Origin of the sequence: Actinoplanes solisilvae (assembly GCF_003999975.1) — a bacterium.
In the GTDB taxonomy this organism is placed as follows: Bacteria; Actinomycetota; Actinomycetes; order Mycobacteriales; family Micromonosporaceae; genus Actinoplanes; species Actinoplanes solisilvae.
The window spans coordinates 1,081,165-1,138,835 of sequence record NZ_RJAC01000001.1 but is presented as its reverse complement, the minus strand read 5'-3'; the positions used below and the strand labels follow the sequence as shown (position 1 = coordinate 1,138,835).

46 protein-coding genes, 1 tRNA gene and 3 pseudogenes (2 of these 50 only partly in view) are annotated in these 57,671 nt (G+C 69.4%); 29 read left to right on the top strand and 21 right to left on the bottom strand.

Annotated elements, in window-relative coordinates; all coding sequences use genetic code 11:
• Positions 1–1,516 carry the 3' portion of a putative bifunctional diguanylate cyclase/phosphodiesterase gene (locus EER30_RS05435; RefSeq protein WP_127498784.1) on the top strand. Its footprint begins 692 nt before the window's first position, so 1,516 of the gene's 2,208 nt are visible here — the last part of the coding sequence; the start codon falls outside the window, past its left edge; its stop codon occupies positions 1,514–1,516.
• Between the two features lie 60 nt (positions 1,517–1,576).
• Positions 1,577–1,876: a hypothetical protein gene (locus EER30_RS05430; protein ID WP_127498782.1), complete on the top strand. Its 300-nt coding sequence runs from the start codon at positions 1,577–1,579 to the stop codon at positions 1,874–1,876.
• A 123-nt stretch (positions 1,877–1,999) separates the two neighbouring features.
• Here EER30_RS05430 and EER30_RS05425 read toward each other — a convergent pair whose 3' ends face one another.
• The gene (locus EER30_RS05425; protein ID WP_127498780.1) at positions 2,000–2,452 is read right to left on the bottom strand and encodes a GatB/YqeY domain-containing protein; all 453 of its coding nucleotides are present in this window, start codon (positions 2,450–2,452) and stop codon (positions 2,000–2,002) included.
• A 26-nt stretch (positions 2,453–2,478) separates the two neighbouring features.
• On the opposite strand from EER30_RS05425, the gene EER30_RS05420 reads away from it, so the two are divergent.
• Positions 2,479–3,375: a metallophosphoesterase gene (locus tag EER30_RS05420; protein WP_127498778.1), complete on the top strand. Its 897-nt coding sequence runs from the start codon at positions 2,479–2,481 to the stop codon at positions 3,373–3,375.
• Between the two features lie 72 nt (positions 3,376–3,447).
• A tRNA-Pro gene (locus tag EER30_RS05415) sits at positions 3,448–3,524 on the top strand.
• Positions 3,525–3,799: 275 nt separating this feature from the next.
• On the opposite strand, the gene EER30_RS48440 is transcribed toward EER30_RS05415, so the two are convergent.
• Together EER30_RS48440 and EER30_RS05405 are read right to left on the bottom strand one after the other, a co-directional pair.
• Positions 3,800–4,474 (bottom strand): DUF5753 domain-containing protein, encoded by a 675-nt coding sequence (locus EER30_RS48440; RefSeq protein WP_240669856.1) that lies wholly within the window; start codon positions 4,472–4,474, stop codon positions 3,800–3,802.
• Positions 4,471–4,752, bottom strand: coding sequence for a hypothetical protein (locus tag EER30_RS05405; protein WP_240669763.1), 282 nt, complete (start codon positions 4,750–4,752; stop codon positions 4,471–4,473). Before EER30_RS05405 ends, EER30_RS48440 begins: the two co-directional genes overlap by 4 nt.
• Before the next feature lie 531 nt (positions 4,753–5,283).
• Between EER30_RS05405 and EER30_RS05400 the strand changes: the two genes are divergently transcribed.
• On the top strand, positions 5,284–5,850 hold the full coding sequence (locus EER30_RS05400; protein ID WP_164842226.1) for a hypothetical protein: 567 nt from the start codon (positions 5,284–5,286) through the stop codon (positions 5,848–5,850).
• 10 nt (positions 5,851–5,860) lie between these two features.
• Here EER30_RS05400 and EER30_RS05395 read toward each other — a convergent pair whose 3' ends face one another.
• Positions 5,861–8,263 (bottom strand): penicillin-binding protein, encoded by a 2,403-nt coding sequence (locus EER30_RS05395; RefSeq protein WP_164842244.1) that lies wholly within the window; start codon positions 8,261–8,263, stop codon positions 5,861–5,863.
• A gap of 320 nt (positions 8,264–8,583) precedes the next feature.
• Here EER30_RS05395 and EER30_RS05390 point away from each other — a divergent pair, with 320 nt between their 5' ends.
• Complete coding sequence (locus EER30_RS05390; protein ID WP_127498770.1) at positions 8,584–8,886, top strand: WhiB family transcriptional regulator; 303 nt, start codon at positions 8,584–8,586, stop codon at positions 8,884–8,886.
• Between the two features lie 12 nt (positions 8,887–8,898).
• Here the strand turns inward: EER30_RS05390 and bagB are convergent, their stop codons facing one another.
• On the bottom strand, positions 8,899–10,026 hold the full coding sequence (gene bagB / locus EER30_RS05385; protein WP_127498768.1) for an ArsA family ATPase: 1,128 nt from the start codon (positions 10,024–10,026) through the stop codon (positions 8,899–8,901).
• A 110-nt stretch (positions 10,027–10,136) separates the two neighbouring features.
• Here bagB and EER30_RS47850 point away from each other — a divergent pair, with 110 nt between their 5' ends.
• On the top strand, positions 10,137–10,511 hold the full coding sequence (locus EER30_RS47850; protein ID WP_205650106.1) for an RNA-guided endonuclease InsQ/TnpB family protein: 375 nt from the start codon (positions 10,137–10,139) through the stop codon (positions 10,509–10,511).
• Between the two features lie 15 nt (positions 10,512–10,526).
• Positions 10,527–11,387: pseudogene (locus tag EER30_RS05380) on the top strand (RNA-guided endonuclease InsQ/TnpB family protein); the annotation flags it as partial.
• Between the two features lie 36 nt (positions 11,388–11,423).
• Here the strand turns inward: EER30_RS05380 and bagA are convergent.
• Positions 11,424–12,377: an ATPase BagA gene (bagA, locus tag EER30_RS05375; protein ID WP_127498766.1), complete on the bottom strand. Its 954-nt coding sequence runs from the start codon at positions 12,375–12,377 to the stop codon at positions 11,424–11,426.
• A 23-nt stretch (positions 12,378–12,400) separates the two neighbouring features.
• Positions 12,401–13,294 carry an Rv0361 family membrane protein gene (locus EER30_RS05370; protein ID WP_127498764.1) on the bottom strand — a complete coding sequence of 298 codons (894 nt, stop codon included), beginning with the start codon at positions 13,292–13,294 and terminating at the stop codon, positions 12,401–12,403.
• Positions 13,295–13,412: 118 nt separating this feature from the next.
• Here EER30_RS05370 and sp36 point away from each other — a divergent pair, with 118 nt between their 5' ends.
• The 5 genes from sp36 to EER30_RS05345 all read left to right on the top strand — a co-directional run bounded on the left by sp36 (position 13,413) and on the right by EER30_RS05345 (position 19,621).
• A complete protein-coding gene (sp36, locus tag EER30_RS05365; RefSeq protein WP_127498762.1) occupies positions 13,413–13,568 on the top strand; it encodes a Sp36 family protein in 156 nt (51 codons plus the stop codon).
• Positions 13,565–14,050 (top strand): RidA family protein, encoded by a 486-nt coding sequence (locus tag EER30_RS05360; RefSeq protein ID WP_205650104.1) that lies wholly within the window; start codon positions 13,565–13,567, stop codon positions 14,048–14,050. The genes sp36 and EER30_RS05360 overlap by 4 nt, the downstream gene beginning before the upstream one ends.
• A gap of 99 nt (positions 14,051–14,149) precedes the next feature.
• Positions 14,150–14,959, top strand: a complete 810-nt coding sequence (locus EER30_RS05355) for an MBL fold metallo-hydrolase (protein ID WP_240669762.1) — start codon at positions 14,150–14,152, stop codon at positions 14,957–14,959.
• Entirely contained in the window at positions 14,956–18,606 is a 3,651-nt protein-coding gene (locus EER30_RS05350) for an adenylate/guanylate cyclase domain-containing protein (RefSeq protein ID WP_127498761.1), read from the top strand. Before EER30_RS05355 ends, EER30_RS05350 begins: the two co-directional genes overlap by 4 nt.
• Positions 18,607–18,739: 133 nt before the next feature.
• A complete protein-coding gene (locus tag EER30_RS05345; protein WP_240669761.1) occupies positions 18,740–19,621 on the top strand; it encodes a serine/threonine-protein kinase in 882 nt (293 codons plus the stop codon).
• Here the strand turns inward: EER30_RS05345 and EER30_RS05340 are convergent.
• From EER30_RS05340 to EER30_RS05330, 3 genes are all read right to left on the bottom strand, one after another.
• Entirely contained in the window at positions 19,598–21,604 is a 2,007-nt protein-coding gene (locus EER30_RS05340) for an ATP-binding protein (protein WP_127498757.1), read from the bottom strand. The two genes, EER30_RS05345 and EER30_RS05340, sit on opposite strands and share 24 nt — an antisense overlap.
• Positions 21,601–22,899, bottom strand: coding sequence for a carboxyl transferase domain-containing protein (locus EER30_RS05335; protein ID WP_127498755.1), 1,299 nt, complete (start codon positions 22,897–22,899; stop codon positions 21,601–21,603). The genes EER30_RS05340 and EER30_RS05335 overlap by 4 nt, the downstream gene beginning before the upstream one ends.
• A gap of 207 nt (positions 22,900–23,106) precedes the next feature.
• Positions 23,107–23,784 (bottom strand): Crp/Fnr family transcriptional regulator, encoded by a 678-nt coding sequence (locus EER30_RS05330; RefSeq protein ID WP_020515203.1) that lies wholly within the window; start codon positions 23,782–23,784, stop codon positions 23,107–23,109.
• Positions 23,785–23,989: 205 nt separating this feature from the next.
• Here EER30_RS05330 and EER30_RS05325 point away from each other — a divergent pair, with 205 nt between their 5' ends.
• From EER30_RS05325 to EER30_RS05305, 5 genes are all read left to right on the top strand, one after another.
• A complete protein-coding gene (locus EER30_RS05325; protein WP_127498753.1) occupies positions 23,990–25,186 on the top strand; it encodes a CapA family protein in 1,197 nt (398 codons plus the stop codon).
• 42 nt (positions 25,187–25,228) lie between these two features.
• Positions 25,229–26,026, top strand: coding sequence for an endonuclease III (gene nth / locus EER30_RS05320; RefSeq protein ID WP_255436479.1), 798 nt, complete (start codon positions 25,229–25,231; stop codon positions 26,024–26,026).
• Positions 26,023–26,655 (top strand): TlpA family protein disulfide reductase, encoded by a 633-nt coding sequence (locus tag EER30_RS05315; RefSeq protein WP_240669760.1) that lies wholly within the window; start codon positions 26,023–26,025, stop codon positions 26,653–26,655. Before nth ends, EER30_RS05315 begins: the two co-directional genes overlap by 4 nt.
• A 100-nt stretch (positions 26,656–26,755) precedes the next feature.
• Positions 26,756–27,469, top strand: coding sequence for an NUDIX hydrolase (locus tag EER30_RS05310; RefSeq protein WP_432417506.1), 714 nt, complete (start codon positions 26,756–26,758; stop codon positions 27,467–27,469).
• Between the two features lie 34 nt (positions 27,470–27,503).
• Positions 27,504–28,682, top strand: coding sequence for a MarP family serine protease (locus EER30_RS05305; RefSeq protein WP_127498751.1), 1,179 nt, complete (start codon positions 27,504–27,506; stop codon positions 28,680–28,682).
• Between the two features lie 149 nt (positions 28,683–28,831).
• On the opposite strand, the gene mycP is transcribed toward EER30_RS05305, so the two are convergent.
• A complete protein-coding gene (mycP, locus tag EER30_RS05300; protein WP_432417505.1) occupies positions 28,832–30,163 on the bottom strand; it encodes a type VII secretion-associated serine protease mycosin in 1,332 nt (443 codons plus the stop codon).
• Between the two features lie 103 nt (positions 30,164–30,266).
• Positions 30,267–34,238 (bottom strand): type VII secretion protein EccCa, encoded by a 3,972-nt coding sequence (gene eccCa, locus EER30_RS05295; RefSeq protein WP_127498750.1) that lies wholly within the window; start codon positions 34,236–34,238, stop codon positions 30,267–30,269.
• 117 nt (positions 34,239–34,355) lie between these two features.
• On the opposite strand from eccCa, the gene eccD reads away from it, so the two are divergent.
• The gene (gene eccD, locus EER30_RS05290) at positions 34,356–35,792 is read left to right on the top strand and encodes a type VII secretion integral membrane protein EccD (protein WP_127498748.1); all 1,437 of its coding nucleotides are present in this window, start codon (positions 34,356–34,358) and stop codon (positions 35,790–35,792) included.
• 117 nt (positions 35,793–35,909) lie between these two features.
• On the opposite strand, the gene EER30_RS05285 is transcribed toward eccD, so the two are convergent.
• On the bottom strand, positions 35,910–36,419 hold the full coding sequence (locus EER30_RS05285; RefSeq protein WP_127498746.1) for an inorganic diphosphatase: 510 nt from the start codon (positions 36,417–36,419) through the stop codon (positions 35,910–35,912).
• A 1,063-nt stretch (positions 36,420–37,482) separates the two neighbouring features.
• Between EER30_RS05285 and dacB the strand changes: the two genes are divergently transcribed.
• The 7 genes and pseudogenes from dacB (at position 37,483) to folE (ending at position 44,762) form a co-directional block, all read left to right on the top strand.
• Positions 37,483–38,856 carry a D-alanyl-D-alanine carboxypeptidase/D-alanyl-D-alanine endopeptidase gene (dacB, locus tag EER30_RS05280; protein ID WP_240669759.1) on the top strand — a complete coding sequence of 458 codons (1,374 nt, stop codon included), beginning with the start codon at positions 37,483–37,485 and terminating at the stop codon, positions 38,854–38,856.
• A gap of 53 nt (positions 38,857–38,909) precedes the next feature.
• Positions 38,910–39,971 carry a zinc-dependent metalloprotease gene (locus EER30_RS05275; protein ID WP_127498744.1) on the top strand — a complete coding sequence of 354 codons (1,062 nt, stop codon included), beginning with the start codon at positions 38,910–38,912 and terminating at the stop codon, positions 39,969–39,971.
• Positions 39,971–40,699 (top strand): annotated as a pseudogene (gene tilS / locus EER30_RS49660) (tRNA lysidine(34) synthetase TilS); the annotation flags it as partial. The gene EER30_RS05275 and the pseudogene tilS, both read left to right, overlap by 1 nt.
• 156 nt (positions 40,700–40,855) lie before the next feature.
• Positions 40,856–41,074, top strand: a pseudogene (locus EER30_RS49655) (TilS substrate-binding domain-containing protein); the annotation flags it as partial.
• Between the two features lie 138 nt (positions 41,075–41,212).
• The gene (gene hpt, locus EER30_RS05265) at positions 41,213–41,788 is read left to right on the top strand and encodes a hypoxanthine phosphoribosyltransferase (protein ID WP_127498743.1); all 576 of its coding nucleotides are present in this window, start codon (positions 41,213–41,215) and stop codon (positions 41,786–41,788) included.
• Between the two features lie 308 nt (positions 41,789–42,096).
• A complete protein-coding gene (gene ftsH, locus EER30_RS05260) occupies positions 42,097–44,118 on the top strand; it encodes an ATP-dependent zinc metalloprotease FtsH (RefSeq protein WP_127498741.1) in 2,022 nt (673 codons plus the stop codon).
• A complete protein-coding gene (folE, locus tag EER30_RS05255) occupies positions 44,115–44,762 on the top strand; it encodes a GTP cyclohydrolase I FolE (protein ID WP_127499378.1) in 648 nt (215 codons plus the stop codon). The genes ftsH and folE overlap by 4 nt, the downstream gene beginning before the upstream one ends.
• A 1-nt stretch (position 44,763) precedes the next feature.
• Here folE and EER30_RS05250 read toward each other — a convergent pair whose 3' ends face one another.
• On the bottom strand, positions 44,764–45,267 hold the full coding sequence (locus EER30_RS05250; RefSeq protein WP_127498739.1) for a carboxymuconolactone decarboxylase family protein: 504 nt from the start codon (positions 45,265–45,267) through the stop codon (positions 44,764–44,766).
• A gap of 49 nt (positions 45,268–45,316) precedes the next feature.
• Between EER30_RS05250 and EER30_RS05245 the strand changes: the two genes are divergently transcribed.
• Positions 45,317–45,805, top strand: coding sequence for a MarR family winged helix-turn-helix transcriptional regulator (locus EER30_RS05245; protein ID WP_240669757.1), 489 nt, complete (start codon positions 45,317–45,319; stop codon positions 45,803–45,805).
• A 39-nt stretch (positions 45,806–45,844) separates the two neighbouring features.
• Entirely contained in the window at positions 45,845–46,246 is a 402-nt protein-coding gene (locus EER30_RS05240) for a RidA family protein (RefSeq protein ID WP_127498737.1), read from the top strand.
• 27 nt (positions 46,247–46,273) lie between these two features.
• On the opposite strand, the gene EER30_RS05235 is transcribed toward EER30_RS05240, so the two are convergent.
• Both EER30_RS05235 and EER30_RS05230 read right to left on the bottom strand, forming a co-directional pair.
• Positions 46,274–46,966 carry a hypothetical protein gene (locus EER30_RS05235; protein ID WP_127498735.1) on the bottom strand — a complete coding sequence of 231 codons (693 nt, stop codon included), beginning with the start codon at positions 46,964–46,966 and terminating at the stop codon, positions 46,274–46,276.
• Complete coding sequence (locus EER30_RS05230; protein ID WP_240669756.1) at positions 46,963–49,599, bottom strand: FtsK/SpoIIIE domain-containing protein; 2,637 nt, start codon at positions 49,597–49,599, stop codon at positions 46,963–46,965. Before EER30_RS05230 ends, EER30_RS05235 begins: the two co-directional genes overlap by 4 nt.
• A gap of 143 nt (positions 49,600–49,742) precedes the next feature.
• Here EER30_RS05230 and EER30_RS05225 point away from each other — a divergent pair, with 143 nt between their 5' ends.
• Positions 49,743–50,291 (top strand): hypothetical protein, encoded by a 549-nt coding sequence (locus tag EER30_RS05225; RefSeq protein ID WP_240669755.1) that lies wholly within the window; start codon positions 49,743–49,745, stop codon positions 50,289–50,291.
• Here the strand turns inward: EER30_RS05225 and EER30_RS05220 are convergent, their stop codons facing one another.
• The 5 genes in view from EER30_RS05220 to EER30_RS05200 are tightly spaced (at most 4 nt apart) and all read right to left on the bottom strand, a layout consistent with a single transcriptional unit that may run on beyond the window.
• The gene (locus EER30_RS05220) at positions 50,292–50,897 is read right to left on the bottom strand and encodes a hypothetical protein (RefSeq protein ID WP_127498731.1); all 606 of its coding nucleotides are present in this window, start codon (positions 50,895–50,897) and stop codon (positions 50,292–50,294) included.
• A complete protein-coding gene (locus tag EER30_RS05215; RefSeq protein WP_127498729.1) occupies positions 50,894–52,009 on the bottom strand; it encodes a M23 family metallopeptidase in 1,116 nt (371 codons plus the stop codon). The genes EER30_RS05220 and EER30_RS05215 overlap by 4 nt, the downstream gene beginning before the upstream one ends.
• Entirely contained in the window at positions 52,006–52,551 is a 546-nt protein-coding gene (locus tag EER30_RS05210) for a hypothetical protein (protein WP_127498727.1), read from the bottom strand. The genes EER30_RS05215 and EER30_RS05210 overlap by 4 nt, the downstream gene beginning before the upstream one ends.
• A gap of 4 nt (positions 52,552–52,555) precedes the next feature.
• Positions 52,556–54,544 carry an MraY family glycosyltransferase gene (locus EER30_RS05205; protein WP_127498726.1) on the bottom strand — a complete coding sequence of 663 codons (1,989 nt, stop codon included), beginning with the start codon at positions 54,542–54,544 and terminating at the stop codon, positions 52,556–52,558.
• Between the two features lies 1 nt (position 54,545).
• Positions 54,546–57,671 carry the 3' portion of an ATP-binding protein gene (locus tag EER30_RS05200; RefSeq protein WP_127498724.1) on the bottom strand. 309 nt of this gene lie beyond the right edge of the window, so the window shows 3,126 of its 3,435 coding nt (coding positions 310–3,435); its start codon lies off the right edge, out of view; its stop codon occupies positions 54,546–54,548.

Sequence of the window (57,671 nt, the reverse complement as noted above, 5' to 3'; positions counted from 1 at the left end):
GCTGGTGCGCCCGTCCGAGCAGGGCTGGATGATCGCGGCACCGGTGCGGGTCACCGGCGAGATGGCCGGCAGCCTGTGTGCGCTCCTGGCCTCGACGGGCGGGCAGCAGACCGAGCAGCGTGACCAGCTCTCCGCCTTCGCCCAGCAGGTGAGCCTGGCGCTGACCGACGCGCGCACGGTCGAGGCCGTCCGCGAGGCGCACCACGACCCGATCACCGGGCTGCCGAACCGGGCCCTGTTCCTCAAGATCCTCAACCGGGTGCTCGCCTCGCGGGGCACGATGGCCGACCCGACCAGCGTCCTCTTCATCGACCTGGACCGGTTCAAGGCGGTCAACGACAGCCTCGGCCACGACGCCGGCGATCAGTTGCTCGCGCTCGTGGCCCGGCGGCTGCGCGGCTGCGTACGGGCCAGCGACACGACCGCTCGTCTCGGCGGCGACGAATTCGCCGCGCTCCTGCACGATTTGCCGGTCGAGGCCGCCCAGTTCGTCGGCGAGCGGATCGTCGCGGCCATCAAGGAGCCGTTCCGGGTGGCCGGGCGTGAGGTGTTCGTCGGCGCCAGTGTGGGCGTCGCGGTCTCGCGGGAGGCCCGGCAGAACTCCGAGGAGCTGCTGCACAACGCGGACGTGGCGATGTACCGCGCCAAGAAGGACGGGCTGGGCCGGGTGCTGGTCTACGAGCCCTACATGCACGCCGAGGCGCTCGACCGTCTGAGCCTGCGCGGCGACCTGCAGCGGGCGCTGCGCGAGGGCGAGTTCCGGCTGCAGTACCAGCCGCTGATCCGGCTGGCCGACGGGCGGGCGACCGGCGTCGAGGCGCTGATCCGCTGGCACAGCCCGACCCGCGGGTTCGTCTCGCCGGTCGACTTCATCCCGAAAGCCGAGGAGTTCGGGCTGATCGCCGACATCGGGCAATGGGTCCTGGAGACGGGCGCGTTGCAGGTGACGAAGTGGCGGCGCGACTTCCCCGACCTGACGCTCAACGTCAACGTGTCGGGTCATCAGCTCGTGCATCCGCGCTTCGCCGACAACGTGATGCGAGCGCTGGCCATCGCCGGGCTGCCGTCCAGCGCGGTCACCCTCGAGCTCACCGAATCGGTGCTGGTCAGCGAGCCGGACCTGGGCCGGTCGGCGCTGGGCGTGCTGCGCAAGCTCGGCGTGCAGCTCTCGATCGACGACTTCGGCACCGGGTATTCGTCGCTGGCCTACCTGCGCGAACTGCCGGTGGACGAGCTGAAGGTCGACCGGGCCTTCATCGCGCGGGCCGAGCTGACCGGCGAGGACCTCGCCCTGGTTCGCACGATCGTCGAGCTGGCGCAGATTCTCGGGCTGCGGGTGGTGGCCGAGGGGATCGAGAACGCCGCACAATTGGCGGCGTTGCGCAAACTCGGCTGCGGTTTGGGGCAGGGCTATCACCTGTGCCGCCCTATTGATCCCGAGCACGTTGCCGTCCGTCTGGCCGCGACGCAAGGGGAGTCACCCGTAGGCGTACTTGATCACCGCTCTACCGCATGACCCATGCTCTAGGGGTACTTTTCGGCTAATAAGTACATTTGCCTCGGAAGGAATAAGACGGTGACACCCTTCGCGTTGCTCTTCCTCCTTGCCCTCGCCGGCTCTTCGTGCTTTGCCCTCGGACGGGCCCTCGGGCGAGGCGAGCGATACGAGAAGGGGTATCGCGAGGGATTCCGCGACGGCGAGACGGGCTCCCTGGCCCGCGCCGCGCGCCTCATCCAGCTCAACGACCGCCCGGCCATCGCGCCGGCGATCGAGTCGATGCTCGGGCCCTACGCCGTTCCGCAGCAGCAACTTCCGGGCCGCAGCGTCGGGCCCACGGTCACCGCGGTTCCGGTGCGGCCCCAGCTCGCCATCTGACCTTTTCCCTCATCCGGCCCGGCAGCGGGGTATGGCCCCCCGTTGCAGAGAGGCCGCCCCCAGCGCCCGGTTCGCGGTAGTGCGGTTGTTCCACCTCACGACTCGTACGATCGCAGTGGTCTTTCAATTGAGCTGTTTGCGCACCTCAGCCGCGACGCGCCCGCCCTCGGCCCGACCGGCCACCGCGGCCTGAGCGGCCTTCATCGCCGGACCCATCTGCGCCTTGCCGGTGAAACCGCCCGCCTGGAGCGCGCCCGTCACCAGCTCGGCGATCTCGTCGTCGGAGAGCTGTTTGGGCAGGTAGCGCTCGAGCACGTCACCCTCGGAGCGCTCCTTGGCCGCCTGCTCGGCCCGGCCCGCGTCGGCGAACGCGGTGGCCGCCTCACGACGCTTCTTCGACTCCTTGTTCAGCACGGCGAGAACCTCGTCGTCGGAGAGGTCACGCGCCTCGGTGCCGGCGACCTCGGCGTTACGGACGGCGGCCAGCGCCATTCGCAGCGTCGCGGTGGTCAGCTCGTCGCGGCTTTTCATCGCCGAGTGCAGGTCATCGTTCAGGCGGTCTTTCAGCGCTCCCATGAATGGAGAAACTACCCTTGCTTCCCATGCGCAAGCGCTCCCTTTTCGCCCTGGGTTCCGCGGTGGTCGCCGCCGGGGCCGCCACGTTCGCCTACGCCTCGCTCGTCGAGCGCAACCTGTTCACCCTCCGGCGCTTCGACGTGCCGGTGCTGGAACCCGATGCGGAGCCGCTGCGCATCCTGCACATCTCCGACCTGCACATGATGCCGGAGCAGCGCCGCAAGCAGGCCTGGGTGGCCGCGCTGGCCGGCCTCGACCCCGACCTGGTCGTGACCACCGGCGACAACATGGCCGACCCGGAATCGCTGCCCGGCGTGCTGCGCGCCCTCGACCCGCTGCTGTCGGTGCCCGGCGCGTTCGTCTTCGGCTCGAACGACTACCGCGGCCCGCGCTGGAAGAACCCGCTGCTCTACCTGCTGCCCGACCGCGAATACGTGCAGGGCGAGGCCGATCTGCCCGCCGATGACCTGCGCGCTGCCCTCACCGACGCGGGCTGGGCCGACCTGAACAACGCCCGTACGGTCCTGAAGGCCGGCGGCCGCTCGATCGAACTGGTCGGCGTCGACGACCCACACGTCAACCGCGACGTTTACTCCTCCGTGGCCGGCCCGATCTCCACGGACGTCGACGTGCACCTGGGCGTCACCCACACGCCGGCCTCGCGGGTGCTGAACGCCATGTCGGGCGACGGCTTCGAGCTGCTGCTGGCCGGTCACACCCACGGCGGGCAGGTGTGCGTCCCGTTCTACGGCGCCCTGACCACCAACTGCGACCTGCCCACCTCGATGGCCAAAGGCCTGCACCGCTGGCCCGGCTCCGACTCGTGGCTGCACGTCTCGGCCGGTCTGGGCACGCACCCCACCGCCCCTATCCGCTTCAGTTGCCGCCCGGAGGCCTCGATCCTGACCCTGATACCGCGCTGACCTGGGGTTTCGTTGTTCAGGGGATACCGATTTCGCGTCGGGGTCGGCGTCGGATAGTATTTCCTGGCAGCTCGGGGTGTGGCGCAGCTTGGTAGCGCGCTTCGTTCGGGACGAAGAGGCCGTCGGTTCAAATCCGGCCACCCCGACCAAGAGCAGTGCAGTCCGGGCCGGTCTTCCGCACAGGGAGGTCGGCCCGGAGTGTTTACGCCGGTAGGGCCATACGAAGCCGACTGGGAGACCCTGCGGCTTCGTAGGTGTCGGCCACCCGTAGTAGCAAGCCCGTCTTCTCCCGCAGCAATCAATGCGACGCCGGCAAATGTCGGCTAGCGCTGTTGTTCCTGATCTTGACCACGAGGCGGCATGCTCGGTTGATCGCGCTGGACGCTGCCCGCCGCGGCTGTCATATGAAACGATATCGAGCGGTTTAGCGACCATTCATGCCACGAAGAGAATCGCTCAGAATTTGACGCGTTTCGGCGGGAGCTTGAGCGGCAATGCCAATCTTTGCCATGGTTTGCCGATATGGTTCCGTATCCTCTTGAAGGCTCAGCAATGCTTCATCACCAAGGGGATTCGAGTAAATTACATCGGGAATGCTTGTTCCTCCGCAGCGTATAAGGCTGAATGAATTTCTGGTCGCCGAACCTTCATGCCTGTCAGGTAAAACCTGGATGGAGACGGATGGATGCTCGGTAAGGTTCAGGATGAATTCAATCTGCCTTCGCATCACGTCGGGCATTCCTGGTCCCCCGGTGATAGCTGCATAGCCTAGAACTGCCCAAACGTGTGATGATTCCGATCCTAGAATCAAGGATTGTCTACGCGTGTGCAGCTCGGCCAACTCTCGAATGCAACCTTCGCTCATGTGATGGGAGCGTAGTGCCGATTCGGCGTATTCTCTCGTCCGCAACAACGAGGAAACGAGTCGAGCGTTGTACTCCCAAATAAATTCTGCAATAGACTGCGCAGCGGTAGACGCATCGGGGATTAGTGGGCCATCCCTCGGGAGAATGGCGGTCTCGTTGTAGGCGAGCTGGTAAGACTCGCCTGTGAAACGGCATCTCCGACGAATGCCGCCGGTTTGATTTGACCGGCTCATCGTGTCTGATTCCGGTTTGTGTCGCGTACCACGTCGCAACTCCATGTTCGGAGTTCTTTCAGCAAGCGAAACGCCGCATCGTTATGCGTGGCTGGGCGCACGAAACTAATTAGCCATAGCGGCCAGGCGAAGATCGCGATGACGAGGATAGGCAGATGAGCGATAGCCACCACAAACGGCCGAGCCATCGCGCTCGGCAAAGCAGCAAGATCGACAAAAGGCACAATGATCTCCCGTTCCGCCGCCCGGCCAGCGAGATCGAGAAGAGCAGGTGCCACAGGAATATTGCGGTACAGCTGCGGGAGTTGTGAACCCCTTCGACCGCCTTTGCTGAAACTCGCCGGGAGCTCCAAGCGGTATGGCCGTCGCGTACGACCACCGCAACGATAGCGAACCTTGTCAAGCCACTCCCGCGGGGAGGATGTCAGGCGCGATGTTGCATGGATCGGGGTTTCACGTAGTGCCAACAGTCTGATGGCGAGGTTCGCGCATGATTAGTTGTCTCAGGGCTGATCACAACGCGAGATTGATTCAGTCTTTAGGGCTTTTTTGTACCGCGGAGTGTGACCCGAGCGTCTGGTGCACGACAGAACGGGAGCGGCTGGGCGGGCGGTGGTCATGCTTCGCGGTGGTGTGACCTCGAGGAGCGGAGGGCTGGGGTGGCCGGGGATGACGAGCGCATCAGGCGCAGTGTTCGGGCCGCGTTCGGTGGTGACGTCAGTGAGGACTTCGTTCTGCAGTTCCTCGCTGAGTTGCGCACCAACATGCGGGACTCCGAGAGGGGGCGCAGGCGAGCGGTCAGCCTGATCGTGGCCCTGGCCGCGGTGTTCGAGCTGGTGAACCGGCAAGCGGTGTCGGAGGCCAGCCTGCTGTCGTTCAAGGTCAGTTCGCTGGGGTTCGTTCTGCTCGGGGTCCCAGTGCTCATCGCCTACCTGCTCTATGAGGCGGCCGCCTACACGGTGGAGTCGAACAACCTGCACTGGGTGCACCGCAAGGTCGTCGAGAAGCGGTATCCGACCGCGGCGGCCAGTGACGTCGACCTGTTCGCCATACCGGTCGACGATCCCTTCGGGCAGGCGATGCGGGACATCCGGTTTCGCCGCCGGAGCAGGCTGCTCACCGTCGCGGCCTGGATGCGCTTTCCGATTCTGGTCATCGTGCCGGCCGTGGCGGCGTACGCCTTCGAGGTCTATGCCTTTGTTCAGTTGTTGCGGCACGACAGGGTCAGCCTCGCGCTCATCGTGGTGGCCGCTTCGGCGTCGTTCGTCCTGCTGGTGTTGAGCGTCAGCCGCGTCGCGACGGAGGGCCCGCACGGCGGTGCGCCCTGGAGCAACGGAAAACGGGCGGGACATCCTCGTGATGTCCCGCCCGTTTAGCTGGAAGGGGCTACCGGCCGGGTGGCTTGGGCTTGCCGCCGGGGCCGCCCGCCGGTGGGGTGGCGGCCTTGCCCTTGCTCGGGTTGATGATGACGATGCCGCCCTTGATGGTGCGGCCGCTCGGCGACGTCTCGGCGGCGGTGCCGGCGGGACAGTTCGAGTCGACCTCGGCGCCGACCGAGACGTCGAAGCCGGCGCCCTCGATGCGGTCGCGGGCGTCGTCGATCGAATCGCAGGTCACGCGGGGGATGGAGCGCTGGTCGCCGTAAGCGATCTTGCGGTTTCCGGGCTCCTTGAACTGCTCTTTCGGCTTGCCCTTCATGAAGTCGGCCAGGGTCTCGTAGACGGCCGGGTTCACGATGTCGTGGGACATGCGGTCGCGGTGGTCGGGCCAGTCGGGGTTGACCAGGTAGCCGGCGACGACCAGGGACGTGGTGCCGGCGATCAGCGCGGCCGTCTTGTCGGCGTCGGTGGTGCCGGTCTTGCCGAAGACGGGGTGCTTGACCGTCGCCTTGGTCGCGCGGGCCGTGGCGCCGTTGCAGTTGCCGAGCTGGGCCGCGTCGCCGACCGGGCAGCGGGCCGCGTCGAGCGCCGCGCGGGCCACGTCTTTGCTGGTCGCGCGCATGCAGCGGGGCTTGCCGACGTCGAGCTTCGTGCCCTCCTGCGTGGCGATCTGCTCGACCGGGGTGGGCTCGCAGTACATGCCGTCGCCGGCCAGAGTGGCGTACGCGTTCGCCATGTCGAGCGGCGTCGACGCGGACACGCCCAGGGTGAAGGCGCCCCACTGGTTGGCCGCGACCTGGTTGTTGGCGAAGTCGCGGTCCTGCTTGACCCGGAACTGCACGCCGAACCGCTTGGCCACCGCCACGACGTTCTCGGCGCCGACCTGCTCCTCGAGGGGTACGAAGTACGTGTTGATCGACTTCGCGAAGGCGGAGTGCATGTTGTAGAGGCCCTCGCCGCCACCGCCCGAGTTGCTGGGGCACCAGAAGTGGGTGCCGGGGCAGGCCGAGTCGTTGCCGCGGTCGATGATGTAGCCCGACTTGTAGCGCTTCTCGGCCTTGATCGGGTAGGCCAGCGGGTAGCCCTTCTCGAGCGCCGCGATGATCGTGAAGATCTTGAACACCGAGCCGGCCTGGTAGCCGTTGATGTCGCCGCCGCCGCTGAGCAGCGGGTTGGTGGTGTTCGGGTAGGTCGCGCGAACGCCCTTGTTCGCCTTCTTCTTGTCCGACGAGAGCGGGTTCGGGTGCTTCGGGTCGGGCAGCTTGTATTTGCGGTTGGCCGCGAGCAGGCGCACCTTGCCGGTGCCGGGCTCGGTGGCCGCCAGCAGAAGGGCGTTCTTGTCCTTCTCTTTGATCTTGTCGGCGATGCGCTTGCGCGCGTCTTCCTGCGCGCCGATGTCGAGCGTCGTGGTGATGCGGTAGCCACCGCTCTTCAGGCGACGCTCACGGTCGTACGGCGTGGCTCCGAACGCTTCCTGCTCCATCCACCAGCGGTAGAAGTAGTCGCAGAAGAAGCCCCAGTTGTTGTTGGCGACCGAGACGCAGCCGTTGCCGGTCGGCCGCACCTGGCGGGGGATCGGCTCCTTGATCGCCTTGTCGGCCTGGGCCTGGGTGATCGCGCCCATCTCGACCATGGCCGGGATGATGTAGTTGTCGCGGCGCGGCTTGATCTGCTTGTAGCCCTCGGCGGTGGTCGGGTTGAAGCTCGACGGCGCCTTGACCATGCCCGCGAGCATCGCGGCCTGGCCGATCGTCAGGTCCTTGGGCTTCTTGTTGAAGTAGACCTGGCTGGCGGCGAACACCCCGTAGGCCTGGTTGCCGAACGGCGCGATGTTGAGGTAGCGCTCGATGATCTGGTCCTTGGAGAGTTCCTTCTCCACCTGGAGCGCGTACTTCATCTCGGTGATCTTGCGCTTGGGGCTGTCTTTGGTGGCGTCGACGACCTCTTGCGGGTTCGTCGCCGAGTAGGCGAGCGACATGCGCACGTACTGCATGGTGATGGTCGAGGCGCCCTGCTTGGACTCGGACTTGCCGCTGTTGTTGACGAACGCGCGGGCGACGCCCTTGAGGTCGACGCCGTTGTGGTTGTCGAACTCGCGGTCCTCGGCGGCGATCATGGCGGCCCGCATGAAGGGCGACATGTCCTTGAGTGGGACGTCGCTGCGGAACTCGTCGTAGAACTGCGAGATCAGCGTCTTGTTGTCCGACGCGTAGATCCGAGTGATCTGCGGGGAGTTGAAGTCCTTGATCTCACTGGGCAGCTGCGCGAACTGTTCGCCACCCGCTTTCGCGGCGAGCCCGGACATCGCGGCGGCGGGGAAAGCGGCTGCGGCGACAACGACGCCGGCTAGTAAACCGCAGATCATCAACGAGGTCGCATTGGCGAAGATGTTGTGATCGCGTCTGCGCATCCAGGAGGTCACCTGGGCAGGGTACGCGAAGAACGCACGCGCCCGCACGCCTGGAAGGTCACGCTTCGCCCCGGTTTAGTATGCCCCTCGCGCTCAGAGCTTGGGAGGACTTTCACAATCTCTGCCCGCCCCCTACACCAGGTGGTTCGTGGCCTTTGCCCGGAACCGCCGAGCTGTACGTATTTCAGGTACAACGTTGCGTAATCGCCCGACTACAGAGCATGATGGTCCGGCGAGCTTGTCGCACGACGTCCGCACGCGCCGGGGGGACAAAAGGCGCGGGACGTCATGGGGGGTAACGCAAGGGGGGACGTTTACACATGGGGATGATCAGCGACTGGCCCAGCATGGCGGCATGTCAGAGTGGCGACCCTGACGCGCTCTTCGTGCAGGGCGCTGAGCAGAACGTGGCGAAGAGGATCTGCCGCAGCTGCCCGGTCCGCTACGAATGTCTCGCCGATGCCCTGGACAACAGGATCGAGTTCGGCGTCTGGGGCGGAATGACCGAGCGAGAGCGGCGGGCCCTGCTGCGCCGTCACCCGCACGTGGCGAGCTGGCGCAAGATGTTCGAGGCCGCGATGCGGGAGAAGGGCGCCGACAAGGTGCTCGTCCCCACCCGCTGACCTGCCGGGCGGTCACGCCAGGAGCGCGCCGATCGTCCGCAGCCCGTCGACGTCGTGAACGTCGGCGGGCTGCGCCGTGACGGAGACCGTCGGCACGCCCGGGAAAGCGTCGGTGAAGTTCTCGGCCACCGTCAGCTCCCGCTCGGTCTGGCGAACCAGGCCGGCGTGGATGCGCAGCGCGTCGGCGGCCAGCGGGTGATCACCGGCCGCGGTCAGGGCCTCGGCCGCCGCGAGCGACTCGGCCGCCGGCAGGCCGGGGACCTCCGAGCGGTGCATGCGGTTGAGAACCAGCCCAGCCAGCGGCATGCGGTCAGCCACCAGGCGTTCGGCGAAATAAGCCGCTTCCCGTACGGCGTCCCGCTCGGGCGCGGCCACCAGCAGGAACGCGGTCTGCGGGTCCTGCAGGACCCGGTATGTCTGGTCGGCGCGCTGACGGAAGCCGCCGAACATCGAGTCGAGCGCCGCCACGAAACCCGACAGGTCGGTCAGAAGCTGGGCGCCCAGGATCTTCTGAACCGTGCGCGAGAACAACCCGAACGACGCGGTGACCAGGCTGAACATGCTGCGGCCACCGGTGCGGGCCGGGGCGAGCAACAGGCGCAGCATGCGGCCGTCGAGGAACCGGGACAGACGGGCCGGGGCGTCGAGGAAGTCGAGCGCCGAACGCGACGGCGGGGTGTCGACCACGATCAGGTCCCACTCGTCGGTGGCCCGCAGCTGGCCCAGCTTCTCCATCGCCATGTATTCCTGCGTGCCGGCGAAGGTCGAGCTCATGGCCTGGTAGAACGGGTTCGCGAAGATCTCAGAGGCGCGCTGCGGCGTGGTGTGCTGCTGCACCACCTCGTCGAAGGTGCGCTTCATGTCGAGCATCATCGCGTGCAGCTCGCCGCCCTTGTCGGCGTCGATGCCCTTGACCTGGCGGGGAGTGTTGTCGAGCTCGCTGAGGCCCATCGACTGGGCCAGGCGGCGAGCCGGGTCGATGGTGAGCACCACCGTGCGCCGCCCGTGCACCTCGGCCGCCCGCACCCCCAGGGCGGCCGCGGTGGTCGTCTTGCCCACACCACCGGCGCCGCAGCACACGATGATCCGGGTGGACGGGTCGGAGAGAAGACCGTCGACGTCGAGTCGGTGCGCGGTCATCGGATCTCCTCCGTGAAAACCCGGCCGTTCAGAGCCGGGAGGAAACAGAGGCTACGGCCATGCGGCCCGTCGCCTCGATCGTTACAAGGTGGTTGGCTAGCTTGTGAGCTGTGGCCACGAAGATGGTGAAGCGGGCGTTCAAGTACCGCTTCTACCCGACCGGCGAGCAGGCTGCTGAGCTTGCCCGTACGTTCGGGTGTGTCCGGCTGGTCTACAACATGGCGCTCGCGGCTCGCACCGAGGCGTGGACGTTGCGGCAGGAGCGGGTCAACTACAACGCCACCTCGGCGCTGCTCACCGAGTGGAAGAAGACCGAGGAGCTGGCATTCCTCAACGACGTGTCGTCCGTGCCGTTGCAGCAGGCGCTGCGGCACCTGCAAGTCGCGTTCACCAACTTCTTCGGCAAGCGCGCGAAGTACCCGACGTTCAAGAGTAAAAAGAATTCCCGCCGGTCGGCCGAGTACACCACCAGTGCGTTCCGGTGACGCGACGGCCGGCTCACCCTGGCGAAAATGGCCGACCCGCTGGACATCGTCTGGTCGCGTCCGCTTCCCGAGAATGCGTCTCCGTCCACCGTGACCGTGTCTCAGGACGCGGCCGGCCGCTGGTTCGTGTCCCTGCTGTGCGACGACCGCATCGAGCAGACCCCCGCGGTCCACGCCGCCATCGGGATCGACGCCGGGCTCAACAGCCTGCTCACCCTGTCCACCGGCGAGAAGGTCGTCAATCCGAAGTACGAGCGTGCCGACCGTCAGGCCCTTGCTAGAGCTCAGCGGGCGATGGCGCGCAAGGAGAGGGGTTCGGCTAACCGGGCCAAGGCGCGGCTCAAGGTCGCCCGGATTCACGCCCGGATCACCGACCGCAGGCGAGACCTGCTGCACAAGCTGACCACTCGACTCGTTCGTGAGAACCAAACGATCGTGATCGAGGACTTGACCGTGCGCAACATGGTCACCAACCACAGCCTGGCCCGCGCGATCAGCGACGCGGCCTGGCGGCAGTTGCGCACCATGCTCGAATACAAGGCCGAGTGGCACGGCCGCAACCTCGTGGTTGTCGACCGCTGGTTTCCCAGCTCGAAACTGTGCTCGACGTGTGGTGCGCTCGCTGAGCGGATGCCGCTGTCCGTAAGGTCGTGGATGTGCCGGTGTGGCACGACCCACGACCGCGACGTCAACGCGGCCCGCAACATACTGGCGGAGGGGCTCTCCGTGACAGCCTGTGGAGGAGGTGTAAGACCTCAACGAGAGTCCTCTCGTTCGGGGCAGCCGACGGTGAAGCAGGAAAACCCAAGGGCGACCAAGGGAATCCCCGTCCTTCAGGGCGGGGAGGATGTCAAGTCAGCCACTACTCAACAGTAAGCCGTTGTTGATCGGACGCACGGTGACTGTGTCCGGTCACGCACGCATCAGGATCGCGGCGAGCTCGTCGAGTGCGGCCCGGTCGACGCCGAGCGGCAGCAGCGGGAGCTCGATCAGGGGGCGGCCGGTCTCGGCCAGCTCGGTGCGCAACGACTCCTCCAGATCTTGGCGGGTCAGGTGGGCCCGCACCTCGGTGGCGAGCCCGTTCACGGTGGCCGCGTCGGTGGGCAGGCCGGCCTCGGCCAGACCCCGCTTGATCTCGGCCTTGGTGACCTTGCCGGCGGTCACGAGGGCGGGACGGGTGGCATTCAGCACGATCCGGCCGATCGGGATGTGCAGGGCGCTGAGCTCGGCGATCGCGTCCAGCGTCTCCTGCACCGGCATCTCTTCCAGCAGGGTGACGACGTGCACGGCGGTCATCGGCGAGCGCAGCAGGGCCGAGACGCTGTCGCTCTGGGTTTTGATCGGCCCGACCTTGGCCAGCTTGGCGGTCTCGGCGGTGACGTTGAGGAACCGGCCGATGCGCCCGGTCGGAGGGGCGTCGAGGACCACGGCGTCGTACGCCCGGCGCCCGTCCTGAGAGCGGGTGGTGGCCTCTTTCACCTTGCCGGTGAGCAGCACGTCGCGCAGGCCCGGCGCGATGGTGGTGGCGAAGTCGATCGCGCCGACCTTGCGCAGCGCCCGCCCGGCCGCGCCCAGGTGATAGAACATGTCGAGGTATTCGAGGAGGGCCTCCTCGGGGTCGACCGCGAGCGCGCGCACCTCGCCGCCGCCGGCGACCTGGGCGATGCGCAGCTCTTTGTAGGGCAGCGGCTCGGTCTCGAAGAGCTGGGCGATGCCCTGCCGCCCCTCGACCTCGACCAGCAGCGTGCGCTTGCCCCCCGCGGCCAGGCCCAGCGCGAGGGCCGCGGCGACACTGGTCTTACCGGTGCCGCCCTTGCCGGTCACCACGTGCAGTCGCGCCGGCCATCTGTTGACGTGCTCGCCCATGCCCTCAACGGTACGGCGGCCGCTCAGCCGGTCACCTCGCAGACGAGCCAGCCGGTCTTGCGGATCACCGTGAACTCGAGGTCTTGCGACGCCGTCTTCTCGTCGGCGGTCGACAGTGTGACCTCGACCGAGACGAGAGCGCGGTCCTCGGAGTCGTCGGAGACCTTGGGGTCGGCCCAGCGGAAGACCGGGTCGGTGTAACCCCCGGCGTACGCCTTGATCTCGGCCACCCGGTCGGCGATCTTGGTCTCGTCGCGGGCCTCGCGGCAGACCAGGTCGTCGGCCGCGGCGGCGTCCTGCTCGGTGTAGACCGCGGTGAGGAACCGGGTGACGGCCGTGGCCGGGTCGGGCGAGCCGGGGTTGTCGGCGTCGCGCAGCAGGAAATAGGCCGAGACCGCGCCGCCGCCGCAGAGGAACAGGGTGCCGACCAGCGCGAGCGAGACCCAGAGCGCGCCGCGACGGCGAGGTTTCGCCTGCTCGAGGGGCACCTGATAGGGCTGCGGGCCGCCGGACCAGATCGGCTCGGGCGCCGCGCCCTCGGCCGGGATCGAGTGTTGCCAGGCCAGGTGCTCGGGCGGCGTGGTCTGCCATTGGCCGGGCGCTTCGTGCTGGGCGTGCCAGGGCCCGGTGGCCGGAGGGGGCTGCCAGCCTTCCGCAGCGGGCACCGCCTCGGGCGGGATGACCTGGGTGCTGTCCTGCGGGGTGGCCTCGTCGGCGAACGACCCGGGCGGAGGGAACTGCTGGTCGGCCGGCTCGGGCGGGGCGTCGATGAAATCGGCCACCGGTGGCGCGGCCTGAGGCGGCTCGGGCACGGGGATCGGTTCGTCCGGCGGGATGGGCTGCGGCGGTTCCGGCGCGGGCGAGGGCAACGGGGTGGGCTCGGGATGACCCGGCTCGCCGCCCTGCGGGTGCGTCATGTGGCCCTCCGTGATCTTCCCGACATACCGGCCCGTCGGCCGCGCTCAGCCTAGTCAAGTCGGCCCGGTCGCGGGCCCTAAGCTGACCCGGTACCGACGATTAGGGAGTATGCGAGCGATGCAGAAGTGGGAATACGTCACCGTGCCGCTGCTGGTCCACGCGACCAAGCAGATCCTCGACAACTGGGGTGAAGACGGCTGGGAACTCGTTCAGGTGGTGCCCGGGCCCAACGCTGAGCAGTTGGTCGCCTATATGAAGCGGCCCAAATCGTGACGACACCGATCAGTGGTGAGGGCGGCGTGGACGCGTACGCCAAACTGGCCGAACTGGGTCTGACTCTGCCCAAGGTGGTGCCGCCGCTGGCGTCCTACGTGCCCGCCGTGCAGACCGGCAATTACGTGTACGTCTCGGGCCAGCTCCCGCTCGTCGACGGCAAGCTGCCGCACACCGGCAAGGTCGGCGCCGAGGTGACCGCCGAGCAGGCCACCGAGCTGGCCCGCGTGTGCGCGCTGAACGGCCTCGCCGCCGTCGAGTCGCTGGTCGGCCTGGGCCGCGTCGTGAAGATCGTCAAGGTCGGCGGCTTCGTCGCGTCGGCGCCGGGCTTCACGGGCCAGCCCGCGGTGATCAACGGAGCGTCGAACCTGTTCGGCGACGTTTTCGGCGAGCAGGGCCGTCATGCCCGCAGCGCGGTCGGCGTGGCCGAACTGCCCCTCAACGCGCCGGTCGAAGTGGAGATCATCGTCGAGGTGGCGTAGATCTTTGGCCGACTCGGTTGCACTGCGTGACCTGAGCGGCATTGAGATCGCACACCTGGTCCTCTTGTTCAACCCCATGCGCGACGTAGGATTTCGCGCATGGGGGCTGCTGCGCTGGACGGGCTGCCGGGCTGGGTGGCGCTGCTTCGCGCCCCCAATCCGGGTCCGATGACGCTGGATGGCACCAATACCTGGGTGCTGCGGGCTCCGGGCGAGGCACTGGGTGTCGTCGTCGACCCCGGCCCGCTCGATGAGAACCACCTCGCCCGCATCGCCGACAACGGTCCTTACCGCTTCATCCTGATTACGCACGGTCATCATGACCACGTCGAGGGTGCCGCGCGCCTGTCCGAGATTCTCGGCGGCGTGCCCGTGCTCGCGGCCGATCCGGCCCACTGCGTGGCGGGCGAGCCGCTCGTGCCGGGCCACCTGCTCGCCGCGGGCCTCGACATCGAGGTGCTCGCGACTCCCGGTCATACCTCCGATTCGGTGTGTTTTCTCGTCGACGACGGGGACACCCGGGTCATGCTGACCGGTGACACGATCCTCGGGCGAGGCACCACGGTTGTTGCCCATCCGGACGGTGACCTCGGTGCCTATTTGGGCAGTCTCGAGCGCCTGAGCTCGTCCGAGGAAGTGCCGATGTTGCCTGGTCACGGCCCTGTGCGAGCAGATGTGGCGGCCGTCGCGCGGGAATATCTCGACCATCGACGGCAACGATTGACGCAGGTGGAGGCGGCGATCGCCGCCGGCGCGCAGACCGCCGAGCAGGTCGTCGACCTCGTCTATCCCGACATCGATCCGGGCGTACGGTTCGCGGCTGTCTGGTCGGCCGCCGCGCAACTGGATTACCTCAATCACAAAATCGGGGAATCAGGAAGACCCGCAAGCAGGTTGGATCCGCTGTGACCTGTCCTGTGTGTGGAACCGTCGCCGTGCCGGGCGCCCGCTTCTGCCACAACTGCGGTGCGGCCCTTCCGGCGGCCGCGTCGCTCCCGGCAGCCGAGCGGCGCATCGTCACGGTGCTCTTCGGCGACCTGTCCGATTTCACCTCCTGGTCGGAAGACCTCGACCCCGAGCGGGTCGGCGCGGTCACCGACCGGGTGCTGGCTGCCCTGGCCGGCGCCGTGAAGACGTTCGGCGGCCACGTCGACAAGCTGACCGGTGACGGCATCATGGCCGTCTTCGGCGCGCCCGTGGCCCACGAGGACGACGCCGAGCGAGCCGTCCGCGCCGCGCTGAGCATGCAGCGCGCGGTCCGCCGGGTGCTCGACGACGAGCGCGGCGGCGGCGCCCCGCTCGGCCTGCGCGTCGGCCTGAACACCGGTGAGGTGGTGGCCGGTCTGCAGGCCGGCATCGAATACACCGTCATCGGCGACACCGTGAACACGGCGGCCCGGCTGGCCGACGCGGCCGCGGTCGGTGCCGTCTACGCCGGTTCGCGCACCAGTGGCGGCACCCGGCACGTCGCCTCCTGGCGCCAGCTGCGCCCGCTGCGGCTCAAGGGCAAGCGCGAGCCCGTGCCCGCCTTCGAGCTGCTCGGCCTGCACGACGCCCCGGGCACCCGCTCGGGCCTCGGCGACGAGGCGCCCTTCGTGGGCCGCGAGACCGAGCTCGGCCGGGTGGCCGGCCGGCTGGCCGAGGCCATCGACGCCGGCACGCCGCGCGTGATGGTCATGACCGCCGAGGCTGGCATCGGCAAGTCCCGGTTCGCCGGTGAGGTCAAGCGCCTCGCCGCGGGCTACGACGTGGGCAACGGGCGCTACGCGGCGCACACCGGGGCTCGCGTGCTGCGGGTGCGCTGCCGGGCCTTCGGCGAGCGCCGCCGATTCGCCCCGCTGGCCGACCTCGTACGCAAATCGGTCGGCCTGCCCAAGGACGTGGTCTCCTCGGTCGGCCGGACGGTCGTCGAGGAGCGGTTGCGCAAGCTGGCCAACCGGCTGGGCCGCGACGGCGAGCCCGCCGTGATCGACATCGACCGTCTGCTGGCGCTGCTCGGCTACGGCGAGGCCCCGGCCAACCCGGTCGGCCCGGCCGCCGACGCCGACTGGCAGCCCAGCGGCAAGCGGGCCGACGCCGAGGCGCTCTCGGCCGCGGTCGCCGAGCTGCTCAGCGCGCTGGCCGCCGAGGCGCCGCTGGTGGTCATCGTCGACGACCTGCACGACGCGACCGCCTCGACGGTCGACGCGCTGGGTCGCACCCTCTCGCTGCTCGACGGCCCGGTGGTGGTGCTGCTGCTCGGCCGGCCCGAGCTGGTGCGCACGGCCGGCGCCCTGACCCGCATGGCCGACGCCGAGGTGCACTCGCTGCCCCCGCTGCGCGGCGCCGACGCCTCCCGCCTGCTGACCTCGTATCTGAACGGCGGCAAGCTGCCGCAGCCCGACACCGACCGGCTGCTCGCCACCGCCCAGGGCAACCCGTTCTATCTGGCCGAGATGATCACGCTGCTCATGGAGCGGGGCGCGCTGACCCCGGCCGTGGGGGCGAACGCGGCCGGCAAGTGGCAGCTCGCCGACGGCTCGCTGGGCCGGCAGTTGCTCTCCCGCGACCTGGCCGCCGTGCTGGCCGCCCGCATCGACGCGCTCCCCGCCGAGCCGCGGTCGGTGCTGCGCGACGCCGCGGTCGTCGGCGACACGGTGCCCAGCGGCGTGATCGACGCGCTGCGCGAGCGGCGGGCCTCCGCCGACGCCCGTCCCGGCGCGGTGGCCGCGGTCGAGCTGGAACGGTCGATCGACGAGCTGCTGCAACGCCGCATGCTGCACCGTTCGCGGGGCGGCTACGCGTTCACGACCCCGCTCATGCGTGAGGCCGCCTACTCCGGCATCGGCAAGGCCGACCTGGCCGACCGGCACGCCTACCTGGCCAACTGGGCCGCGCCCGAAAACCTGGGCCGGCTCGGCTACGACAGCGCCGAGCGCCTGAGCCTGACCGACAACGAGCGCGACGCCTTCGTGGCCGTGCACGCCGAGTGCGCGGTCGAGCTGGCCGACGCGGTGCGGCTGCGTCCCGAGGCGGCCGTACGAGACGTCGCCCCGCTCGGCGTCGCGGCGCTCGGCCGCCTGGCCCGCCGCGCGCTGGCCAACATCGAACCGGCTGCCTCGATCGAATACGCGGAGCGGGCCTCGGCCCTGGCTCCCGAGGGTCTGCCGCTGCCCGACCAGCTCGTGCACGCCCGCGCGCTGCTGCGCCTGGGCCGGGCCGAGGAGGCGCTGGCCCACGGCGAGAAGATCGCCAAGAGCTCGACCGACGAGCCGGTCAGCCGGGCCGAGGCGCTGCTCGTCGTCGGCCGGGCGCACGAGGCGCTGGGCGACACCGGCCGCGCGGTCGCCGCCTGGCAGGAGGCGCTCGAGGTCGCGACCGAGGCCGAGTTGCTGCCCGAGCGGGCCAACGCGATGCGCCGCCTCGGCATGGCCGACTTCCTGGCCGGCCGGCTCAGCCAGGCCAGCAGCCGCTTCGCCGCGGCCTATCAGGTGACCCTGGCCGCCGGTGACCGGCACGGGCAGGCGTGGGCGCTGCAGAACCTCGCGTGGGTGACCACGACCCGGGGCGACTTCGCCGGCACCGACGCCGTGCTCGGTCGGGCCGCGCGGCTCTTCGCCGAGCTGGGCGACCCGGTGGGCCGCTCGTGGCTGCGCGGCACCGCGGCGTTCGCCCGGCTGCTCTCCGGTCGCCTGCAAGAGTCGCGCCGCCTGGCCCGCATCTTCCTGCCCTTCGGCGACCGGGTCGGCGAGGCCTGGGCGGTCGGCACGCTGCGCGCGGTCGAGGCATACGCGGCCTCTGAGCTGGGCGAACTGGCCGAGGCCGACGGCGAGGCGCGCCGGGCCTACCGCGACTTCAACGCGGTCGGCGACGACTGGGGGCGCGGGCTCGCGCTGGTCGTGCGGGGCGCCATCGCCCGCGGTCTGGGCGAGTTCGATCACGCCTACGACCTGCTGACCGACGCGCTGGCCTACGCCGACCGCACCGGCCACCCGCTGCTGCTGGGCATGGCCGGCACGGTGCGCGGGTTCGTCGCCCTGCAGCGCGGCGACCTGGCCGGGGCCGAGGCCGACGCCCGCCGGGTGATGACCGCGGTCGAGCCGCACAATCCGATGGCGCCGGCTCAGGTCGGGCCGCGGGTGCTGCTGGCCGAGGCGCGACTGCGGGCCGGTGACGCGAAGACCGCGATCGGGCTCCTGGCGCCGATCGCCACCGACACGGGAGTGCCGTCGCTGCTCTTCTCGCGCAGGCACGCGCTGGCGTCGTACGCCTCGGCTCTGCTCGCCGACGGTCGGATCGACGCCGCTCTGACGTGGATCGAGCGCGCCCGTGCGGTCGACGCCGAAGATGTGCGCAGCGGCGTGATCGCCGCGATGGTCCACGCGCGAGTGCTGGCCGCGAGTGATCGCTGCGAGGACGCGCAGGCCGCGGCCGAGGAAGCCGTGCTCCTGGCCTATTCGACCGAGCAGACCAGCGAGCGGGTGGCGGCCGAGGAGCTGCGGGCGGCGCTTGCCGTCACTCCTCTGGAGTCAGCCGCACCGGCGACTGTCGCCTACGCGTCTGACATGCCTGGATGATCTAGTGGGCACCTGGCGTATTTTCAGTCCATGACAGGAGCCCGGCTTTGCTGAGCGAGAGACCGCGATGACCGAGACGCCGCGCGGAGCACTGCCCACTCCGTACGTGCCCGGGATGTCCGGGTTGTCAATCATGGCGCGAGGCGGTTACGCGACCGTCTACCGCGCGATGCAAGACTCGGTCGGCCGTGAGGTCGCGATCAAGGTAGAGAACCGTCGCTTGGAGAGCGATCGCGACCAGGCCCGTTTCCTGCGGGAGGCGCGCGCGGCGGGGCGCATGTCGTCGCACCCGCACGTGGTCGACCTCTTCGACGTCGGCGTGACCGTCGACCAGCACCCCTACCTGATCATGGAGCTCTGCGACGGGTCCTATCTGGAGCGCATGCGCCGCTCCCCGCTCGGCGCGAGCGAGACCAAAGATCTCGGCATCAAGATCGCCGACGCGCTGGTGCACTCGCACGCCAACGGGGTGCTGCACCGCGACGTGAAGCCCGCGAACATCCTCCATTCGCAGTTCAACTCGGCCGTGCTCGCCGATTTCGGGCTGGCCGTGCTGGGCGAGATGCGCGACTCCTCGGTCAACCTCGAGGTGCTGACGCCGGCCTACGCGCCGCCCGAGATGTTCCGGCACGACGAGCCGAGCGGCGCCGTCGACGTCTATGCCCTGTGCGCCACCCTCTATGCGGTGATGCGTGGCGCGCCGCCGCGGTGGGACGCCGACCGGAGCCCGAGCCTGATCACCCTGATGGACCTGTTCCACCGGCCCATCCCCGACCTGCCCGGGATCCCGCAATCGCTGACCGAGGTCCTGCGTTACGGCATGGCCAACGATCCCCGGGCCCGGCCGACGGCCAAGCAACTGCGCGAGATGCTCACCGCCGTGCAGCTCACCCCCGGTAGCCACGTGCCGCCACCGCGGTTCACCCCCGGCGACGACACCCCGACCGTACGCAACCCGCTCCCGCCGACGAAGAAGAAGTGGCTCTTCGGTCTACTCGGGATCCAGGACGGCTAGCAGCTCACCGGTGTCGACCTCGGTGCCCGGGTGCACGGGCAGCGAGGCGACCACCCCGGCGTTGGGCGCGTGCACCGGGTGCTCGAGCTTCATTGCCTCCAGCGTGAGCAGCAGCTCCCCGGCCCGCACTCGCTGACCGGGCACGACGAGAACACGCCGTACGGCCCCCGGTAGCGGGGCGGTCAGCGAGCCCTCGACCGCCTCGGGCGCCGGCAGTGGGAAGCGCGAGAGCGCCCGCAACGCGACCGAGCCCTCGGGGCTGTCCACATATGACACCTCGCCGACCCGGTGCACGTTGAAGGTCAGCCGGATGCCGTTGACGTCGAGCACCACCCGCTCGTCGCCGGCCTGCACCACGACCGTCTCGGGATAGTCGCCCGCGACCGGCGCCTGCCCGAGACCGGCCAGGTCGAGCTCCTCGGGGTCGACCGTGCGCACCCACCAGCCCGCCAGCTCGCCGTGCCGGTTCATGCGGTAGCCGACCTCGGCCGGGCCGGCCGGGCCGTCGTAGACCGCGGTCTGCGAGCCCGACGGCACGTTGCGCCAGCCCGACGGCAGCGAGCCGAGCGCGGTGGCGTGCGCGCGCCGGGCCGCCGCGCCCGCGAGTGCGGCCGCCAGGCACGAGAGGCGTACGGCGTCGACGGCCGACAGCAGGGGGGCGAAGACCTCGGGCCGGCGGTCGAGGAAGCCGGTGTCCACGTCACCCGTACGGAACGCGTGGTGCCGCAGGGCACGCACGAGCAGGTCACGGTTGGTCGCGACGCCGTGCAGCTGGGTGCGGGTCAGCGCCGACGCGAGCATGCGCGCCGCCTCCTGCCGGGTGGGCGCCCAGGCGACGAGCTTGGCCAGCGTGGAGTCATGGTGCACACCGACGACCGAGCCGTCCTCCACTCCGGAGTCGAGCCGCAGGCCGGGCGCGGGCAGCGGGCGGAACCGGCTGGCCACGTCGGGCACGGCGAACCGGTGCACGGTGCCGCTGGCCGGCAACCAGGCGTAGGCCGGGTCTTCGGCGCACAGCCGCACCTCGATCGCGTGACCGCGGATCGGCGGCGGGCCCGGCATCGGCAGGCTGCCACCCTCGGCGACGAGCAACTGCAGGCGTACGAGGTCATAGCCCGAGACGCACTCGGTGACCGCGTGTTCGGCCTGCAGCGTCGGCGTGAGCTCGAGGAACCAGAAGTCGCCGTCCGCGTCGAGCAGGAACTCGACCGCGCCCGCCCCGACGTAGCCCAGCGCCCGCACCGAGACGATCGCGGCCCGGCAGAGCTCCTCGCGCAGCCCGGGGTCGACCGCGGGGGAGGGCGTCTCCTCGACGATCTTCTGGTAGCGACGCTGGATCGAGCATTCGCGCTCGCCGAACGGGACGACTGCGCCGTGCTCGTCGGCCAGGATCGGCACCTCGATGTGGCGCACGTCCTCGACGAACGGCTCGCAGTAGACCTCGCCGCCGACCTCACGCCGGGTCGAGGCGAGCGCTTCGGCGAGGGCGGCCGCATCCCGTACGACCCTCAGCCCGGCCCCGCCCGCGCCGGTGTCGGGCTTGATCAGCACCGGGAAGCCGGGCACCTCGGACGGGTCGCCGTAGCTCGGCAGCACCGGCACACGGGCCTCGGCGACCAGCACCTTCGTCTCGCGTTTGCTGCGCAGCACGCCCAGCGTCTTGGCCGGGGCCCCGACCCAGATCATGCCGGCGTCGGCCACCGCCGCGGCGAAGTCGGGGTCCTCGGCCAGCTCGCCGATGCCCGGGTGGATCGCGTTCGCGCCGGAGCGCTGAGCGGCGGTGATGATCAGGTCGCCCCGCAGGTAGGACGAGCGCGGGGTGCCGCCGTCGAGGCGTACGGCATAGTCCGCCTCGCCGACGTGGGGCGCGTCGGAATCGGCGGCGGAATAGACGGCGACCGTCTCGATGCCGACGAGGCGGCAGGTGGCGAACACCCGGCGGGCGGTCTCGCCACGGTCGGCCACCAGAAGACGTCGGATCACTGGTCTACCTTTCCGGGTCGGAACACGCCCACGTGCCCGGCACCTTCCACGGCCGCGCTGTGCGCGGCGGAGAGGCAGAGGCCGAGCACGGTACGCGTGTCGCGGGGGTCGATGACGCCGTCGTCGTCGCCGCCGGCCCTCGGGCCCTCGGCGGGCCAGCGGAAGGCGAAGCGGGGGTCGCCGGTGCGTCCCGTGTCGAGGGCGATCAGCGGCACGGTGGAGTGCGCCAGCGCGTCGACCGCGCCGGAGCCGAGAGCGCCACGGTCGTCACGCTGGATCAGCAGCAGGGACGTGTCGGTGGCGTTGGCGAGCTGGATGAAGTGCACCGCCTTCTGGGTGTCGGCCGGTGTCTGTGGACTGCCCGAGCTGACCAGCACGCCGACCGGGTAGCCGTGCAGCTCGCCCCAGCCGGCCAGCACGGTTGTGCCCAGGGCGGGCTTGAACTCGTCGAACTCGCTGCCGTCGAGGAGCCGGGCGAGCACCTCGCGGGAATCGGCCGTCAGCCCGGCCAGGGCCAGCAGGTCCTCGGCGTCGTACTTCGGCTCGACCGGCGGGAAGGCCCGGGGTGGCGGACCGCACTTGCGCCAGTTCAGACGGCGTACGCATTGACGGGCCAGGCGCAGAGCGTCGCGCTCGTCCTCGGCGATCTGATCGGCCGCCGCGCTCAGCTTGCTGCCGTTCGTCCGCGTCTTCGCGTGCCCGCGCACCATCACGGTGTAGTCCGACAGCGCGGGCAGGTAGGCGGTGTCGCCGTTGGTGGGGCCGAAGACCACGCAGACGGTCGGCACGCGCCGGGTGGACAGGCGGCTCAGGTCGCGGGCGATGCCGCCGCCGGGTGGCGACCCTCCCGCCGGGGTGTCGGCCGACGACTCGACCAGGTTCACCAGCGGCAACCGGTTGGCCGAGGCGATCCTCGCCGCCCTCCGGATCTTCTCCACGGCGTACGGGTTGACCGCCGTTCCCTCGACCGTGGGGTCGGTCGCGATGATCATGCATTCGGCCGACTCGACCACGCCGATGCCGGTGACCACCCCGGACCCGACCGGGAACTCGGTGCCCCAGCCGCTGACCGGGGAGAGCTCGAGGAACGGGGAGTCCTGGTCGAGCAGCATCTCGACGCGTTCCCGGGGCAGCAGCTTGCCACGGGCGTGGTGCCGGGTGACCGCCCGCTCGCCGCCTCCGGCCCGGGCCTCCTCGATCGCCGCCTCGAGCCGGTCGAGCCGGTCGAGAGTGGCGTTGCGAGCCTCGAGGTAGCCGGGGGTGCGCGCGTCGAGGGTGGTGTCGAGCACGGTCACGACGAGACCCCGATGCGCTGTGCGCCCCCCAGCATGTTCAAAGCCGCGCCCTCTCGTGTCCGCCGGTGCCTCTCGACCACCTCCGTAACGAGTGGTTGAGCGGGTGCGACACGGATGCAAATGCGGCTGGTTTGTCGCCTTTTCAGGGGGTACGTACGCGTTTCAGGGGCCGCCCCATCGGGATGGCCCCTGAAAGATCGTTTTTACTTAGACCCGGGCGCGCCGGGCGAGACGCTCAGGGTCCAGGATGATCACGCTCTTGCCGTCGAGCCGCAGCCACGCGCGGGAGGCGAAGTCGGCCAGGGCCTTGTTCACCGTCTCGCGGGACGCGCCGACGAGCTGAGCCAGCTCTTCCTGGGTGAGATCGTGGGTGACCCGCAGCACGCCGCCGTCGCGGGTGCCGAACCGGCCCGCCATCTGGAGCAGGTTTTTCGCCACACGACCGGGCACGTCCGTGAAGATCAGGTCGGCCAGGGCGTCGTTGGTGCGCCGCAGCCGGCGGGCCAGCACCCGAAGGAGCTGCTCGGCGATCTCGGGACGGTTGTTGAGCCACGGTCGCAGTGAGGTCTTCTTCAACCGCGCGAGCCGGGCGTCGGTCACCGCGGTCGCGGTGGCCGTGCGCGGCCCCGGGTCGAAGAGGGAGAGCTCGCCGACCATGTCGGACGGGCCCATGATCGAAACCAGGTTCTGCCGGCCGTCGGCCGCCCGCCGTCCGAGCTTGATCTTGCCGGACAGCACGATGTACAGGCTGTCACCGGCCTCGCCCTCGTTGAACAGGACGTCGCCCTTGCGGACTTCGACCGTGTCCATCTCCTTGGCGAGCGCCTCGGCGGCTTCCGGGTCCACGCCCTGGAAGATTCCGCTGCGCGCCAGTACCTCATCCATCGCCGCACCTCCGAACACGCGCAACGCCTGCGCTCGATCAGTCTAGGCGCACGCGGGCAAGAATCGGGCGGCCACCCCTTGATCGAGATACCTCAGGGTAACCGGCCCGACCGTGACGGCCAGTATTTTTCGTCGCCGTGTGGGGTCGACGACCAGCCTTTCGACGGTTAGTCCGCGGTGCAACCTGACGGTATCGTCGCCGTCGATGAATTCCCACCCCTCACACCAGCGACCGGGCCTTTTCGGGCGTCCTGTCCTTACTATCACTATTGTCCTGGCGGTCCTCGCGGCCATCGGTGTCGGAAGTGTCGCTTTCGCGAACCGGGACCCCGACAAGACCGAGGCCACCTGGCAAGAGCCGGCCGGGTCTTCGACGGCCCCGGCCAAGCCCGCGGGCACGTCTCCGTCGGCCGGGAAGCCGTCTTCCGATGAGGGGACCGTCACACTCTCCGCGACCGGCGACATCATGATGAGCAATGCGCCGAGCCGCATGCCGCCCGGCAACGGCGAGGGCTTCTTCGATTCGGTCAAGAAGGGGCTCGCCTCCGACCTCGTCATGGGCAACCTCGAGCAGCCGCTCTCCGAGGACACCGGCACCTCCAAGTGCGGGTCGCCGCCCCGGGCCAACTGCTTCGCCTTCCGGTCGCCGCCGTCCTATGCCAAGCACCTCGTCGACGGCGGGTTCGATCTGGTCAACACGGCCAACAACCACTCGAAGGACTTCGGGCCGCAGGGCGCGCGCAGCACCCGCAAGGCGCTCGACGAGGCCGGCGTCAAATACACCGGCAACACCGACGAGATCACGGTCGCCGAGGTCAAGGGCGTCAAGGTCGCGGTCATCGGCTTCTCCTCGTACGCCGGGGCGAACAGCCTGCTCGACCTCGACCAGGCCCGTTCCGTGGTCGAGAAGGCCAAGGAGCAGGCCGACCTGGTCGTCGTGCAGGTGCACATGGGCGCCGAGGGCTCGGACGAGCAGCACGTGAAGCCGGGCACCGAGACGTTCTTCGGCGAGAACCGGGGCGACCCGATCAAGTTCAGCCACGCGGTCATCGACGCCGGGGCCGACCTGGTCGTCGGGCACGGGCCGCACGTGCTGCGGGGCATGGAGTTCTACAAGGGCAAGCTGATCGCCTACAGCCTGGGCAACTTCGCGGGCGGCGGTCGCACGCTGTCGCGCACCGGGGTGCTCAAGTACGGCGGGATCCTGCACGCGACGCTCAGCAAGGACGGGACGTACGTGGGTGGGAAGTTGCTCTCGACCTACATGAACTCGAACGGTCTGCCCACGCGTGACGCCGCCGACGAGCAGGGCCGCAAGATCGTTCAGCAGCTCACGAAGGCTGACTTCCCCGACACGGGCGCCACGATCGGTGCGGATGGGTCGATCAAGCCGTCCGCGTGACGAATTCCTGTCGGTGCTTCGACGTACTCTTTAGCGGTGACTCTGGTGGTGCGGTCGGTCAAGCGGTTCGCGTCGGAAACGCCCATCGGGCGCAAGCGGCGAGCCCGCAAGATGGCCCGGGTCCTGGCCGACACGCACCCCGACGCCCACATCGAGCTCGATTTCACCAACCCGCTCGAGCTGGCCGTCGCCACGATTCTGTCGGCCCAGACGACCGACGTGCGGGTCAATCAGGTCACCCCGTCGCTCTTCCAGCTCTACCGCTCGGCGGCTGACTACGCGGCGGCCGACCGGGTCGCGCTCGAGACGATGCTCAAGCCCACCGGCTTCTTCCGCAACAAGACCGACTCGCTGATCAAGCTCGGGCAGGCGCTGCTCGAACGGCACGACGGCGTGCTGCCCCACACGCTCGACGAGCTGGTCGCACTGCCGGGCATCGGGCGCAAGACGGCCAACGTGATCCTCGGCAACGCGTTCGGCGTGCCCGGCATCACGGTCGACACCCACTTCCGCCGGCTGACCAACCGCTTCGGCTGGGTGTCCGAGGAAGACCCGGTCAAGATCGAGTTCCTGGTCGCCGACCTGATCGAGAAGCGCGACTGGACCATGCTGTCGCACCGGGTGATCTTCCACGGGCGGCGCGTGTGTCACGCCCGCAAGCCGGCCTGCGGGGCCTGCACGCTGGCGGCCATGTGCCCGTCCTACGGCACCGGGCCGACCGAGGCGGCCGCGGCGGCCAAGTTGCTCAAGGGGCCGCGCGCCCGCGAGCTCGCGGTGGCCGCCGGGGTCGACCCGTCGCTGGTGCCGGCGGCCGCGATCGTCGCGCCGGAGGTCCCGTGAGGCGTCGCTTGAAATGGACCCTCGCCGTTCCGCTCACCCTGCTGCTGATCGCCGCGACCTCGGCCTGCGGTGACGACGAGGCGGCCGTAGCCTCGCCCTTTCAGGACTGCTCCACTCTGACCGCGCCGCCGTCCGCGGCTCCCTCGGCCGCCGCTTTGCCGGCTGCTGCTCCGTCGGCCTCGGCTGCTGTGGGTGGCTCCGGTGCCACCGTCGTTGATCTGCCCGACCTTGAACTGTCGTGTTTCACCGGTGGCGACAAAATCGCGCTTCGCGACGTGCGCGGGCCCGCCGTGATCAACATCTGGGCTTCCTGGTGCCTGCCCTGCCGCACCGAGCTGCCCGTCATGCAGGCCCTCGCCGACAAGGCCGCGGGACGGGTCACCGTGGTCGGCGTCGACTCGAAGGACGATCGCGGGAAGGGTGCCGAGTTCGCCGGCGACAAGGACGTACGCATGCCGACCCTGTTCGACGAGGACGGCAAGCTTCTCAACGGGCTGGGCCGGATCAACCTGCCGGTCACGGTCTTCCTCGACGCGGCCGGCCGCGCCTACGTGCACCCGTTGCCGCTCGACGCTTCCGGTCTGTCCGAGCAACTGCGCAAGTACACCGGCGTGGCGGTCGCCCCGTGAGCCGTGATCCTGCCGAGGGCTCGGCCGGCTGCCCGTCAGGGCGATTCGTGACTCGCGGCCGGGTCGAACTACTCCACCACCTCGGCATGGGGGTGATCGCGTGAGCCGGGGACGGGTGCTGAGCCGGCCCGACGACCTGCCGGCCTGGTTCGAGCCACTGCTGACTCGCGCGGGCGACAGCCGTACCGAAGACTTCACTCCCGTGCGCCCGCCGGCTCATGGCGGACGGCCCAGCGCCGTACTCGTACTGCTGGGTGAAGGTGGTCCTGCCGAGGGACCTGACCTGCTCGTGCTGCAGCGGGCCGCGACCATGCGCAACCACGCCGGGCAGCCCGCCTTCCCCGGTGGTGGCACCGACCCTGAGGACGCCGACGCTGTCGCCACCGCGCTGCGCGAGGCGAACGAGGAAGTAGGGCTCGACCCGAACAGCGCCGAAGCCGTGGCGCTGCTGCCCGACCTCTACATTCCGGTCAGTTCCTTCGTGGTCACCCCGGTGCTGGCCTGGTGGCGACGGCCCCACCCGGTGCACCCGTGCCAGCCGGCCGAGGTCGCCCATGTGGCGAGATTGCCGATCGGTGAACTGGTGGACCCTCGCAACCGTATTCGGGTGCGGCACCCCAGCGGTTGGATCGGCCCGGCCTTCCAGGTCCGCGGGATGCTCGTCTGGGGCTTCACGGCAGGGGTGATCTCGACATTGCTCGACATGGGTGGCTGGGCACGGCCGTGGGCGCCGGGTGCCCTGGTCGAGCTGCCGGATGCCAGCGCCCCGGTCCCGGCGACGCGCGGCGGTGCGCCCGACGAGGTTCTGCCGTGACCCACCCCTGGCTTGCGACTTCTACTCTGGGTGAGTGTTCGTGGTCGATGCCATCCTGATCCTGCTCATGCTGGTCTTCGCGATCAGCGGCTACCGCCAGGGCTTCGTCATCGGCGCGCTCTCTTTCGGCGGCTTCTTCAGCGGGGTGCTCATCGGCCTCCAGGTCGGCCCGCTCATCGCCGACCGCTTCACCGACCCGACCGCGCGTCTGGTCGTCTCGCTGGTCGTCATCTTCGCCGTCGCCGTGCTCGGGCAGACCCTGGCCGGCTGGCTCGGCACCCACCTGCGCCGGGCCATCCAGAGCCGGCCGTTGCAGAAACTCGACGACGCCGGCGGTGCGGCCGTCTCGCTGGTCGCGGTGCTGCTGGTGGCCTGGCTGATCGCGGTCCCGCTGGGCTCGACGCCGTTCCCCGGTCTCAACTCGGCGGTGCGCAACAGTGCGATCCTCAACGGCATCAACAGCGTGATGCCCGAGCAGGCGCAGGCGCTCTCGTCGTCGTTGCGCACGACCCTCGACACCAACGGCTTCCCCGACGTCTTCGGCGGTCTCAAGCCGACCGAGGCCAAAGACGTGGCGGCGCCCGACCCGGCCCTCAAGGGCTCCCAGATCGTCCAACGTTCGAAACGCTCGGTGATCAAGGTGCTGGGCACGGCACCGAGCTGCTCGCGGCGCATCGAGGGCTCCGGCTTCGTCTACGCCGACGAACGCGTGATGACCAACGCGCACGTCGTCGCCGGCACCCGCGAGACCGAGGTCGAGGTGAACGGCCGCCGCGAAGACGCGACCGTGGTCGTCTATGACCCCGACCGCGACCTGGCCGTTCTCTACGTGCCCGGGTTGAAGGCCCCGGTGATGCCGTTCGTGCAGAAGCAGGCGGCGACGGGGTCGAGCGCGATCGTGCTCGGTTATCCGCAGGACGGGCCCTACGACGCCCAATCAGCCCGCGTACGCGACGTCGGCGACATCACCGGCCCTGACATCTACGACTCGGGCGACGTGACCCGCGAGATCTACACGATCCGTTCCCTGGTCCGCAGCGGCAACTCGGGCGGTCCGCTCGTCAGCCCGAACGGTCAGGTCCTCGGCGTGATCTTCGCGGCCGCGGCCGACGACAAGAACACGGGCTTCGCCCTGACCGCCAACGAGGCAGCCCCGGTCGCCAAGGCCGGCACGACCCGAACCCGAGCAGTCCGCACTGGCGCCTGCGCTTGACGATCCGCCACTGCGAACGCGAGATGTAACGCGGCGGCGGGTGCAAGGCCTTCGCCGGATGCCCGAAATATCCGGCGATTAAGGGATTGTCCAACGTGGATGTCGCGAAGTGCGACGTTGCGACTCTCGGCGGGTTCGCAGCGCTCGGGTCAGGTGGTGCCGGCGAAGCGGCGCACTGTCAGGGTCGCGGCCAAGACTGAGATCAGGAACAGGGCGGCGGCCGCCCACCAGGCGCGGTGGGAACGGGTGGGCAGGTCGGACAGGGGGGCCGCGCCGCCGCCGGAGTCGGGGTCGGCGGCCACGGAGAAGTCGAGATTCTTGGTGCCCTCGGGGGCCGACTGGGCCTGGCCCGGAGCGGGGGCACTGCCGAAGCGGGCGATGCCGGGAGAAGGGGCCGTGTCGAGCGGGTTCTCGAAGACGGCGGGGACCGAGGCCGTCAGGGCGCCGACCGGGTCGACCAGGCCGAAGCCGAACTGCGGGTCGCGGCCGGGTGCGCCCTTGTCTTTCGCCGTGCGGATGATGCGGTTGATGACCTCGCCGGCCGACATCTCGGGCCAGCGGGAACGCACCAGGGCCGCGGTCGCCGACACCATCGGGGCGGCGAAGCTCGTGCCCTGCACCTTCCAGTATTCGCCCTCGTTGTTGGCCCCGACGAGCTGGGTGGCGGGGGCCGTGAGGACCGTTTCCTTGCCTGTGATCGAGCCGGCCCACAGGGACGTGCCGTCGCGTTCCATGCCGGCCACGGCGATCACGCCGGGTTCGCGAGCCGGGTACCACACCCCGGGCGCGGACGAGGCGCTCGAATTGCCCGTGCAGGCGACGACGACCACGTCTTTGGCGAACGCGTAGTCGAGCGCGGCGGCCAGCGCGGCACTGCTGCCGTTGCCGCCCAGCGACAGGTTGATCACCCGGGCGCCCTTGTCGACCGCCCAGCGCACTCCCTGGGCCACGATCAGGGCGTCGTTGTAGCGATTGTCCTCGTCCAGGACTCGTACCGGAAGGATCTTGGCTTTGGGGGCGATGCCGACCACGCCGTCGCTGTCGTCGTTGCGGCCCGCGATGATCGCCGAGACCGTGGTGCCGTGGCCGACGAGGTCGGTGTCGCCGTCGCCCTCGTCGTCGACCAGGTCGAGGCCGGGAAGCACCTGGCCGGCCAGGTCGGGATGGTCGGCGTCGACACCGGAGTCGATGACCGCGACCGTGATGCCGGCGCCGTTGGCATAGGTCCAGGCCTCGGGGACCTTCAGCGTGTTCAGGTGCCACTCGTCGGCGCGCACCGAGTCACCCTGCAGCGGGCCCGGCTCGGCGAGCGGCGAAGGCGAAGTGAGCGGCGGAGGTGCGGCGAGCGGCGGAGGTGCGGCGAACGCCGGTGTGGCCGGGATGCCCAGGGCGACGATTCCCGCGGCGGTGGCCGCGACGAGACGACCGAGGCCACCTCGGGAGGAACTCACGCGCAGAGCGGTCACGGTTCGCATCGCCATTCTGGATCCTGGACGGTCGATGCAGATTACTCCGAAACAGCGCTCTTCGGCTGCTGTCCGTCTATGCCTATCGCACTGCCTGTCTGTTAAATCCTGGTGATCGTCAGAGCGGTGCGAGATATGCCAACTGGATCAGCCGTACGCCCTCACGGCGAGTGAGCAGGCGGCCTCGTCCGGGCGGCAACAGCGCCGGCCGGACGGCACCGATGAGAGCCCCCTCGTCCGACGGCCCGGACATCACCAGGCCGGGCGCTGACAGTTCGCGCAGCCGCTGGATGATCGGCTCGTAGAGCGCCCGTCCCGCGCCGCCGGCCCGTCGCGTCAGGATCAGGTGCAGGCCGACGTCGCGCGCTTGGGGCAGATATTCGAGCAGCGGGGTGAGCGGGTTGGTCGGCCCGGCGACGACCAGGTCGTAGTCGTCGACCAGCACGAACAGTTCGGGCCCGGTCCACCACGAGCGTTCGCGGAGTTGCTGCGCGGTGACGTCGGGTCCGGGCAGGCGGCGCTGCATGTAGCCGGCGACCGATTGCATCAGCTCGAGGGTTTTCTGCGCCTGGATGCCGTACCCGATGCGGTGTTCGGTCTCCGGAAGATCCATAAGGGAGCGCCGGTAGTCGACCAGGATGATCCGTGCCTCTTCGGGCGCGAAGCGGTGCGTGATCGTGGTGGCCAGTCCGCGCAGGAACGCCGACTTGCCGCACTCGGCGTCGCCGAAGAGCAGGAAGTGCGGGTCCGAGGCGAAGTCGATCTCGACCGGGCGCAGGTCGGCCTCCGAGATGCCGATCGGCAGACGCAGCCCGCCGCTTCGATCAAGGTCGAGTTCCCCGTACGGCACCAGGGCCGGCAACAGGCGCACCCGCGGGGCCGGCGCCCCGTGCCAGTTGGCGGCGACCTCTTTCACCAGGTCAGCCGTGTCGTCGAGGGTGCTCAGCTCGGGTCGCACGGTGAGCAGGTGCAGGAACTTGTTCTTGTCCGTCGGGTGCTCGATGACGCCGCGGCCGGGCTGTTCGGGCACGGTCATCGCGGCGCGCCGGTTGACGTTGGAGTCGCTCGGGTCGCCGAGACGCAGCTCGATGCGGGAACCGAAGAGATCGCGGATCGCCGGACGGAAGTCCATCCACCTCGAGCTGGAGACGACGACGTGGATCCCGTACGAGAGTCCGCGTGTGGCGATGTCGGTGATGACGGGTTCGAGCTCTTCGTACTCTTTGCGCAGCGTGGCCCAGCCGTCGATCACCAGGAACACGTCGCCGAACGGATCGGGGTCGGTGCCCGGGTTGGCGGGGTTGGCCCGGCGGCGCCGATAGGAGGCCATCGAGTCGATGCCCGTCGTGGCGAAGCGCGCCTCCCGCTCGGCCAGCAATGTGGACATCTCGCCCACCGTCCGGCGTACCCCGACCACGTCGAGCCGGCCCGACACGCCGCCGACGTGCGGCAGGTCGCGCAGCGAGCCGAGCTGGCCGCCGCCGAAGTCGAGGCAGTAGATCTGTGCCTCGGCCGGGGTGTGGGTCAGCGCGAGCCCGCAGATCATCGAGCGCAGCACGGTCGACTTCCCGCTCATCGTCGAGCCGACCACGGCGACGTGGCCCGCCGCCCCGGCCAGGTGCAGCCACATCACGTCGCGTACCTGCTCGCGCGGCTTGTCGATCATCGCGATCGGCACCTGCAGCGCGCCGTGCAGCTCGGGATTGGCGAAGGCCAGGCCGCGCTCCGGGTCGACGCCGACCGGTCCGAGCAGCTCGTCGAGCACGGTCGACTGGGTGAGCGGCGGCAGCCACACCTGGTGGGCCGGCGGTCCCTGCCCGCCGAGGCGGTCGACCATCACGTCGAGCACGCTCTCGCCGGCCGGGATCACCTCGGGTTTCGGCTCGACCGGCTTGGCCTGCTTGGGCAAGGGGACATAGCGCGTCGAATAGGCGAGAACCTGGGGATCGGCTCCGGCACCTCCTGCCGCGGCGCGCGTGCCGGCCTTGGGCAACGGCCCGGAGACGTACGCCGCCTTGAAGCGCAGCAGAGGTTCGGTGCCGAACTTGAGGTAGCCGTGGCCGGGTGAGCGGGGTAGCTCGTAGGCGTCGGGCACGCCGAGCACCGCGCGGGACTCGAGCGCCGAGAAGGTCCGCAGACCCACCCGGTAGGACAGGTGGGTGTCCAGGCCACGCAGCCGGCCCTCCTCGAGCCGCTGGCTGGCCAGCAGCAGGTGCACACCGAGCGACCGGCCGAGCCGTCCGATCTGGACGAACAGGTCGATGAAGTCGGGCTTGGCCGACAGCAGCTCGGAGAACTCGTCGCAGATCACGAGCAGCGACGGCATCGGCGGCAGTGCGGCACCCCCGGCGCGGGCCCGCTCGTAGTCGCGGATGCCGGCGTAGTTACCGGCCTTGCGCAGCAGCCCCTGCCGCCGTAGCAGCTCGCCGTCGATCGCGTCGACCATGCGGTCGACCAGCGGCAACTCGTCGGCCAGGTTGGTGATCACGGCCGCGGTGTGCGGCAGCCGGTCGAGCGAGGCGAAGGTCGCGCCACCCTTGAAGTCGATCAGTACGAAGTTCAGCGTCTCGGACGAGTGGGTGGCGGCCAGCGCCAGCACCAGCGTGCGCAGCAGCTCGGACTTGCCGGAACCGGTGGCGCCGATCAGCAGGCCGTGCGGGCCCATGCCGTCCTGCGCCGACTCCTTGAGGTCGAGCTCGATGGGGGCACCGTCGGCCCCGACACCGATCGGCACCCGCAGCCGGTCGCGGTTGGGCCGGGGCAGCCAGGCCCGGGCCACGCTGAACGACTCGGGGTCGCCGAGGCCGAGCAGGTCGGCCAGGCCCATCTCGGAGGCGAGCGGGGTGTCGGACGACTTGGAGAGCGCGGCCAGCCGCAGCGGGGCGAGCCGGCGCGCGACCGCCTCGGCCTGCTCGACGCTGAGCCGGTCGGGCGAGCCGACTTCGGCCTCGTGCTCCATGGAATAGGTGTTGAGCACGCGCCGACCGCTGTGGTTGACGACCTCGAGCACGAGCAGCGACCGGTCGAGCAGCCGTGGGGGTTGCTCGTCGAGATCGAGGACGGTCACGCCATCGATGCCGTCGTCGAGCTGGGTGGCGCCGCGCAGGTCGGCGCCGTCGAGCACGATCACGACGTGGGGCGAGCTGACGCTCTGGCCGGTCGGGTTACTGAGCCCTCTTGAGAACCGCGGCCGGTTGGCGATCACGTCTTCGAGCAGGGCTTCCAGTTCCTGACCGGTGCTCGCGACCAGACGTACGTGGCCCAGCGCGTCGGTGCGGGCCGGGTGCAGGTTGTGCGGCAGCCACTTCGCCCACTCCCAGGACGCGCGCCGCTCGGGACCGGCGCAGACGGCGATGATCAGATCGTCGGGCGCGTGGAAGGTGGCGAGCTGAGCGACCACCGCTCGGGTGAGGTCGTGCACGTCGGGGTCGGCGCCGCGCAGGAAGACCCGGGCGAAGCCGCGCAGCGACGCGGCCACCGGCAGGTCGGGGACCACCGAGTAGGCGTCGAGGAAGCGCCGCAGTGCCCCCGCGGTCATCGGCTCGAGCTCGTCGAGCGGGCGGGTCACCGGCGGCAGCAGCGGCGTGGCCAGCGTCTGCGGCCCGATCCCGAGCCGCACGACGCCGAAGTCGGGATCGCTCGTGCGCCGCTCCCACACCCGATGGCTGCCCGCGGTCGACCACAGCTTGGTCGGATCGGGATGGCGGTAGAGCAGGCCGATGCGTTGCTTGCGAGCCGTCTCGCGGACGCGTTTGCGCAGGCCGGAGAGGTGCCGCAGGTATTCGCGGCGGGCCGCCATCATCTCGGCCTTCTTCGGCGAGCCGTTCGCGCCGAAGCTGGTCGCCAGCATCGCGATCGACGAGATGCCGAACAGGCCACCGATCACATAGGAATAGGCGCCGCCCCGGCCCTGCCCCATCATCATCGCCATCGCGACCGAGCCGCCCAGCATGGGCAGCGCCATCACCGCCTGCTGCCAGCGACCGCCCATGGCCTGCGGAATTTCGGGCGGAGGCTCGACGGCGATCTCGCCGGTCGGGATCTCCGGCGAGGGACGGCGGGCCGTCCGCTTGATCACCACCGTGCTCATGCCGCGTTCTTCCCTCTCGTCCACAAGGGTGCAACGGTCACTGCCTGTCGTGTTCTCATCATGGTAGGTAAAGTCCGCTCGCGTCCGCAGCCTCATCAATTTCGATGGGAAGTGCTCATGAGCATCGGTCTGGCCCGGGTGACGATCAGCGCCCCGCACCGCCGCATCGACGTGGCGCTCCCCGAGCACGTGCCGCTGGCCGAACTGCTGCCCGAGGTGCTGCGGCACGCGGGCGAGGGCCTGGCCGACGACGGCGAGAAACACGGCGGGTGGGTGCTGCGGCGCACCGACGGGATCGCGCTGGCCACCTCCCAGGGTCTTTTCCCCCAGGGCGTACGGGACGGGGAGGTGCTCCATCTCGTCCCGGCTCACGACGACTGGCCCGAGCTCGAGTACGACGACGTGGTCGAGGCCATCGCCGAGGGTGCTCGCCGCCGGGGCAGTGCGTGGACGCCGGCCTCGACCCGCACAGCGACCCTGGCCGGGGCGGGGGTGGCGCTCGCGATCGCCCTGCTGGCGCTGCTCGTCGCGGGTCCAGGGTGGAGCGGCGCGGGCTATGCCGGTCTCGGGCTCGCGGTCCTGCTGGCGCTGGCCGGTGTGACCGCTTCCCGGGCGTACGGGGATGCGCGCGCCGGCGCGGCCCTGGGCGCTTACGCGATGCCGTTCGGCTTCGCCGGCGGGGCCGTTCTCGTCGCCACCGACGACCGCGTCGGCGCGGTCGGACTGCTGCCGTGGCTGGGCGACTCCGAATTGCTGGCCGGGTCGGTCGCGTTGCTGCTGGTCGCGGCGCTCGGCGGGGTCGGCGTGGCCGCGCGGCAACGGCTCTTCACGGCCGGAGCCGTGACTGGTCTGCTGGGCGCGGTGACCGCGCTGGTCAGCCTGGTGACCACCGCGGCCGGGGCCGCCGCGGTGCTGTTGTCGATCCTGGTCTGCGGGATCGGCGCGCTGCCGCTGCTGGCGATCCGCTTCGGGAAGATGCCGACGCCGCCGGTCACGATGCCGACGGGAGCCGAAGCGGCCGAGGGGTTCACCGGGGTCAGCCCGGGCGGCGCGCTGGACGCCGCTCGCGAACGGCCCGACCGGGCCACCGTCTTCGCGGCCGTGACCCGCACCGAGGAACTGCTCGCCGGCATGCTGCTCGGCCACGCCGTGCTGGCCGTGGGCGCGTTCGCGGTGCTGGCCGTGGCCGGCACGCTCTCGGCGCGCATTTTGATCGCGGTCTCGGCGGCGGCGTTGCTGCTGCGGTCGCGGCTGTTCGTGACGTTGCGCCAGCGGGTGCCGCTGGTCGTCGGCGGGCTGGCCGGGGTCGCGGCGCTCGGCGTCGACCTGCTGCGCGGCGCGAACGCGGCGGTGCTGCTCGGCGTGGTCGGGGCGGCGCTGGTGCTGGCGTTGATCACCGTCGTGGCCGGTGCGACGTATTCGGAGCGGCCGCCGTCGCCCTATCTGGGGCGGGCCGCCGACCTGCTGGACACGCTGGTCGTCGTGTCGGTGATTCCGGTGGCCTGCGCGGTGGTCGGGCTCTACGACGCGGTGGGCAACATCAGCGTCGCTTGATCTTTTCGCGGTGCCTCGGAAATGCGTCGCGCGGGTGGCTGCTCCCTAGCCACCCGCGCGTGCGGACGTTGCGGGCCGCGCGACGTCGACGGGCGACGGCGGGGCGCGGCCGGTGGATCAGTGCTCGTGGCCCTCGCCGTCGGCCTCGGCGGCCTCGGCGCGCTTGAACGAGGCGCGGATCTCCTCCTCGGCCTCGACCCGGCCGACCCAGGTGGCGCCCTCGACGGACTTGCCCGGTTCGAGGTCCTTGTAGACCGTGAAGAAGTGCTGGATCTCCATGCGATCGAACTCACCGAGGTGGTGGATGTCGCGCAGGTGCTCCTGCCGCGGGTCCTCGAAGGGGACGCAGAGGACCTTGTCGTCGCGGCCCTTCTCGTCGGACATGCGGAACATGCCGATGGCGCGCGCCCGGATCAGGCAGCCAGGGAAGGTCGGCTCCTGCACGAGGACCAGCGCGTCGAGCGGGTCACCGTCCTGGCCCAGGGTGCCCTCGATGAAGCCGTAGTCAGCCGGGTACTGGGTCGCGGTGAACAGCGTCCGGTCGAGCCGGATGCGGCCCGTCTTGTGGTCGACCTCGTACTTGTTGCGCTGGCCCTTGGGGATCTCAACCAGAACGTCGAAATCCATCATGTGCTCCCTTGTTCGCCCGTGAGAGAAACCGGTCCAACGGGCGTGGCAGGCTGCGGCCGGGACAGGCCGACAGGATCCGCGCGCGACGGTGTGCCGGATGTCGCTAGTCTCCCCTAAGTCTTACGCCGCGCTCTAGGAGGGGCTCGTGGGGAGGCCAGTTTCACACGACGGTCCCGGGTACGACGGCGTGTCCGAGTCGCATCGTGACTCCGAGAACGGTAACCCGGCTGAGGGCTCGACGACTGTCGCTTTGCCGCAGCGGGGCGCGATCGCCGATGCCGCAAGCTCCAAAACCATTCAAATTCCCCAACAATCGCCCAAAACGCTCGCAGATGTCGAGCGGGGCGGAAAGCTCGCGCCACCCGTTCGGCCGGAATCCACACCCGGTCGGGCCACGGTCGCGGGTAAAGGCGGTATCGAATTGGGGCAATCCGCGCGCGAGGTTGCGGACGGGCCGGAAAATCGGCGCATGCAGCCGCAGACGCCGAGCCCGGCACCCGACAAATCCGGCGCGGCCGGCGCTTCCGGCGCCTCCGCCGTGACGGGTGCTTCTGGCCCGTCCGGCCCGTCCGGCGTTTCTGGTGCTTCCGGTGCGGAAGTCGTCGCGCCGGTGACCGGGGGCACGTATGGGCGGGCCTCGGTGCCGTTGAACACGTTGCGGACCGCTTCGGGGGCTGAGGCTCCGGGAACGGCCGCGGCCGTGGTGGGCGGAACGGCTTCGGCCGATGGTCCGGCGTCCGGAAGAACGCCCTTGAGCGGTCCGGCGTCGGGCACGGCTTCGGTGGGCGGTCCGGCGTCGCCGGCGTCGGGCACGGCCTCGGTGGGCGGTGCGGCTTCGGGGGCGGCTTCGGCGATGGGGGCGGCCGCCGCTGGCAGGGCGGGCGGGAATGGCGGGCTGGATATGCGCGACCCGGCATTATCCCCCGTAGCGGGCGGCACGGCCGTGACCAACGACGGTGCTGGGCCAGGGGCAGCGAATACGCGTGTAAAAACTCGTACGAAATTCTTTGCTCTAGGGATTGTCGTCTTTGTCGTCCTGGCGGCTGGAGTTGTCGCGCTGGTGCGGCCGGGGCCCGTCGACGGATGGCTGTCGGCCGAACCCTCGCGCAAGCCGACGCCCGCACCGGCGACGCCCGACCCCTCGCCGACGCCCGTGCTCGCGGCGGCATCGGGCGGAGGAACCGCGTTGACCGCCGAGGGTGTGTCGGCGGCGATCGATCCGTTGGTGAAATCCTCGGCGCTCGGCACGAAGGTGCACGTCGCGGTCGTTGATGTGGCTTCGGGCGACGTGCTCTACGCCCGCAACGCCGACACGATGACGACGCCCGCCTCGACCACGAAACTGTTGACCGCGGCGGCGGTGCTGGACGCGCGAGGCGCCTCCTACCGGCTGAGCACCCGCGTGGTGGCCGGCGACGAACCGGGCGAGGTCGTGCTGATCGGCGGCGGCGACCCGACTCTCGCGACGACGAAGAACAGCCTGTTCCCCGGCGCGGCGCGGCTCGACCTGCTCGCGGCGCAGGTCAAGAAGGCGCTGGGCGGGGTCGAGCCGACGCGTCTGCTGTACGACACCTCGCTGTTCAGCGGGGCCGAGACGGCGAAGGGCTGGGACTCCGGCGACATCTCGTTCGGCCAGGTCTCGCGCGTGCAGGCGCTGATGGTGAACGCGGGACGGATCAAGCCGATCCACAACGAGTTCGGCGGTGATCCGCGGTCGAGCGATCCGGCCAACGCGGCGGCCAGAGCGTTCGCGCGGCTGCTGGGGGTGCCGACCTCGGCCGTGCGCAAGGGCAAGGCGCCTACTGCCGCGGCCTCTTCCGCGCCCTCGTCCGCAGCCTCGTCCGCGCCGTCCGGTGTCGTGCCGGGGCAGCAGCTCGGGGTGGTGCAGTCGCCGCCGATGGTGCAGCTCACCGACTGGATGCTGGAGCAGAGCGACAACACGGCGGCCGAGGCGCTGGGGCGGCAGGTCGCGCTGGCCGACGGCAAGCCGGGCACGTTCGACGACGCCACCGAGGCGATCCTCGCCCGGCTGACCGACCTCGGGCTACCCGCCGACGAGGCCAACCTCTACGACGCGAGCGGTCTGTCCCGGCACAACGGCATCAGCCCCTCCCTGCTCACGCAGTTGTTGTCGCTCGCCGCGTCCGGGCAGAAACCGGCCCTGTCGGCGATCTTCGGGGGTCTGCCGGTGGCGGGTTGGTCGGGGACGATGCACAAGCGGTTCGTCTCGCCCAAGCCCAACCAGGCCGGTCAGGGCGTGGTGCGAGGCAAGACGGGCACGCTGAGCGGCGTCAACACGATGGCGGGAACGTTGACGACCAAGGATGGGCGGCTGCTGGTCTTCGCGATCATGGCCAGCGGCTCGGGGGGTGCTGTGACCGGACGGGCGGCGCTCGACACGGTTCTGGTCAAGCTGGCGTCGTGCGGGTGCTGATCTAGGGGTTTCACCCGAGTGCGGGCTGGAATTCCGCGGGTACGGTGGGTGGCATGGCGCAGTTCGTTGACTGGGATCTGGCCGCCGCGACCGCGGGCGCGCTCTCGAAATCCGGCCCCGCGGTCTCCTATGAAGACGCGATGGCGGTGGTGACCGAGCTGCGTGATCTGACCGACGAGGCGGCCGGTCACGTCGCCGCATACACGGGCCTCACCTCACAGGTCGAGGTGCCACCGGTGCGCGTGGTCGACCGCAAAGACTGGGCCACCGTCAACATCCAGGGCCTCAAACAGGTGATCATTCCGCTGGTCACCCGGCTCTCAGGCGACAAGCAGCCGGGCGGGCTGGCCGACGCGATCGGTTCCCGGGTCACCGGCGTGCAGGCCGGCACGATCCTGGCCTATCTCTCCGGCCGCGTCCTGGGGCAGTACGAGGTCTTCTCCGGCAACCCGGGCCAGCTGTTGCTCAACGCGCCCAACATCGTCGAGATCGAGCGCAAGCTCGGCGCCGACCCGCGCGACTTCCGGCTCTGGGTCTGCCTGCACGAGGTCACCCACCGCACCCAGTTCACCGCCGTCCCGTGGATGCGCGGCTACTTCCTGGGCGAGGTGCAGGCCTTCGTCGACGCGTCCCAGAGCAGCGAACACATCCTCGAACGGCTGCGCCGGGGCGTGGCGACCCTCTCCGACGCGCTACGCGACCCCGACTCCCGCTCCTCCGTGCTCGACATCGTGCAGACGCCGGGGCAGAAAGCCGTGCTCGACCGGCTGACCGCCCTGATGACGCTGCTCGAGGGCCACGCCGAGTTCGTGATGGACGGCGTCGGGCCCGAGGTGATCCCGAGCGTCGAGTCGATCCGGGCCAAGTTCAACCACCGCCGCGAGAGCGGCAACCCGCTGGAAAAGGCGGTGCGCCGACTGCTCGGCATCGAGGTCAAGATGCGGCAGTACGCCGAGGGTCGCAAGTTCGTGCACGGCGTGGTCGAGCGGGTCGGCATGACCGGCTTCAACAAGGTCTTCGACTCGCCGCTGACCCTGCCGCGGCTCGACGAGCTCGGCGACCCCGACGCGTGGGTGGCCCGCGTGCACGGTCCGCAGCCGGCGATCGGCGGGTAATGGCCCGCATCCCGCCCGCTGTCGCCGCGGTGCGGCTGGCCGTGCGGCGGGCGCTGCCCCCCTCCGGCCCCGTGCTGGTGGCCTGCTCGGGCGGGGCCGACTCGCTGGCCCTGGCCGTGGCGGCCCGGTTCGTGGGCAGCTCGGTCGGGCTGGTGACGGTCGACCACGGGCTGCAGGAAGGGTCGGCGGTCCGGGCTGCCTCGCTGGCCGAGTGGGCTTCGGGCGCCGGGTTTGACCCGGTCGTGGTCGAGACCGTGTCGGTGGCGGGGCTGCCGGGCGGGCCCGAGGCGGCGGCACGCACGGCGCGTTACGCGGCCCTCAGCGCGGCCGCCTCGCGGGTCGGGGCGTCGGCCGTGCTGCTCGGGCACACGCGCGACGACCAGGCCGAAACGGTGCTGCTGGCGCTCGCGCGGGGGGCCGGGCCTCGAGGGCTGGCGGGGATGCCGGGGCGTAAGGGGATTTTCCTGCGGCCGCTGCTCGACGTCTCGCGGGCCGACACACGCAAGGCCTGCGCCGATCTCGGACTGGTGCCCTGGGAAGATCCGCACAACGTCGATCCGTCGTTTGCGCGGTCACGGGTTCGGGGGGCTGCGCTGCCGGCTCTGGTCGAGGCATTGGGGCCGGGGGTGGTGGCCAATCTCGCGCGGTCGGCTGCCCTGATCGCGGCGGACAATGCGGCGCTTGATGTCATCGCGCGGGCCCACCTCGACGCCGCTGCCCGCCCTGAGCTCGACGCAGCGCGCCCTGAGCTCGACGTAGCCCTTCCCGGTCGCGGTGGCACCGCTGCCCGCCGTGAGCTCGACGTAGCCCTTCCTTCTCACCTCGCCGCCTCTCCCGCTCACCTCGACGCCCCAGCTCCCCCCGCCGTACGAGCGCCCGAAGTTTTGGATGTTTCGGATTTGTCGGGCATGGAGCCGGCGGTGCGGCGACGGGTGTTGCACCTGTGGGCTCAGCGGTTGGGGGCGGCCGGCGGGGCGTTGTCGCATCGTCACGTCGAGGCGCTGGATGCGCTCGTCACGGATTGGCACGGTCAGGGGGCCGTACACCTGCCGGGCGGCATCCGGGTGGTTCGTGAGCGCGGGGTACTCGTTCGGGGGTCCTGAACTCCTGTGAGAGTTGTCACTCTCAGTGTTTTCCGGGGCGGTTGAGTCGGGGTAAACCGGCCATTTCCCGCTGTTGCGGGCGCGATGATCGCCAACCCCGTGCGGCGGGCGGGAACCTCCATGCGGCACGCTGGGGCCATGGCTGACGGGTCCTGGTACGACGCCGACATCGATCACGTGATCATCTCCGAGGAGCAGATCCGCGAAAAGATCGCCGAACTGGCGAAGCAGGTCTCCGCCGACCACGAGGGCGCCGAGGAAGGCATCCTGCTGGTCTGTGTGCTCAAGGGCGCGGTCATGTTCATGGCCGACTTCGCTCGCGCGCTGGGTCATTACGGTCCGTCCACCGAGATGGAGTTCATGGCCGTCTCGTCCTACGGGCAGGGCACCACGTCCTCGGGCGTCGTGCGCATCCTCAAGGACCTCGACCGCGACATCACCGGCCGGCACGTGGTCGTCGTCGAGGACATCGTCGACTCGGGTCTCACGCTCTCGTGGCTGATGAAATACCTGCAGTCGCGCTCGGCGGCCAGCGTCGAGGTGGTCGCGCTGTTCCGCAAGCCCGACGCGGTCAAGGTGCAGGTCCCGGTGAAGTACGTGGGCTTCGACATCCCGAACGAGTTCGTCGTCGGTTACGGTCTGGACTTCGCCGAGCGCTACCGTGAGCTTCCCTACGTGGGTGTGCTGAGGCCTGAGGTCTACGCCCGTAGCTGAACCGTTTCTCAGCCTCTTCTCAGAAATCCGTCCTTATGGGCGGTTTTGCCACTAAAGCTTGGTGAACGGGCGGCGGCAGCGCAGTGTCCGGGCAGCGGGCTCACGGGTTCGCAACCGGCACCCACGGTGTACCGTCGAGTGACCGATGGCGCAGTGTCACAAGCGCCGGAGGGACCGGGTTGATCTCACCGTCACGATTTCATCGTCGCGGCGGACGAGTTTCCGGCCCGGGGCCGCCGGAGGGCGGCACGTTGAGGTGACCAGGACGCCGATCAGGAGGGTCCGGGCGCTTGGCGCCCGACAACAGTATGGAACGTACGCGTTTCTTCCGCCGCCCGGTGGTCTGGATCATTCTGGTGATCATCGGCGTGATTGCGCTGAGCTCGTTCTTCACCAGTGGTCCGAGCTACCAGCGCGTAGATACCTCAGTGGCGCTCGAGCGCCTTAATCAGCCCGGCATCAAGAAGGTCGTCCAGAAGGACAAGGAGCAGACGCTCCAGATCGACCTCGCATCGCCGGAGCGGTTCGAGGGCAAGACGACCGACAAGATCGAGACCCAGTATCCGTACGAGGTCACGCAGACGATCTACAACGAGGTCCAGGAGGCCAAGACCGCGGGCCGGATCACCGGCACGATCAACACCACGGTCTCGGGCGACAACATCCTCTTCAGTCTGCTGATCAACCTGCTGCCGATCGCCATTCTGGTGGTCCTGCTGCTGCTGTTCATGTCGCAGATGCAGGGTGGCGGCTCGCGGGTGCTCAACTTCGGCAAGTCCAAAGCGAAGATGATCACCAAGGACACGCCGAAGACGACGTTCGCCGACGTGGCGGGCTCGGACGAGGCTGTCCAGGAGCTCCACGAGATCAAGGACTTCCTGCAGAACCCGGCGAAATACCAGGCTCTCGGCGCCAAGATCCCGAAGGGTGTGCTGCTGTTCGGCCCGCCCGGAACGGGTAAGACGCTGCTCGCCCGCGCCGTCGCCGGCGAGGCCGGTGTGCCGTTCTACTCGATCTCCGGTTCCGACTTCGTCGAGATGTTCGTGGGTGTCGGCGCGAGCCGCGTCCGCGACCTGTTCGAGCAGGCCAAGTCGAACGCCCCGGCGATCGTCTTCGTCGACGAGATCGACGCCGTCGGCCGCCACCGCGGCGCCGGCATGGGTGGCGGTCACGACGAGCGCGAGCAGACGCTCAACCAGCTCCTCGTCGAGATGGACGGCTTCGACACCAAGGGCGGGGTCATCCTGATCGCGGCCACCAACCGGCCCGACATCCTCGACCCGGCCCTGCTGCGCCCCGGCCGTTTCGACCGGCAGATCCCGGTCGACAACCCCGACATGGAGGGCCGTAAGGCGATCCTGCGGGTGCACGCCAAGGGCAAGCCGTTCACGCCCGACGTCGACCTCGACTCGGTGGCTCGCCGCACGCCGGGCTTCTCCGGCGCCGACCTGGCCAACGTGATCAACGAGGCCGCGCTGCTCACCGCTCGTAACGAGAAGCGGGCGATCTCGAACTACTTCCTCGAGGAGTCGATCGACCGGGTCATCGCGGGCCCCGAGCGCCGCACCCGGGCGATGAGCGACAACGAGAAGAAGATCACGGCGTACCACGAGGGTGGCCACGCGCTGGTCGCTTACGCGCTGCCGCACTCCGCCCCCGTGCACAAGGTGACGATCCTGCCGCGTGGCCGTTCACTCGGTCACACGCTGGTCCTCCCCACCGAGGACAAGTACACCCAGACCCGCGCCGAGATGATCGATACCCTGGCGTACGCCCTGGGTGGCCGCGCTGCCGAGGAGCTCGTCTTCCACGAGCCCACCACGGGGGCCGGCAACGACATCGAGAAGGCGTCCGGCCTGGCCCGCGCGATGGTCACCCAGTACGGCATGAGCTCCAAGCTCGGTGCGGTCAAGTACGGCACCAGCGGCGACGAGCCGTTCCTGGGCCGCAACATGGGCCACGAGCGGGACTACTCCGACTCGGTGGCCGCCGACATCGACAACGAGGTCCGCGCGCTCATCGAGCTGGCGCACGACGAGGCGTGGGAGATCCTGGTGGAATACCGGGACGTCCTCGACACCATGGTCCTCGAGCTGATGGAGAAGGAAACCATCACCCGCGAGGACATGGACCGGATCTGCGCCCGCGTGGTCAAGCGCCCGCCGATGTCGCCGTTCAACGGCTTCGGCAAGCGCCTGCCCTCCGAGGCCCCGCCCGTGCTGACCCCCGCCGAGAAGGACAAGCTCAAGGCGCAGGCCGAGGCGGACGGACAGATCGCCGTGGGTCCCAACCCCAACGGCAGCAGCGCGTCCTCGGAAGGCAGCAACTGATCACCGACGACGACGAGCTGGACTACCTCGCCGCCCGTCTGGTCGACGGCAAGCTCACCGGTGCGCCGGTCGAGCAGGCCGTCGACCTCGGGCGGATCGAGAAGGCAGTTCGAGAGATTCTCATCGCGATCGGGGAGGACCCCGATCGCGATGGTCTTGAGCGCACCCCGGCCCGGGTGGCCCGCGCCTACGCCGAGCTCTTCGCCGGCCTGCGTGTCGACCCGGCCAAGGTGCTCACCACCACCTTCGAGGCCGACCACGAAGAGATGGTGCTGGTCCGCGACATCGAAGTGATGAGCATGTGCGAGCACCATCTGCTCCCGTTCAAGGGCGTGGCGCACATCGGCTACATCCCGGGCCCGAACGGCCGGATCACCGGACTGTCCAAACTGGCCCGGCTGGTCGAGGTCTACGCGCGGCGGCCGCAGGTGCAGGAGCGGCTCACTTCGCAGATAGCCGATCTTCTGATGGAGAAGCTGGACGCGCGCGGTGCGATAGTGGTCCTCGAGTGCGAGCATCTGTGCATGGAGATGCGCGGCATCCGCAAGGTCGGCGCCCGCACGGTGACCTCCGCGGTCCGCGGCGCCTACCAGACCGACGCCAAGGTGCGCGCCGAGGCGATGGCGCTGATCAACGCCCGCTGACTCAAGCCCGCACGAGTCGGTTGGCCAGGGTCGACATCGTGTAGGTGCCGATCCCCAGCACCACCTCGAGGGCATTGCGCGTCGTGAATCCGGCGGCCAGGAAGACGGCGGTCTCGTCGTCCGGCACCTCACCGGCCGTCTCCAGAACCCGAAGCGTGAAGTCTCGCAGCGCCGCCAGCCGTGCGTCGGCCGGCGGCTTTTCCGCGCGTAAAGCGCCGATCAACTCAGCGTCGGCCCCGAGCCTTCGAAGCTTTCCTGTGTGCATGGCGATACAGACCCGGCACCGGTTGCGGCTGGCGATGGTCATGACGACGACCTCGCGAGCGAGCGGATCGAGGGTGCTGGCCTCGAAGAGTGCGCTCGCCTGCAGAAACCCGCCGAGCATCTCGGGCGATTCGGCCAGCCGTGCGACTGCGACCGGCAGATGCCCGAGATGTTCGACAGTGGACTCGATCAGGGGACGCGATCCGGCCGGGGCGGACTCCAGGGTGTGGTCACGAAACATGACGCCTCCGATAAACTAGTCAACGTGGTTGTCGAAAAGGTAAACCAGGTTGACGAGTTTGGCAACGGCCGTGCCGGCTGTTGATCCGCCCGGCTACGAGCTCCCCCTGCTGCTGTTCGCCGGATTCCGCTCGCTCATCGACGCCCTGCACGCCGAACTGTCGGAGCGCGGCCATCCGGAAGTGCGGCCCGCACACGGGTTCGCGCTGCAGGCCATCGGGCCGGCGGGCGCATCAGCCAGCGAGATCGGCCGGCGGCTCGGCGTCTCGAAACAGGCCGCGGGCAAGACCGTCGACCGGCTGGCCGTCCTCGGCTACGTCGAGCGGGCCGGCGACCCGGCGGACGCCCGTCGCAAACTCATCCGGCTCACCCCGCGCGGGCTCGACGTGCTGAGCCTGTCGGCCGAGATCTTCGACCGTCTCAGGGCGGGTTGGGTCGAGCAGCTGGGCGCGCCGAACGTGGCCGCGATGGAGTCCTCCCTGCGGACCGTGGTGCCCGCAGCCGGGTATCCGCTCGATGTGCCGGGGTGGTTCGGTTAATCGGTGTCCGGCGAGCATGAGCGTCGAGATACTGGCGGGATGATCGAGAAGTTCAATCCCGCCACCGTCCACGAACCGCCGGGCTACACGCACGTCACGATCTCGTCGACCGGACGCCTCGCCCACTTCGCCGGGCAATGTCCGCTCGACCTCGACGGTGCGGTGGTCGGTGCACCGGGCGACTTCGACGCGCAGACCGACCAGGTCATCGTCAACTGCCTGGCCGTACTCGAAGCCGCGGGAGCCGAGCCGGCCGACGTTGTCCGCTCGGTGATCTACGTCGTGAGCTCCGACAGCGCCGTGCTGGCCGCGGTCTGGGACCGGCTCAACGCGTCGGCTCTCGCACCCGCCTTCACGACCGCCTCGACCCTGCTCGGCGTCGCCGCACTCGGCTTCCGCGGACAACTCGTCGAGGTCGACCTGACAGCGGCGCTGCCCTGACCCCCGGTCCGATCCTTACCCCCGGTCTCAGCCCTGGGTGAAGAACGAGGCCAGACCCACGCCCATGCAGGTCAACAGAACCGGAACGAGGCAGGCGACCGCGCCGACGATGGGGGTGCGGTCGACAGGCTCGGCGTCGTCACCACCGTAGACGAAGCCGATGGTGATCCAACCCAGACCGAACGCCAGCACCGGCATGCTCAGGCCGCAAAGCAGGGCATAGGTCGGCAGCGAACCCTTCGGTGCGACCAGGTAGAGCACGATCTGCACGATCAGCACGACGGCGGCGAACGGGCCATAGATCAGCAGGTTCCGCGCCCACGGGCGCCAACGGCGTACCGGTGACGTCTCGATGAGCAGCGCGTCGGCCGCCTCGGCCGTTCGGCGTGCCTGCTGCAACGCGGCGAGCGCCCCCGCAGGACCACCGGCGGCGTTCTGAGCGGCCACCTCCAGGTCGGCGGGGAACGGTCTCAGCTCACCCACCGGTACGGCCAGATCATGCGTCAGACGAGCCTCCTGAGCGGCGAGCCGGGCCCGTACGATCGACAGCTCCTGCCGTGCCGTGGTGACTGTGGCCTGATGCTCGCCCGAGGTCGCGCTCGCGGAACGGCGAACCTCGTCCAGCCGTTGCGCGGCGGCCAGATAGTCGGCCCACGGACCGGGGGCCGGAGGGGACGGCTGCGCCGGGATCGCCCCGGTGGCCTGCTGCTGCTCGGTCACCGCGGACCACCCTGGTCGTCGGTCACACCGTGGCCGTCGGTCGCACCCTGCACGTCGGTCACACCCGGATCGAGGAAGGGCACGATGGTGACCGTGCGGTCAGCCGCCCGGTCGTGCAGCAGAGCACGGTTCGGCTGCGCCTGCCACGGGACGGCCTGGCCGATCATCGCGGTCACCTCGGCCGGCGGGACGTTGAGGAACAACAGGCCGTCGACGGCGTCACGGTCGCCCGCCTCGTCGGCGAACCGTCGCGGATCACGCCACCACGAGAGCAGGTGGGCCCCGCGGGCCGGGCCGTCGCGCAGCAGGGCGGGCAGACCGGGCAGGCTGCCGTACGTTGCCGCGTCCATGCCGAACACCACGCGATAACCGGGGCGGTCGGCGTCGAGCTCGGCGGCGAGACCGGCCACGTCGACCAGCACGGCCTCCTGCCGGTGACCGATCTCGGCGGTCAGGGCCTCGGCCAGACGGTCACCCTCGGCCACCAGAGAGGCGATGACGAACCTCGCCGTACGAGGTGGGTGGAACGCGGCCACACTGCGAGCGGCCGCGTCGAGAACCTCGGACGCCGACGCCTGCGACCCGAAGATGGCCAGGTGGCGCCCCGGCGTGCTGGTGAGCGGGAAGGCCGCGGTGGTCAGGTTGACGTCGAGCAGGCGACCGACCAGCGCGGCGGGGATGGCGCCCCGACCAGCCAGCGCCGCCCGGTAGGTGGGGTCGTCGGCGAGGTGCTGGTGGGCGTAGCCGGCGAAGACCCGCGGCGGCTGCGACTCGGGATCGCGCGCGCCCCACAACCGGTGCCGCAGGTCGCTGAGCAGGGTGTTGTCGGCGTGCGGGTCGGGGAAGCGAATGACCCGTTCGTGGCCCCGGGTGGCGCCGCGCGGCCCGCCCAGGCCACCGGCCGTGTTCACCACCGCCGTACCCAGCGGCAGACCGGCCGCCGAGTCGTTGGCCGGCTCGAGCACGTCACCGCCGCCGGGCAGCGCGATGCGTACGGGGAACTGGCCGAAGAACGAATCACGCTTCGCGTAATGCGCCTCGACGGACGCCACGTTCTGACTCGACAGGATCAGGTGGATGCCGCACGAACGGCCCGTGCGGGCCAGCGACTCGAGCAGCGCGACGGCCTCGGTCGCCACCAGGTCGGTGCCGGCCAGCAGCACCGGGAACTCGTCGATCACGCAGAGGACGCGCGGCAGCGGACGTTTGAGACCGTCGGCCGCGGCAGCCGCGCGCAACTCGGCCAGGGTCGAGACACCGGCCCGCTCGTACGCGATGGACCGGCGGGACATCTCGGCATTGAGCTCGCGCAGCACGGCCAGCCCGTACTCGCGGTCGGCCTCGACACCCACGGCGCGAGCGTGCGGCAGCCAGGTGCGGTCGCGCTGGGTCGGCACGAACTCGGCGAAGGTGACGCCCTCTTTGAAATCGAGCAGGTAAAGCGACAACTCGGCGGGGCTGTAACGGGCGGCGAGGCCGTAGAGCACGTTGACCACGAAGGCGGTCTTGCCGGCGCCGGAGCGGCCCGCGACCATCCAGTGTGGCGTGAGGTCGTTGAAGCGCAACGCCAGCGGCTTGTCGCCGTCGTGGCCGACGATCGTGCTCAAGCCCTCGGCCGCGTCGCCCGCCCACAGCTGTTCACCAGGCTCCGGCAGCAGATCGGCCAGCGTGACCTGAGTCGCCGTGGCCGAGTAGGCGGCGAGCTCGCGACAGACCGAGGCAACCAGATGCGACGGGGGATCCTCGTCGAGGAAAACCGGGGCGTTCATCCACGAGACGTCCGGCTTCGAGCCGAACGTGGCACCGGGCGGATCACCGATCACCGCGAACGGATTACGGACGGAAACCATGGTCGTGCGCGGCAGAGGCGCCTGCGTGGTCTCGGCGGTCAACGGGGGCGGCGGCCAGCCGGCCACGATCAGATGAAGACCGGACTCGGGGCCCTGCTGAGCCAGCGCGGCGATGCGGCGCAACTCTTCGCCCTCGGTCAGCTCGGGCAGGCTAGCGATGACCACCAGCATCATGCGATCGCGACGGCTGCGCCGAGGGGCGGCCCCACGACCCGGGCGCAGCCACTTCTCGGCCTCGGCGAGCACGTCGCGCAGACCCTGCCGGTCGGTGGCGGGCGGCGAGAGAAGGCCGGCATCCTGAAGCTCGGCGAACGGGGCGAAGACCGCGCCGCCACCGGTGCCGTCAACCGCCCGGACGAGCAGCGAACCAGCCGGGGCGGCGGCGAGCAGGCGCAGCAACACCGAACGGAGCAGACCGAACACACGGGAATCAGTTGCGGTGGCATCGATCGTCAGATGACCCGTGCCCAGCAGCGGGATGACAGCGGGAAAACGAGCGTCGTCGAGCGGCTGAGCGACGCCGAGCCGCACGAACTGCGGAGGATAAACCCCGCCGAGCGGCGTGCTCGCCGACTGCGCGTCGAGAGGCGAGCCGAGCCAGCCCGGAGCCAGCGCACCGGCCGCGGCCCGCAGCTCCTCGGCCAGACGGTGCTGCTCGAGCGGGTCGGGAATGCCCACGCCGACGTCGAGAACGGTCGAGGCGGCGTCGACGAGGGCAGCCGCCTGCCTGTGCAAAGCGGCAGCCTGCTGGACCCGCAGAGCCGAATCCACCACCGCTGTCACCTCCTCTGTGCGCGGATAAAACTTATCCCAGACCGGGCGGGCCATCGCGTTCCCGGTAGCGGGTTCGATGTCCGCGTCGTGCGGGCGGGATGCTCCAGGCGCGGTCGGGGTGACACGTGTGCGGAGGCACTACTGTCGTATGTGTGCAGCCGCAGGAGCCCGTGACCGGACCAACGGCCCCGCCGCCAACGCCGGCGGTGACGCCGCCCGCCCCGGCGAAGAAGCCCCGCAACCGTCGGATGAGGTTGTGGCTGGCCGTGGGCGCCGGGGTGCTGACCCTGCTCTGCCTCGGCGGCGTCGGAGTAGCAGTCCTCCTGTACGACGAGGACACCAAAATCGAACGCGCCGAACCCGACGCGGTCGTAGACAACTTCCTACGTTCATATCTCGGAAACCGCGACGACCAGGAAGCGGCTCTCAATACTTGCAAGTCCGGTGCGAAACTGGCAGAGGTCGAAGCGTTACGCACCGAGATGGCCGACCGCGAGAAGAACTTCCACGTAAAGGTTTCCGTTAGTTGGAGCTCATTAACTATTGCTGATGTCGATGAGAGGCAGAAGTCGGTGGGCGCGAATCTCACCATCGCTGGCTCGTCGAACGGCAGCCCCACGAGTAGGCGAACCGAGAAATGGTCATTTGGCGTGATTGACGAGGACGGTTGGCGGGTCTGTACCGCCACCAAGGAATCCTGATCACTCCACCCAGAGGCGGTGTACGAGCACCTCTAACGTCTTAGGGGCATGCCCGCTCCAACCCCACCGATACCAGTCGAGTTCCTTGGTAACGCGGGCGCAAACGTCGCCCTCTTTGTTGATGTGCAGCTCCGTCACAGCACGAAGCTCGCGCTGCTCACTGCCGTCATCGAGTAGTCGAACGACCCGGCGCCCGGAAAGCGAAGCCGCTTCGAGAGCGGCTACCGGGACACGCCGAGGCGGCTCATCCAGTGACACCAAGCGTGAAGTCACCCCGTCGTCCGGAAGCGATATCCCCGCCACCCCATACTCCTCGACCCAGACACGTTCGACCGGCACCAGCGGGGCGAAGATCTCGGTCTGTTCTGCCTCCGCTCTGTACCACTCGCCCTCAGGCATGACAGGCACATAGGTGCGGCTGCCTTGGATGACCTTTTCGTCCGCACGGAGATCCGAACGCCACCCGTGGCCGGGTAGCCCGATGAGGACACGGCGACCCCGGAGTTGTCCGCTCATGATCGCAGGAGTCGGCACTACCGGTCGAGGAGGATCGAGCTTCCAGTCGGGGTGGCCGGCGAACGGGTCGGGCATCGACTCCCCGCTCATCCGACGCCTCCCAGTGGCGCCCCCTGCCCGCGCATGAACTGCACCGGATCGATAGCACCTGCGCTGGATCGGTCGTTATTGCGGTGGACTTCGAAGTGCAGGTGGGGCCCGGAGGAGTTGCCGCTGCTACCGACCCGGCCGATGATCTCGCCGGCCGTCACCTCCTGGCCCTCTCGGACGAACGGCCTCGTGACCATGTGGCAATACCTCGTCATGACGTTCCCGGCGTGCTGGATCTCCACCATCCAACCGCATCCGCCCTTACCCGGGTATCCGTCGACGTTGCAGGTATGCCGACCTCGGTGGTCCTCGTCACATTTCACCATCGAGACGACACCGCTGGCCGCTGCGGCGATTGGCGTCTGTTTCGCGGAGATCAGATCGACGCCCTGGTGGCTCGGGCGGGACGCGGTGCGGAAACCAGATCCGACCGACTCCGGCACGGGCAGCGTGTATCCCGACGCCGCGACCTGTCCGGCGGAAGCGCAGACCATCGTGGTTGAGCTTCCGACCGCGTTGGCCGCGCCATCGGCCAGCTGGTTCACGATCTGTGTCGCCAGCGGCTCGTGCTTTGCATAGGCGTCGGGGTAGGCGCTGATCTGCACCTTCTGCGCTGCGTCGGTGAGGGACATTTCCTCCCAACCGTCGACAGTCTTGAGCTTGCTGTAGAACTTCGTTGCGGCGTAGACCGGATCCCGGATCTGTGCGACCGACCCCCATCCTGCGCTCGGTCGCTGCTGGAACAGGCCTTGGGAATCGTGATCGTTGCGCTCCCGGCCGAGGTAGCCAAGGTTTGTCAAACCTGATTCCTGCATGGAGGTGGCGACCGCGATGACCCAGGCCCGTGGTGGCAGTTTGAGATCGGCGCCCACGTTGATGATGACCGCGGCATTGCGGATCTGGTCGCCGCCATAGGGCCGGATCCGCGGCAGCTTCGAGTCCGGATCGACCGGTCCACCCTTGCCGCAACCGAGCGCGACGTTCAAGTCACCGTCTTCTTTGTCGAGACCGCCGACCAGCAACGCGGTAACGCTTCCACCGCAGCAGAGCAAGACGAGAGTCGCCAACAGGGCGATGAGGAGGACGATCTTCCTCGGCCGGGGAACGCTCACGCCGCTTCCCAGTCGATGCCGTCGACTCGCCAGTGCCCGTCGGGCGAGATGAGCCGTAGGCTGAGCTTCCCGGTGTCCATCGTGACCACCGCGTTCACCACGGTCTTACTGACCGGGATCAGGTTAGGTCGTCCGATGACGCGCTCAGCCGGAACGCCGGCCGGGTCGACGCCGGCGAGATCGTCTGCGAGCTTGGTGGTCGAATTCGGCAATAACTGCGCGCGCCATGCCTTCGGCGTGACGTCCCGATGGTCGGCCCAGGCGGACGCAAAGGCATAAGCGACCGCCTCGGGCTGTGCCCGGCCCGGACGAGTTGACGGGCTCGGTGGCGGAGCGGTGTCGATGATGCTGTCGTCTTGCTTGGGATCGATGCTTACCGTCGGGCCGGGCGACGCGACGCCAAGAGACGGCCGCGAGTCGTTGCCATCAGAGAAGAGTCGTCCGACGCCCACGATGGCAAGAACGATGACGCCGAGAACGATCGCTACACCCCAGCGCGACCGGAAGATTCTGTTGAGGCCGAGTTCGAGAGTCCGGGGCATAGGATCACTTGGCCTCGGAACGGATACGCGGAGTGGCGGGCTCCGCGGTGGTGCTGCCGGTCTCAGGTCGGTAGATGGCGTAAGATGAAGGCTGCTCGGCAACCTCCGGCTCGGTCCAGCCCGGCGTTCGGCGGACGCGGCTCGGAGTTGGTGCCCCTGCGGGCGTGGGTCCGGGAGCCATGGGCTCGGCTGCGGTGGTGGAGCGCTCCTCGCGCACGGACTCCTTGCCGTCTGGCCTTCCTCGCGGTGGCCCGCCTTCGCGTCCACCCGTTACCGCCGGGGCCAGGTCGACACGGTTCGCCGAGTGCGCCGGGTCTTCGAGCCGTGCCTCGGGCCGAAGGTTGCCCTGATCAACGTAGACCGTGCGGCCGCCCTTTGCGGTGACCTGCCCGCGGTCCCTGTCCGCGTCAGCCCCTTCGAACTTTGAGGCCTCCCGCATATCCCGGAAGAACTTCCGACTCCAAGAACCCGTGGCGATCGTCCGCGCGCCGTCCTTGCCGCCGAGCTGTGTGACGCGTCTGTAGGGCCTGAGCAGGATCCAGCCGACCATGCCGCAGAGCCAGACAAGGACAACTTGCAGCCATCCCGGCAACGTCGCCGTATTCATAATCAGATCGACGGCGAAAAGATAGATCGCCGCGCCTGTACCGAAGATTGCGATGTTGAATACGGCTGCGACGACAGCATTGCCGAGGCGCTTGATACCCGAATTTGCCGGGCGGAGGAGTCCGATCGTTCCCAGAATCGGGGCCGCAATGACGGCCCATCGGAACACGAGGAATCCGAGTAGAACCAGAACCGAAGCGGTGAGATCGAACATGGCGAACATAATCGCGGCGAGCATTGCGATGAAGCCGGCGCCGATGCGATCCATGCCGTTGACGCCTTGGAGATATTCGTAGGCCTCCGGATCCTCGGTTTTGATTTGCTCCGCGACCTTCTTCCACTGCTCCCGCTTCCCGTCTAGCGTGCCAGGGCGCGTGGCGGGGTTGTCGCGGATCTTCTGAGCCTCTTCCCAGGTCAGAGAGCGGGCATCGTAAAGCGCTCGTCCGTACTTTTTTGCGGTGTCACTGTCGGCTGAGCCGAGGATTCCACGCAGCCAGTTGCGGTAGAGCATCGTTTCGGCGGCGGTATCACTAGCGCGCACCGCAGGGGGTCGGTTGTCGTCACAGGCTCCTGGCGTCGGATCGTCACAGGCCCCACTCGGAGTGTTCTGCGCGCGGGGACCAACTGCGTCGTGGACTACTCCGAGGGTTGTGACCAACGTTTGATCAGCAATGTTCGCAGATCGGACCGGCCAGGCGGCGATGGCGGTGACGGCGACCATGACAAGGATCGCCCAGCCTGCTGTTGTGGTCGCGGCGCCCATGTCAGCCTGTCGGGACCGCCAAATGAGGTAGAGGCCGACAATTCCTAGTGTGATGACACCGAAGACGCTGAAGACCTTTTCGTACACTGCCTTCGTTGCCTCATCGACCAGAGTGTCGGCCCAGCCCCACAGGCTCTGGGGCTCCCAGGCTCTCTCGCGGAGCGCATTCGAGGCCCCAACAATGGCGGTCGCAACCATGAATTCGCCGTTGGCAATTGTTGTTTCGATCTTGAAGTCTGGATCTACGACGGTGGATGCGCAGCCGCTATCGAGATCATAGGTGCTATAGCTGTAACCGGCGTAGCCGTACTGGCTGTAGAGGCCCTGGGGACCGGGTTTTGTAGAGGACTCTGGACGTTCTGCGAACCATCCGGCCAGTCCGGAGTCAGGGGTACTCGGCGTCGGGGGCTTCAAACATGAGGCGCGGCTCTCGGTAACTTCAGTAAGGCGGTCGACGCAGCCTTTAAGGTCTTGACCCCACTCCTCGACGCTGCAGGCACCGCCGGGCACTCGGGTAGGTAGCTCCGGCGCCGCTGACGCCGGCGGGGCGGCTACCGCCCATGCGATCGACGCCACGACCATGACGAACATTGTCGTCAGCAGCGCCAACCCCCGCCGCACCATCTCAAACCTCCAGGTCGGACGGCGACATCGGAATAGCCGTGGGCGGAGCCTTGGCCGCCGCGGGCGTCGTGTCGAGGTGCTCCAGCAGGCCTTCAACGTACGACACGTCTACGCGCACTTTTTGCACGCGCCCGTCGACGTCTCGCATCACGAATTCGCGGAATCCGAGCCGCGACGACGATGACGTGTCCACTTGCGACAGTGAGGCCAGCGTCGCCTCGTATCCGTCGTGGACCGGCACCCGCAGCAGGCGCAGGGCTTCCGACGCGATCTCTTGGTCTTCGGCGATGCGGCCGACGAAGACTGTGGACACCAGGTTCTGCACGTCGAGCCCGAGGATGTCGCGCGGGTTCTGCGAGGCCACCAGTGCCGCGAGGTTCCACTTACGAGAGTCGCGGGCGAGGCGTACCAGGAAGGAACGCCCGGACCGCCAGCCCTCCATGAAGTGGGCCTCGTCCAGCCCCACCATTTTGCGCGACGACATTGATCCGCCGTAGCAGCGCCGCACCGCCAGCCGGTGTGCCGTGTGCAGCATCGGCAGGGCCAGTGATTCTTCGGCCGACCAGTATTCGCGTTCGATCTTCAGGTCGGGCAGTCGCAGTCCGGCCATCGTGATCACGGTGAGGGCGGCGTCGGCGCCGAGCAGGTGTTGCGGTGGGGAGCCGAAGAACAGCAGGGCCAGGGGCATCTCGGCCGTGTCGAGGAGCAGGTTGGCCAGTTCACGGCCTTCGTCGTCGCCGAGGCCTTGGAGGGTGCGTACCACGTCGTCGAGGGTGGACGTCTCTTCGGCCGGCACTTGGCGGACGGCGTGCCGCAGCAGGGTCGCCGTTGACGCCTCCTTGGCGACCTGCGGCGGCACCAGCATCGAGCAGATGTCCTGCACCAGCATGCGGCGTTCGGCCCGGGCGTTGGAGACCGCGATCTCGTATTCGCGATCGCCGCTCGGCCCGGTCGCGAACTCCGACCGTACGGGTGTGGGAATCAACGCGTACGGCGCCAGCGTGCCCTGTTCCGAGCCGGTCAGGTTCAACACTCGCGAGTACGGCCGGAGCTCGGGCATCTGGCACAGCCGGGCGAGGGGGCCGGACGGGTCGAGCAGCGTCACCTGCACCCCGCGGCGCGCGTTCAGGTAGCCCAGCGCGCCCATCAGGGTCGACTTGCCACCGCCGGGCTCGGCCACGAAGACGCCCAGTCCGGAGCGCTCGCGTACCTCCATCGGGAAGTGCAGGTCGAGGAAGACCGGCCGGCGGCAGGTGCCCGCCGTACGCCCGATCAGGTCGCCCCGGCGGTCGCCCACCGTCGACGCCGCCTGCGGCAGGGCCGCGGCCAGCAGCTTCACCGGCATGCGACGCACGTACCCGGTGTTCGCGATCGGTTCGCCCGGGATGAACTCGCGGGCCAGCTGGTCCTGGTTCTTCGGGTGTTGCAGCGAGATGCGCAGCTCGCGCGAGTAGAGCTGGATCAGGCGGCGAGCGCGTTCCATGCATTCTTCGCGGGTGGCGCCGCCGACGGCGATGCGGTGCCAGCCGTGCGCGCGGGCCGATTCGGTCGGCAGGCCGGTCGTCATCTCGTCGCCGATCACCAGCGCCCGCTTGGCCAGGCGTTCCAGTTCGGGTGGCGCGTCGATGCCGTGTTCGGCGTAGTCGAGCTGCTGGGAGCGGATCATGCGGAGCCGGTGCTCGAGGTTCTTGAACGAGCTGCCCGAGCCGAGGATGTCGATCCGCGAGGAGAGTTCCATCGGCCAGGGCAGGCGCTCGTGGAAGTGCATCCACGGCTCGTGTTTCTCGGGAATTTCGAGCGGTTCCATGCGCCCGACCGACAGCACGGCGACGTGCCGTTCCTCTCCGGTCATCCGGTTCACAAGCTTCACAGTCGAGCCGTACGGTGTCCGGTAGCGCTCGACCTGCTCGGTGAGCGCGAGCAGGTCGCCGGTGTCCCACTGCCCGTTCGTGACCGGCGAGAGCGGCCCGGGTGGCGCCATGCACAGCGCGACCGAGCGGAACAGGAGCCATTCCAGCTCTTGCGGGGTGACCCGTCGCCCGCGCATGCCGAACGCGTTGAGTACCTCGTCGAACTGCTCGACGGCCCGGTTGAGCTTGCGCCGTTCGCCGTCCGAGGTGCCCTTGCCGAAGATCCGCAGGACTCGCTCGGAGAACGTGTCGCCGAGGGAGCGCCGCGCGAAGGTCACGCCCAGGTAGGTCTGCCCCTCGGCGTGGTTGACCGAGAGCAGGTGCCGCTGGGCCGCCACGAGATGGTCGGACCACGAGGTGCCGCCGCGCACGTCGGGCAGCGGCTTCGCGGTGAACGAGTCGACCGTGCGGGCCCACTCGTCGGCCGGGAACGGGCGGTTGGTGCGGCGCAGGTGCAGCCGGAAGCCGGCCAGGCCCGCGTACTGCTCGGAGATCGCGCTCAGCAGCGCCTCGCGCTCGGCGTCGGGCCGGAACGCCCAGCGCACCTCGGGCAGGTAGTACCAGGCGGTGACCGTGCTCTGGGTGAAGGTCAGGTGGCCGGCGATCTCGCTGATCTCGAGTTCCATGACCGGGTCGCGGTCGTTGAACTTGAGCTTGTGCGGGCGCAGCGCCACCGGTTTGGGCTGCTTCGGCTTCTTTTCCTGCCGCGCGGGCAGGTTCCGCGCCTGGGGCTTGGCCGGGGCTTTCTCCCGGCGCTTGGCGGGCGCTCGATCCTTGGCCGGCACCGGCAGGGCCGCCTCGATCGGCGGTTCATTCGGGCCCGCGTACGCCTCGACGGGTCCGGCCTGCTGCGGTGCGCGCGGCACCGGGCCACCGACGGTCTGCCAGAGCGCGGGGGACGCCGGGGCGGGGGTGGCTGGGGCAGGGGTGGCCTGCGGGGCCGCTGCCGTCTGCGGCGAGGCCGGCCACTTGTCGAAGTCGGGCCAGTCCTCGACGTCGGGGTCGGCTGCGGATTCCTGGTAGAAGTCGGCCTTGGGCCCGATCGGCGCCCGGCTGAACGGCGACACCGGCTCGGGAGTGCCCCAGGCGCCGGACGGCCCTTCCTGGTCGTCCTCGAACGGCGGCTCGAAAGGCGGATCGGAAGCCGGTGAGACGGCGACCGGCGGCCCGGCCACAGCGGACGGTGGGCCGGACACAGGGGACGGCGGCGCTGAGAC

Bases quoted from the DNA above. Each gene is read 5' to 3' on its own strand.
- EER30_RS05420 (WP_127498778.1), top strand. From the start codon at position 2,479: ATGCGCAAGCGCTCCCTTTTCGCCCTGGGTTCCGCGGTGGTCGCCGCC.
- EER30_RS05425 (WP_127498780.1), bottom strand. From the start codon at position 2,452: ATGGGAGCGCTGAAAGACCGCCTGAACGATGACCTGCACTCGGCGATG.
- EER30_RS05355 (WP_240669762.1), top strand. From the start codon at position 14,150: ATGGGGGCTGCTGCGCTGGACGGGCTGCCGGGCTGGGTGGCGCTGCTT.
- eccCa (WP_127498750.1), bottom strand. From the start codon at position 34,238: ATGAGCACGGTGGTGATCAAGCGGACGGCCCGCCGTCCCTCGCCGGAG.
- hpt (WP_127498743.1), top strand. From the start codon at position 41,213: ATGGCTGACGGGTCCTGGTACGACGCCGACATCGATCACGTGATCATC.
- bagA (WP_127498766.1), bottom strand. From the start codon at position 12,377: ATGGGCGAGCACGTCAACAGATGGCCGGCGCGACTGCACGTGGTGACC.
- EER30_RS05390 (WP_127498770.1), top strand. From the start codon at position 8,584: ATGGGGATGATCAGCGACTGGCCCAGCATGGCGGCATGTCAGAGTGGC.
- EER30_RS05250 (WP_127498739.1), bottom strand. From the start codon at position 45,267: ATGTTTCGTGACCACACCCTGGAGTCCGCCCCGGCCGGATCGCGTCCC.
- EER30_RS05220 (WP_127498731.1), bottom strand. From the start codon at position 50,897: ATGAGCGGGGAGTCGATGCCCGACCCGTTCGCCGGCCACCCCGACTGG.
- EER30_RS05240 (WP_127498737.1), top strand. From the start codon at position 45,845: ATGATCGAGAAGTTCAATCCCGCCACCGTCCACGAACCGCCGGGCTAC.
- ftsH (WP_127498741.1), top strand. From the start codon at position 42,097: ATGGAACGTACGCGTTTCTTCCGCCGCCCGGTGGTCTGGATCATTCTG.
- EER30_RS05330 (WP_020515203.1), bottom strand. From the start codon at position 23,784: ATGGATGAGGTACTGGCGCGCAGCGGAATCTTCCAGGGCGTGGACCCG.
- EER30_RS48440 (WP_240669856.1), bottom strand. From the start codon at position 4,474: ATGAGCCGGTCAAATCAAACCGGCGGCATTCGTCGGAGATGCCGTTTC.
- EER30_RS05210 (WP_127498727.1), bottom strand. From the start codon at position 52,551: ATGCCCCGGACTCTCGAACTCGGCCTCAACAGAATCTTCCGGTCGCGC.
- EER30_RS05285 (WP_127498746.1), bottom strand. From the start codon at position 36,419: ATGGATTTCGACGTTCTGGTTGAGATCCCCAAGGGCCAGCGCAACAAG.
- EER30_RS05205 (WP_127498726.1), bottom strand. From the start codon at position 54,544: ATGGTGCGGCGGGGGTTGGCGCTGCTGACGACAATGTTCGTCATGGTC.
- eccD (WP_127498748.1), top strand. From the start codon at position 34,356: ATGAGCATCGGTCTGGCCCGGGTGACGATCAGCGCCCCGCACCGCCGC.
- sp36 (WP_127498762.1), top strand. From the start codon at position 13,413: ATGCAGAAGTGGGAATACGTCACCGTGCCGCTGCTGGTCCACGCGACC.
- bagB (WP_127498768.1), bottom strand. From the start codon at position 10,026: ATGACCGCGCACCGACTCGACGTCGACGGTCTTCTCTCCGACCCGTCC.
- EER30_RS05345 (WP_240669761.1), top strand. From the start codon at position 18,740: ATGGCGCGAGGCGGTTACGCGACCGTCTACCGCGCGATGCAAGACTCG.
- EER30_RS05395 (WP_164842244.1), bottom strand. From the start codon at position 8,263: ATGCGCAGACGCGATCACAACATCTTCGCCAATGCGACCTCGTTGATG.
- EER30_RS05325 (WP_127498753.1), top strand. From the start codon at position 23,990: ATGAATTCCCACCCCTCACACCAGCGACCGGGCCTTTTCGGGCGTCCT.
- EER30_RS05370 (WP_127498764.1), bottom strand. From the start codon at position 13,294: ATGACGCACCCGCAGGGCGGCGAGCCGGGTCATCCCGAGCCCACCCCG.
- EER30_RS05275 (WP_127498744.1), top strand. From the start codon at position 38,910: ATGGCGCAGTTCGTTGACTGGGATCTGGCCGCCGCGACCGCGGGCGCG.
- mycP (WP_432417505.1), bottom strand. From the start codon at position 30,163: ATGGCGATGCGAACCGTGACCGCTCTGCGCGTGAGTTCCTCCCGAGGT.